The sequence below is a fragment of the Candidatus Sarcina troglodytae genome (genome assembly GCF_015708635.1).
Taxonomy (GTDB): Bacteria; Bacillota; Clostridia; order Clostridiales; family Clostridiaceae; genus Sarcina; species Sarcina ventriculi.
In genome coordinates this window covers 1-57,671 of the sequence record NZ_CP051754.1, presented here as the reverse complement: position 1 = coordinate 57,671, position 57,671 = coordinate 1, and the positions used below count along the sequence as shown (strand labels likewise).

General features: G+C 29.5%; 47 protein-coding genes, 6 tRNA genes, 3 rRNA genes, 1 riboswitch and 1 other annotated feature (1 of these 58 running past the window's edge). Of the genes, 3 read left to right on the top strand and 53 right to left on the bottom strand.

What is annotated here, in order from left to right:
• From HH195_RS00275 to cobT, 26 genes are all read right to left on the bottom strand, one after another.
• Window positions 1-536: the start of an acyl-CoA dehydrogenase gene (locus HH195_RS00275; protein ID WP_055260107.1), read on the bottom strand. Its footprint begins 604 nt before the window's first position; 536 of the gene's 1,140 nt are visible here — the first part of the coding sequence; the start codon lies at window positions 534-536; its stop codon lies off the left edge, out of view.
• Window positions 537-565: 29 nt separating this feature from the next.
• Window positions 566-1,348 carry a short-chain-enoyl-CoA hydratase gene (locus tag HH195_RS00270; RefSeq protein WP_195926378.1) on the bottom strand — a complete coding sequence of 261 codons (783 nt, stop codon included), beginning with the start codon at window positions 1,346-1,348 and terminating at the stop codon, window positions 566-568.
• 103 nt (window positions 1,349-1,451) lie between these two features.
• Window positions 1,452-2,663 carry an acetyl-CoA C-acetyltransferase gene (locus HH195_RS00265; protein WP_196371172.1) on the bottom strand — a complete coding sequence of 404 codons (1,212 nt, stop codon included), beginning with the start codon at window positions 2,661-2,663 and terminating at the stop codon, window positions 1,452-1,454.
• A gap of 169 nt (window positions 2,664-2,832) precedes the next feature.
• The gene (locus HH195_RS00260) at window positions 2,833-3,681 is read right to left on the bottom strand and encodes a 3-hydroxybutyryl-CoA dehydrogenase (RefSeq protein ID WP_196371171.1); all 849 of its coding nucleotides are present in this window, start codon (window positions 3,679-3,681) and stop codon (window positions 2,833-2,835) included.
• A gap of 80 nt (window positions 3,682-3,761) precedes the next feature.
• Window positions 3,762-4,094: a hypothetical protein gene (locus HH195_RS00255; RefSeq protein WP_196371170.1), complete on the bottom strand. Its 333-nt coding sequence runs from the start codon at window positions 4,092-4,094 to the stop codon at window positions 3,762-3,764.
• Window positions 4,095-4,334: 240 nt separating this feature from the next.
• The gene (locus tag HH195_RS00250; protein ID WP_196371169.1) at window positions 4,335-5,306 is read right to left on the bottom strand and encodes a 3'-5' exoribonuclease YhaM family protein; all 972 of its coding nucleotides are present in this window, start codon (window positions 5,304-5,306) and stop codon (window positions 4,335-4,337) included.
• A 176-nt stretch (window positions 5,307-5,482) separates the two neighbouring features.
• Window positions 5,483-6,283: a cobalt-precorrin-6A reductase gene (locus HH195_RS00245; protein WP_196371168.1), complete on the bottom strand. Its 801-nt coding sequence runs from the start codon at window positions 6,281-6,283 to the stop codon at window positions 5,483-5,485.
• Complete coding sequence (gene cobJ, locus HH195_RS00240) at window positions 6,277-7,008, bottom strand: precorrin-3B C(17)-methyltransferase (RefSeq protein WP_196371167.1); 732 nt, start codon at window positions 7,006-7,008, stop codon at window positions 6,277-6,279. The genes HH195_RS00245 and cobJ overlap by 7 nt, the downstream gene beginning before the upstream one ends.
• Window positions 7,008-7,976, bottom strand: coding sequence for a cobalt-precorrin 5A hydrolase (gene cbiG / locus HH195_RS00235; RefSeq protein ID WP_371811660.1), 969 nt, complete (start codon window positions 7,974-7,976; stop codon window positions 7,008-7,010). Before cbiG ends, cobJ begins: the two co-directional genes overlap by 1 nt.
• Before the next feature lie 20 nt (window positions 7,977-7,996).
• On the bottom strand, window positions 7,997-8,746 hold the full coding sequence (gene cobM / locus HH195_RS00230; protein ID WP_058993944.1) for a precorrin-4 C(11)-methyltransferase: 750 nt from the start codon (window positions 8,744-8,746) through the stop codon (window positions 7,997-7,999).
• A gap of 34 nt (window positions 8,747-8,780) precedes the next feature.
• A complete protein-coding gene (locus HH195_RS00225) occupies window positions 8,781-9,446 on the bottom strand; it encodes a cobalt-factor II C(20)-methyltransferase (RefSeq protein WP_196371165.1) in 666 nt (221 codons plus the stop codon).
• 20 nt (window positions 9,447-9,466) lie between these two features.
• Window positions 9,467-10,027 carry a precorrin-6Y C5,15-methyltransferase (decarboxylating) subunit CbiT gene (gene cbiT, locus HH195_RS00220; protein WP_196371164.1) on the bottom strand — a complete coding sequence of 187 codons (561 nt, stop codon included), beginning with the start codon at window positions 10,025-10,027 and terminating at the stop codon, window positions 9,467-9,469.
• 2 nt (window positions 10,028-10,029) lie between these two features.
• On the bottom strand, window positions 10,030-10,632 hold the full coding sequence (gene cbiE, locus HH195_RS00215) for a precorrin-6y C5,15-methyltransferase (decarboxylating) subunit CbiE (RefSeq protein WP_196371163.1): 603 nt from the start codon (window positions 10,630-10,632) through the stop codon (window positions 10,030-10,032).
• Between the two features lie 13 nt (window positions 10,633-10,645).
• Window positions 10,646-11,722: a cobalt-precorrin-5B (C(1))-methyltransferase CbiD gene (cbiD, locus tag HH195_RS00210; RefSeq protein WP_196371162.1), complete on the bottom strand. Its 1,077-nt coding sequence runs from the start codon at window positions 11,720-11,722 to the stop codon at window positions 10,646-10,648.
• The gene (locus tag HH195_RS00205) at window positions 11,722-12,345 is read right to left on the bottom strand and encodes a precorrin-8X methylmutase (protein ID WP_055260120.1); all 624 of its coding nucleotides are present in this window, start codon (window positions 12,343-12,345) and stop codon (window positions 11,722-11,724) included. The genes cbiD and HH195_RS00205 overlap by 1 nt, the downstream gene beginning before the upstream one ends.
• A gap of 58 nt (window positions 12,346-12,403) precedes the next feature.
• Window positions 12,404-13,717, bottom strand: a complete 1,314-nt coding sequence (locus HH195_RS00200) for a cobyrinic acid a,c-diamide synthase CobB (RefSeq protein WP_196371161.1) — start codon at window positions 13,715-13,717, stop codon at window positions 12,404-12,406.
• The gene (locus HH195_RS00195) at window positions 13,705-14,541 is read right to left on the bottom strand and encodes a sirohydrochlorin cobaltochelatase (RefSeq protein ID WP_058993989.1); all 837 of its coding nucleotides are present in this window, start codon (window positions 14,539-14,541) and stop codon (window positions 13,705-13,707) included. Before HH195_RS00195 ends, HH195_RS00200 begins: the two co-directional genes overlap by 13 nt.
• 20 nt (window positions 14,542-14,561) lie before the next feature.
• Window positions 14,562-16,073 carry a cobyric acid synthase gene (locus tag HH195_RS00190; protein ID WP_196371160.1) on the bottom strand — a complete coding sequence of 504 codons (1,512 nt, stop codon included), beginning with the start codon at window positions 16,071-16,073 and terminating at the stop codon, window positions 14,562-14,564.
• 117 nt (window positions 16,074-16,190) lie between these two features.
• Complete coding sequence (locus HH195_RS00185) at window positions 16,191-16,838, bottom strand: Dph6-related ATP pyrophosphatase (protein ID WP_196371159.1); 648 nt, start codon at window positions 16,836-16,838, stop codon at window positions 16,191-16,193.
• Window positions 16,839-16,898: 60 nt separating this feature from the next.
• Complete coding sequence (gene cobD, locus HH195_RS00180; protein WP_371811659.1) at window positions 16,899-17,963, bottom strand: threonine-phosphate decarboxylase CobD; 1,065 nt, start codon at window positions 17,961-17,963, stop codon at window positions 16,899-16,901.
• Window positions 17,964-17,977: 14 nt separating this feature from the next.
• Window positions 17,978-18,925, bottom strand: coding sequence for an adenosylcobinamide-phosphate synthase CbiB (gene cbiB, locus HH195_RS00175; protein ID WP_196371158.1), 948 nt, complete (start codon window positions 18,923-18,925; stop codon window positions 17,978-17,980).
• A 5-nt stretch (window positions 18,926-18,930) separates the two neighbouring features.
• Complete coding sequence (locus HH195_RS00170) at window positions 18,931-19,539, bottom strand: histidine phosphatase family protein (protein WP_196371157.1); 609 nt, start codon at window positions 19,537-19,539, stop codon at window positions 18,931-18,933.
• 66 nt (window positions 19,540-19,605) lie between these two features.
• The gene (locus HH195_RS00165) at window positions 19,606-19,980 is read right to left on the bottom strand and encodes a bifunctional adenosylcobinamide kinase/adenosylcobinamide-phosphate guanylyltransferase (RefSeq protein WP_058993928.1); all 375 of its coding nucleotides are present in this window, start codon (window positions 19,978-19,980) and stop codon (window positions 19,606-19,608) included.
• Between the two features lie 29 nt (window positions 19,981-20,009).
• Complete coding sequence (locus HH195_RS00160; protein WP_055260128.1) at window positions 20,010-20,765, bottom strand: adenosylcobinamide-GDP ribazoletransferase; 756 nt, start codon at window positions 20,763-20,765, stop codon at window positions 20,010-20,012.
• Between the two features lie 100 nt (window positions 20,766-20,865).
• Window positions 20,866-21,399 carry a bifunctional adenosylcobinamide kinase/adenosylcobinamide-phosphate guanylyltransferase gene (locus HH195_RS00155; protein ID WP_196371156.1) on the bottom strand — a complete coding sequence of 178 codons (534 nt, stop codon included), beginning with the start codon at window positions 21,397-21,399 and terminating at the stop codon, window positions 20,866-20,868.
• Window positions 21,400-21,406: 7 nt separating this feature from the next.
• Window positions 21,407-22,510: a nicotinate-nucleotide--dimethylbenzimidazole phosphoribosyltransferase gene (gene cobT, locus HH195_RS00150; RefSeq protein ID WP_112366024.1), complete on the bottom strand. Its 1,104-nt coding sequence runs from the start codon at window positions 22,508-22,510 to the stop codon at window positions 21,407-21,409.
• A gap of 213 nt (window positions 22,511-22,723) precedes the next feature.
• Window positions 22,724-22,907, bottom strand: a riboswitch (cobalamin riboswitch).
• A 159-nt stretch (window positions 22,908-23,066) separates the two neighbouring features.
• Between cobT and HH195_RS00145 the strand changes: the two genes are divergently transcribed.
• Window positions 23,067-24,314, top strand: a complete 1,248-nt coding sequence (locus tag HH195_RS00145; protein ID WP_196371155.1) for a CCA tRNA nucleotidyltransferase — start codon at window positions 23,067-23,069, stop codon at window positions 24,312-24,314.
• A gap of 100 nt (window positions 24,315-24,414) precedes the next feature.
• Entirely contained in the window at window positions 24,415-26,568 is a 2,154-nt protein-coding gene (gene speC / locus HH195_RS00140) for an ornithine decarboxylase (RefSeq protein WP_196371154.1), read from the top strand.
• A 119-nt stretch (window positions 26,569-26,687) separates the two neighbouring features.
• On the opposite strand, the gene addA is transcribed toward speC, so the two are convergent.
• Window positions 26,688-30,473: a helicase-exonuclease AddAB subunit AddA gene (addA, locus tag HH195_RS00135; RefSeq protein WP_196371153.1), complete on the bottom strand. Its 3,786-nt coding sequence runs from the start codon at window positions 30,471-30,473 to the stop codon at window positions 26,688-26,690.
• Window positions 30,463-33,936 carry a helicase-exonuclease AddAB subunit AddB gene (gene addB, locus HH195_RS00130; protein WP_196371152.1) on the bottom strand — a complete coding sequence of 1,158 codons (3,474 nt, stop codon included), beginning with the start codon at window positions 33,934-33,936 and terminating at the stop codon, window positions 30,463-30,465. Before addB ends, addA begins: the two co-directional genes overlap by 11 nt.
• Window positions 33,937-34,037: 101 nt before the next feature.
• On the opposite strand from addB, the gene HH195_RS00125 reads away from it, so the two are divergent.
• A complete protein-coding gene (locus HH195_RS00125) occupies window positions 34,038-34,184 on the top strand; it encodes a hypothetical protein (RefSeq protein WP_156304292.1) in 147 nt (48 codons plus the stop codon).
• Between the two features lie 162 nt (window positions 34,185-34,346).
• Here the strand turns inward: HH195_RS00125 and HH195_RS00120 are convergent.
• The 25 genes from HH195_RS00120 to dnaA all read right to left on the bottom strand — a co-directional run bounded on the left by HH195_RS00120 (window position 34,347) and on the right by dnaA (window position 57,671).
• Window positions 34,347-34,437 (bottom strand) — tRNA-Ser (locus tag HH195_RS00120).
• A gap of 36 nt (window positions 34,438-34,473) precedes the next feature.
• Window positions 34,474-34,564 (bottom strand) — tRNA-Ser (locus tag HH195_RS00115).
• 158 nt (window positions 34,565-34,722) lie between these two features.
• A tRNA-Ser gene (locus HH195_RS00110) sits at window positions 34,723-34,813 on the bottom strand.
• A gap of 33 nt (window positions 34,814-34,846) precedes the next feature.
• A tRNA-Ser gene (locus tag HH195_RS00105) sits at window positions 34,847-34,937 on the bottom strand.
• Between the two features lie 198 nt (window positions 34,938-35,135).
• Window positions 35,136-35,537, bottom strand: coding sequence for an aspartate 1-decarboxylase (gene panD / locus HH195_RS00100; RefSeq protein WP_055260134.1), 402 nt, complete (start codon window positions 35,535-35,537; stop codon window positions 35,136-35,138).
• A gap of 64 nt (window positions 35,538-35,601) precedes the next feature.
• Window positions 35,602-36,447, bottom strand: a complete 846-nt coding sequence (panC, locus tag HH195_RS00095) for a pantoate--beta-alanine ligase (protein ID WP_058993913.1) — start codon at window positions 36,445-36,447, stop codon at window positions 35,602-35,604.
• A 22-nt stretch (window positions 36,448-36,469) separates the two neighbouring features.
• Window positions 36,470-37,297, bottom strand: a complete 828-nt coding sequence (gene panB / locus HH195_RS00090; protein ID WP_055260136.1) for a 3-methyl-2-oxobutanoate hydroxymethyltransferase — start codon at window positions 37,295-37,297, stop codon at window positions 36,470-36,472.
• 3 nt (window positions 37,298-37,300) lie between these two features.
• On the bottom strand, window positions 37,301-38,143 hold the full coding sequence (locus HH195_RS00085; protein ID WP_196371151.1) for a Rossmann-like and DUF2520 domain-containing protein: 843 nt from the start codon (window positions 38,141-38,143) through the stop codon (window positions 37,301-37,303).
• A gap of 251 nt (window positions 38,144-38,394) precedes the next feature.
• The gene (gene serS, locus HH195_RS00080; RefSeq protein WP_196371150.1) at window positions 38,395-39,672 is read right to left on the bottom strand and encodes a serine--tRNA ligase; all 1,278 of its coding nucleotides are present in this window, start codon (window positions 39,670-39,672) and stop codon (window positions 38,395-38,397) included.
• A gap of 95 nt (window positions 39,673-39,767) precedes the next feature.
• Window positions 39,768-39,967: a binding site (T-box leader), on the bottom strand.
• 165 nt (window positions 39,968-40,132) lie between these two features.
• The gene (locus HH195_RS12615; protein ID WP_256437743.1) at window positions 40,133-40,261 is read right to left on the bottom strand and encodes a hypothetical protein; all 129 of its coding nucleotides are present in this window, start codon (window positions 40,259-40,261) and stop codon (window positions 40,133-40,135) included.
• 429 nt (window positions 40,262-40,690) lie between these two features.
• Window positions 40,691-40,915 carry a DUF1667 domain-containing protein gene (locus tag HH195_RS00075; RefSeq protein WP_196371149.1) on the bottom strand — a complete coding sequence of 75 codons (225 nt, stop codon included), beginning with the start codon at window positions 40,913-40,915 and terminating at the stop codon, window positions 40,691-40,693.
• Between the two features lie 26 nt (window positions 40,916-40,941).
• On the bottom strand, window positions 40,942-42,339 hold the full coding sequence (locus HH195_RS00070) for an NAD(P)/FAD-dependent oxidoreductase (RefSeq protein ID WP_196371860.1): 1,398 nt from the start codon (window positions 42,337-42,339) through the stop codon (window positions 40,942-40,944).
• Window positions 42,340-42,659: 320 nt separating this feature from the next.
• Window positions 42,660-43,193, bottom strand: coding sequence for an HD domain-containing protein (locus HH195_RS00065; RefSeq protein WP_196371148.1), 534 nt, complete (start codon window positions 43,191-43,193; stop codon window positions 42,660-42,662).
• A 75-nt stretch (window positions 43,194-43,268) separates the two neighbouring features.
• Window positions 43,269-43,344: transfer RNA gene (locus tag HH195_RS00060), tRNA-Ala, on the bottom strand.
• A gap of 5 nt (window positions 43,345-43,349) precedes the next feature.
• Window positions 43,350-43,426, bottom strand: a tRNA-Ile gene (locus HH195_RS00055).
• A 6-nt stretch (window positions 43,427-43,432) separates the two neighbouring features.
• Window positions 43,433-43,550: ribosomal RNA gene (rrf, locus tag HH195_RS00050) — 5S ribosomal RNA — on the bottom strand.
• Between the two features lie 67 nt (window positions 43,551-43,617).
• A 23S ribosomal RNA gene (locus HH195_RS00045) occupies window positions 43,618-46,521 on the bottom strand.
• 198 nt (window positions 46,522-46,719) lie between these two features.
• Window positions 46,720-48,229: ribosomal RNA gene (locus tag HH195_RS00040) — 16S ribosomal RNA — on the bottom strand.
• Together the 16S, 23S and 5S rRNA genes with 2 tRNA genes alongside form the textbook arrangement of a ribosomal RNA operon.
• 509 nt (window positions 48,230-48,738) lie before the next feature.
• Window positions 48,739-51,213: a DNA gyrase subunit A gene (gene gyrA, locus HH195_RS00035; RefSeq protein WP_196371147.1), complete on the bottom strand. Its 2,475-nt coding sequence runs from the start codon at window positions 51,211-51,213 to the stop codon at window positions 48,739-48,741.
• A gap of 22 nt (window positions 51,214-51,235) precedes the next feature.
• Entirely contained in the window at window positions 51,236-53,146 is a 1,911-nt protein-coding gene (gyrB, locus tag HH195_RS00030; protein ID WP_055259162.1) for a DNA topoisomerase (ATP-hydrolyzing) subunit B, read from the bottom strand.
• A 57-nt stretch (window positions 53,147-53,203) separates the two neighbouring features.
• Window positions 53,204-53,464 carry an extracellular matrix regulator RemB gene (remB, locus tag HH195_RS00025; RefSeq protein ID WP_055259160.1) on the bottom strand — a complete coding sequence of 87 codons (261 nt, stop codon included), beginning with the start codon at window positions 53,462-53,464 and terminating at the stop codon, window positions 53,204-53,206.
• 14 nt (window positions 53,465-53,478) lie between these two features.
• On the bottom strand, window positions 53,479-54,564 hold the full coding sequence (recF, locus tag HH195_RS00020; RefSeq protein ID WP_196371146.1) for a DNA replication/repair protein RecF: 1,086 nt from the start codon (window positions 54,562-54,564) through the stop codon (window positions 53,479-53,481).
• A gap of 58 nt (window positions 54,565-54,622) precedes the next feature.
• Window positions 54,623-54,829, bottom strand: a complete 207-nt coding sequence (gene yaaA / locus HH195_RS00015) for a S4 domain-containing protein YaaA (RefSeq protein ID WP_055259157.1) — start codon at window positions 54,827-54,829, stop codon at window positions 54,623-54,625.
• A 92-nt stretch (window positions 54,830-54,921) separates the two neighbouring features.
• Entirely contained in the window at window positions 54,922-56,022 is a 1,101-nt protein-coding gene (gene dnaN, locus HH195_RS00010; protein ID WP_196371145.1) for a DNA polymerase III subunit beta, read from the bottom strand.
• Between the two features lie 278 nt (window positions 56,023-56,300).
• Entirely contained in the window at window positions 56,301-57,671 is a 1,371-nt protein-coding gene (gene dnaA / locus HH195_RS00005; RefSeq protein ID WP_196371144.1) for a chromosomal replication initiator protein DnaA, read from the bottom strand.

Sequence of the window (57,671 nt, the reverse complement as noted above, 5' to 3'; positions counted from 1 at the left end):
TTTGTTCCTTTGCTCTTATCTGTCATAGCAAATATTATAAAAGTTTCAGCAACTCCACCATTTGTTATGAATATCTTACTTCCGTTTAAAATATAGTTATCCCCTTCTAATCTAGCTGTAGTTTGTTGACCTGCTGCATCTGTACCAGCCCCTGGTTCTGTTAAACCAAATGCCCCAATTTTTCTACCTGAAGCTAAGTCTGGTAAATATTTATTTTTTTGCTCTGGTGTACAAAATTCGTTTATAACTGATGCACATAGAGAAGTATGCGCTGATAACACAACTCCTGTTGTTGCACAAACTTTCGATAATTCTTCAACACATAAAATATATGATAATACATCTCCACCAGCTCCTTCATACTCTGGTGAAAAAGGAATTCCCATTACTCCAAGCTCAGCCATTTTCTTTACTGTTTCCATAGGAAATCTTTCTGTTTCATCTATTTCAGCTGCTAATGGTTTAACTTCATTTACAGCAAATTCTTTAATCATTTGTCTAACTAGTTCTTGTTCCCTTGTTAATTCAAAATTCATTTGAATCTCCCTCCCAATATTTTATAACATTATTTATTTTGAAAATTCTTTTCTCTTCTTTCTATAAAGGCAGTCATTCCTTCCTTTTGATCTTTAGTTGAGAAACATTTTCCAAAATCATAAGCTTCTATATCAATAGCATCATCTATATTAACTTGCATTCCTCTATTTATGGCATCTTTACATAATTTAACAGCTATTGGTGCATTTTGTGCTATTTTTTTTGCCATAGCCTTAGCTTCTTCTAAAAGCACTTCTGGTTCAACAACTTTATTTACTAATCCAATTTTTAAAGCTTCATCAGCCTTTATTATATCGCAAGTATAAATAAGTTCCTTTGCCTTTCCAACTCCAACAATTCTAGGAAGCCTTTGAGTTCCGCCAAAACCTGGAGTTATTCCAAGCCCTACCTCAGGTTGACCAAATTTTGACTTTGTAGATGCAATTCTTATATCACAAGCCATTGCAAGTTCACATCCACCACCTAAAGCAAATCCATTCACAGCTGCTATCACAGGTTTATCTAATTTTTCAATTCTTCTAAATATTCTATTTCCTAATAAACCAAATTCTCTTCCTTGTTCTTCATTTAAATCTTTCATTTCTGAGATATCTGCTCCTGCAACAAAAGCTTTTTCCCCAGCACCTGTTAATACAACAGCATATATTTCACTATCCTTTTCTAAAATTCCTATAACCTTATCTAACTCTTTTAATGTTTCAGAGTTTAAAGAATTTAAAGCTTTAGGTCTATTCATCGTAATAACAGCTATATTACTATCCTTTTCTAAAAGGACGTTTTTTAACTCCATGCCACATTCTCCTTTTTAATACGCCTAGTCTCTCTAAAATCTAGTGACTAGGCTTTTTGAATTTATTTAACTTTATTATAATTTATAAACTACAATGGGTAAATTATTTTACTAATTTAACAGTTACTGCAACTCCCATTCCTCCACCTATGCAAAGTGAAGCAAGTCCATTTTCAACATTTCTCTTTTTCATTTCATGAACTAGCGTAGTTAATATTCTAGCACCTGATGCACCTAATGGATGTCCTAATGCAATAGCTCCACCATTTACATTAACTCTATTATTAACCCACTCATCATCTATTTCTTCATATTGATTCTTTAATTCATTAATAACACCCAAACTTTGAGCTGCAAATGCTTCATTTAATTCAACTAAATCCATATCTTTTAATTGAACATCACACCTTCTCATTGCGTCATTTATAGCAGCTACTGGGCCCATTCCCATAATTGATGGATCTACTCCACCTTGTCCTATGGATGTTATCTCAGCTATCGGAGTTAATCCTTGTTCTTTAACAGCCTTTTCTGAAGCCACTAACACTATGGTTGCCCCATCATTTATACCTGATGCATTACCAGCTGTTACCGTACCATCACTTTTAAAAGCCGGTCTTAATTTTGAAAGTTTTTCTAAATTTGTCGTTCTATTTGGGTATTCATCAGTATCAAATACTACCGTTCCTTTTTTTCCTTTTATTTCTATAGGAACTATTTCATCTTTAAATTTACCAGAATCAACAGCTTCAATCGCTCTTACTTGAGATTTATAAGAAAATTCATCTTGCATTTCTCTTGTTAATCCATACTTTTTTGCAACGTTCTCAGCAGTTATTCCCATATGATAATTATTAAATACATCAGTTAATCCATCTGATAATAAAGTGTCTTTTAATTTTAAATCTCCCATTTTATTACCTAATCTAGTTTTACCATCTACTGCAAAAGCCGCTTGAGACATAACTTCAACACCACCTGCTAATACTACGTCTGCAAGTCCTGCCTTTATTGAAGTATACGCATTTATAACACTCTTCAATCCACTCCCACAAACCATACTAACTGTATATGCTGGAACTTCCACAGGAATCCCCCCAGCTATTGAAGCTTGTCTTGCTATATTTTGACCATGACCAGCTGACAAAACATTACCTATTGCAACTTCATCTATAGTTTTTACATCAACACCTGATTCATTTATAACATTTTTAATAACTTGTGCTGTTAAAGCTGCTGGTGCAACTGGTGCAAGTGTTCCTAAAAATTTTCCTATTGGACTTCTTTTTGCTTGTACTATATACACTTTTGACATAATAAATCTCCCCACTTTTTTAAAATTTTCTATATATCATTTACCCCTAATAAGCTATGAAAATTATGTAAAATAAATGACAGCTTTTTCATTATACCTATTCAGAAAGATAATGAAATCTAACTGAATAAGCACTCACAAATAATTATATATTTAAACTAGCTTCAAATTATGCATTATAATCGTAAAAACCTTTGCTTGATTTTCTACCAAGCCATCCAGCTCTAACATATTTTCTTAAAAGACTGTGTGCTCTATACTTTGTGTCACCTGTTTCGTTATATAACACATCCATAATTGCTAAACACACATCTAATCCTATTAAATCACCTAAAGCTAAAGGACCCATTGGATGATTAGCTCCTAATTTCATGGCAGTATCTATATCCTCCACAGATGCAACCCCTTCTGCATATATTCCTACTGCTTCATTTATCATTGGAATTAATATTCTATTAACCACAAATCCAGGAGCCTCTGCAACCTCAACAGGCTCTTTTCCTATAACAAATGATAATTCCTTAACTTTATCAAAAGTTTCTTGAGAGGTTGCCATACCTTTTATAACCTCAACTAATTTCATAATTGTAGCTGGATTAAAGAAATGCATTCCTATTACCCTATCAGGTCTATTTGTAGCAGATGCTACTTCTGTTATTGATAAAGATGATGTATTTGAAGCTAAAATTGTTTCAACCTTGCATATTTTATCAAGTTGTGAAAATATCTCTTTTTTTATGTCCATATTTTCAACAGCAGCCTCTATAACCAAATCACAATCAGCTGCCAAATTTAAATCAGTAGTTCCTGTAATCTTTGATAAAACATTTTCTTTGAATTCTTCAGTTACCTTTCCTTTTGCAACTAATTTAGAAAGGTTTTTATTTATTGTTGCAATTCCTCTGTCTACAAATTCATCCTTTATATCTCTAACTATTACTTCATAGCCCTTTTGTGCAAACGCTTGAACTATTCCAGAGCCCATTGTTCCGGCTCCAATTACAAAAATCTTTTCCATTATATTTTATTCCTCCTAAAATACATTAAACTTTAATGTTACTATTATATATTAAACTATACTCATAATTATTTCTTTAATTATTTACATTTACAATTACTATTTCTAATTACAGTTATATTTATAATTTCATTTTGAAAAGCTTTTAACAAAGCTTTTTCTAAAACTAATTCTTTGTCAAAATTTTGTATATCTTTACAACAAGCAAAAACTTTATTTTCTTCTCCTTTTGCATTAACATAAGTTAAGGTTACATTGGGTCTATCATATTCAACATTAATAATCTTTATTCCCCAAGATAAAGTTGAATATTCTCCGTCCACTTTTAAAAAAGTAGAATCTTTTAATTTTTGAGCTTCCTTGTTTGGATCCTTTATTATCAACAATTCATCCCCAACTTTATACTTTGACATGCGATCATCCCCTAAATATAAATTTTTATATATTTTATAATTATTTTTTTAACAATCACAAATAAATTATAGCATAGCTACTCTTATATTATTACTATAAAATAACTAATATTACAATTAATTTAATATTTTATATAATTATTAATCAAAGTATATTTAAATTTATTTTTTATAAAATGTTTCAATATTCAATTCAAAATTTTAGGGATAAAAAATATTTTTTATCCCTAAAATCAAAATTTAATCATTTAATCCATGATTATATATTCTCCTATTTTCTAAAGACCATAATCTTTCTGAAAATTTTCCAACCTCAGTTTCATTTGTTACTTTTCTCATATCATACATTCGTGCATCTATTAAATCAATATAGTGAAGAATTTCAGCCTCTGGAATCATTGGTTTTATAGGGCTACCGTATTCTGGCTCATAGTGATGAGATAGTACCATATGTTCTAATAAAATCATGGATTCTCTATCAGCCTTTACCTCTTGCCCTGCAAGTTCAATCTCCTTAACCCCTTGAGTTATATGTCCTAAAAGAGTCCCTTCTAATGTATAATCATCAACTATCCCAAGTTCACTAGAAGCCATTTCTTTTATTTTTGCTAAATCATGAAGAATTATCCCTCCATAAATTAAATCTGTATTTAAAAAATCATATATACTACAAATTTTTTCACCAAGATTCAACATTGTAGTTATATGATATAAAAGTCCGCTTTTTATAGAATGATGATTTTTTTTTGCTGCCGGGTAATACATTAATTTTTCTTTATTTTTTTCTACCATTAAATTAACTATATTTTTTATATCTTCATTTTTCATATTATTAATATAAAATTTTATAGTTTCAAACATTGTCTTACTATCAATTGGTGCACTTTGAACGTAATCGTCTATATTTACTTTATCTTCTGAAACTATATTTCTTATTTGTTCTACCTTTAGTTGAAGAGAACTTTGCCAACTTGTAACCATTCCTCTAACTTTAACTATGGTATTAGCTCTAAATTCACTCTCCTCCACTTCTTTAACTTCCCACTTCTTAGCAGTAATTTCTCCTGTTCCATCTGCTAGAACAAAATCTAAATACTTTTTGCCATTGGAGTTAGTAGTTTTTAAATCTACAGATTTTATTAAATAAAATCCCTCACTTCTTTCATTTTTTACAAACTCATTTATCTTTCTAATTGGAATAGTATTACTCATAAAATTATCATCTCCACATTAAAATATTTTCTACTAAAAATTAATCATTTTATCTTTCTAATTATACTAATATTATACTATGTTTTATTAATAATACATTTAAAATAAAAAAATAGACTAAAAATCCTAGTTTATTTTTAATCTATTTTTATAAAAAAATTAATATATTTTCTTTATTATATTTTATCTAAAATTAAATTCTTATTCTTAACTATATAATTTTCCATTATATGGTTAAAAACATCTTTTTCTTTATAAAAAACGTTATGTTTATCTATTTTTTCTCTCTCTATAATAAAACAATCAATATTAAGTTCTAATGCACTTTTTACTTTATCTTCAGTTGCACCTTTTTTACCACTATCTTTAAATAAAAAAATTTTTATATCATAATTTTTTAGAAAAGCTAAATCTAATTCATAATTTATAGGACCTTTTATAGCTATTATATCATCTATTTTTGCTCCTCCATTAATAGCTTTTTCAATGGATTCTTTAGTTGGAAGTATTCTATGAATTATTCTATTATTTAGATTCATATTTATAAGATCAGAAACTCTATTTACCCCTGTTGCATTTAATATATTTCCAGATTTATTTTTTATCTTTTCCTTAAAATCATCTAGATTTTTTATCATATGAATAAGAGATTTATCTTTATATTTTTCAATTGAAGATTCTCTTTCAAACCTTATATATTCAATACCACAAATACTACAAGCTTCCACAGCATTTTTACTTACGTTAACAGCATAAGGATGACTAAAATCGCAAAAAATATCTATATTATTTTCTTTTATGACATCAATTAACTCTTTTTTATCTAATGGTCTAGTGTTTAGAACTTTACATTTTACATCATTTAAAAGTTCTCCTCCATATTCTGTAGATACCGATAAAAATAAATCATCAGTATACCTATTGATATCTTTTAAAAGATTTTTTCCATCTGATGTACCTAAAATAAATCCTAACATCTTGTATTATATCCCCTTGGAGTTATAAATTGTCCATCTTTAATATAACTTTTGGAATTCCCTACTATAACAATAGTCATCATATCAACTAAATCATAATCTATATTATCAATTGTAGTTACTAATGAATTTTGACCTTCTCTTAATGCATGTTTCACAATAGCTACTGGTGTTTTACTATCTCTATATTGCCTTATGATATCCATGCATTCTTTTAAATAATGAGGTCTTCCCTTGCTTTTAGGATTGTATAATGAAATTATAAAATCTGACTTAGCAGCAAAATCCACTCTTTCTTTTATTTCATCATATGGAGTCATTAAATCACTTAAACTTATATTGCAATTATCATGCATAAGTGGTGCTCCAACTATTGAACCTGCAGCAGATGAGGCAGTTATTCCTGGAACTATAACTACATTTTTTATTTCTTCTTCGTTACAAAGTTCTAAAATAAGTCCAGCCATTCCATATATTCCTGCATCTCCAGTACTTATTATTGCTACATCTTTTTCTTTAGCAAGTTTTATGGCAAGTCTACATCTTTCCTCTTCACTTCTCATTCCTGTAGAATAAAGTTCTTTTCCCTCTATTATTTCCTTTATCATATCTAAATATTTAGTATAACCAACTATAACATCACACTCTTTTATAACGTTATAAGCTTTAAGTGTCATATTCTCTATTGAGCCTGGCCCAATTCCTACAACATATAATTTTTTCATTATTTTATCTCTCCTATACAAAGTGTTACACCATCTAATTTTTGTTTTTTCAAAATAATTTCTCCACCTAAGAGCCTTACTGAAGGTTCACAAACATTCCCAACACCTATAGTCTTCTTTACAAACCGACTTATCTCAAACTGACTTTCTATTGGAAGTATATCTTCTTTAGTAAATACCTTAAAATCACAATTTAAAGTATCCTTTAAACTTAAAATTGCTTTTTCATCTTTTTTAATATCTATGCTTCCTATAGCCAAAACTGATCTCTTATCTATATTATTCTCTCTTAAACATTCCAAAACCTTAGAAATTAAATGTTTTTCATCAGTATCTTTTTTGCAACCAACACCCAAAACTATATTTCTTTTTATAAGTTTTAAAACATTCTTGCCTTTTAAATCATGTCTTTGAATTTTATTAGTAATCCATAGAACATTTTTTAAATTATCATTAAATTCATTATATCCTTTAGGTGTATTTATACATTTAAACTCATCTAAAAACCCTATAACTTCTTCATCTAAAAGCTTAACTGCAAAATTTTTTGCAATCTTTAAATCATCTATTATAAAATTATTTTCTTTTGCAATAATATCAGGAGCTACAACATTCTTTATATCAGTTGCAGTAGTTACAACATTTATAGCACTTAAAATTTTAGAAACTTTACTTGACAGCAAATTTCCACCTCCTAAATGCCCTGATAAAAGACTTATGGAAAATTTACCATAACAATCTACAACAACTACAGCTGGATCATTTGTTTTACTTTTTATATAAGGAGCTATAGCCCTTACAGCTATACCAGTTGATGATATAAAGATAATACCATCATACTTTTTACTTTCAAAAATATGCTTAACACAATTACTAAAATTAAAATTTTCATCTATATACTTTGAGAAAATTTCACAAGTAAAATACTCTTTTAACTTTAATAAAATCCTATCTCCTTGCTTCGTCACACTTATAATAGCAATCATTTTTAGATACCTTTTCTATATTCATGGGTAAATGATTTATCATATAAAAGACTTTTTTCATAATCACAATCTATAAAATCACCAACTAATATTTGAGCACATTTTTTAATGCCTGCTTCCTTTACCTTTTCACTTATATCATCAAGAGTTCCAAATATTACTCGTTCATCTTGCCAGGTAGCCCTTTCAATTACAGCTATAGGAACATTCCTTCCATAACCTTTTCTAAGCTTTGCAACAACTTTATCTATCATAGATATTGATAAAAATAATGCCATAGATGCTCCTATTGAAGCTAATTTTTCTAAATCCTCTTTTTCAGGAACCTTAGTCCTTCCTTCAACTCTAGTTAAAATTACCGTTTGAGATACTGAAGGCAATGTAAATTCTCTCTTTATCGAGGCAGCCGCTGCTACAAAAGAACTAACCCCTGGCACTACCTCATATTCTATATTAAGCTTTATAAGTTCATCCATTTGTTCTTTAATTGCACCATAAATACTAGGATCTCCAGTATGAAGTCTAACTGTTTCTAAATTATTTTCACTAGCTTCTTTCATAACACTTATAACTTCCTCTAAAGTCATAGAAGCTGAATTATAAATTTTAACTCCATTTTTACAAAACCTTAAATGCTCAGGGCTCACTAGAGAACCTGCATATATAACAACATCTGCTTTCTCTAAAATAGAACGTCCTTTAACTGTTATTAAATCTACATTTCCAGGACCTGCTCCTATAAAGTAAATCATAATTTTACCTCCATAATACAATAAATTTTATAATCTATTCTCTATTAGCTATTATTAAAGACATATAATCTCTATGATTTAATATATCTTCTTTTTTGTGCAATATTTTTTGTCCATCTCTTCCAGCCCTTGAAACTAAAACATAATTAAATCCTTTTTCTTCAAGAACATTTATTATCTTTTCTTCTAATTTATAAACCTTCATAACAACTACATACTTTTCATCTTTTATTTTATCAATACTTCTACCTGGAAGTATTAAAAGAGGTTCATCTCCTAAACAAAGAGGCATATCTGTAAGACTTGCTGAAGCACAAAACGACGTTATTCCAGGGATAGTTTGAACCTCATATTTTTCACTTTCAAAATGCTTTAAAATATGAGTATATGTACTATAAATATAAGGATCCCCTAAAGTGAAAAAAGCTACGTCTTTACCTTCATTTAAAAGACCTTCTATAAGATTATAAGCCAATTTTACCTTCTCATTAGTATTTGATTTTCCCATAGGAAAATGAATTATTCTAACGTCTTTTTCTTGCTTAACATAAGGCTTTATCGCTTCATATGCAATACTTTCTCCCCCCTCTTGAGAGCTTGGACATATTAAAACATCACTTTCATTTATTATCCTTATAGCTTTTGCAGTTAAAAGCTCACTATCTCCAGGACCTACTCCAACACCTATAAACTTTGCCATTAAAAATTCTCCTTTTATATTTATTTTCTTACGCTTATTGTAAAAATCGGATTATTCGCAATTAACATCTTCAATCTTCCTTTAGCTTTAGAAACCTGAAGCATTGTTACATCAACCTTTAAGCCTTTTTTTTCTACATAATCACAAAAAGCATTAAGGTTAGTTATGGTAATAAAATTTGCAACTAACATACCATTATTCTCTAAAAGTTCTAATGATTTATCTATAATACATTCCATATTTCCACCAGTTCCACCTAAAAATATTCCGTGAAACTTCATTTTAATATTACTTAAAACTTCTATTGCATCTCCTTCAATAAGATTTATATTAGTGCAATTAAACTTATCTATATTAATTTTAGTAGTCTTTATAGCCTCTTCATCACGTTCAATAGATACAACTTGCCCATTTTTACATATCTTTGAACCTTGAACAGTCATACTTCCCGTTCCACTCCCTATATCTAAAAAATTAGAAGTTGAATCTAGTTCTAATTTAGCAAAAGTAAGTATTCTTATATCCTCCTTAGTCATAGGAACATCACTTCTTATAAATTCCTCATCCTTTATAAATTTCAAAACTATTTCACCTCCACCATCATAACAGATAGATTAGAAAATTCATAATTTAATATCTCTCTAGGATTCCCCTGAACTATCCTTTCATCTTCATAAGATAAATTTTCACCCACAATAATAGTACAATTTATATTATTTTTAATGAGTATTTCACATAGTGATTTTGGAGTATTTTTATTATCAGTAAGCCAAATGGTCTTACAATTATTCTTTACATGTTCTAAAAATTTTTCTTCTCTACCATGCATACTTCCTAAAAATGTCTTATTCCAAACCCTTTTAGTTTTAGCTGTTAAATACTGAAAAGAACTTATACCAGGAATTACTTCAAAATTTCTATTAAAATTTTTTGATATATAATCTGCTATACCGTAAAATAACGGGTCACCAGAGGCTAAAATTGATATATCTCCCTCTAGATTCTCCATATAAGTTAATATCTCTTTTAAATTTTTAACTTTTATTTTTTTGCCCTTTATCATAGATTCTAAAGTATCTATTGACCTTGAAAATCCTATAACATAATCACTATTTTTTATAATATTTTCTGCCTTTTTTAATATATAATCAACATGCCCAGGACCTATCCCAACTATATAAATCATAAATTTTTTCTCCTTAAGCTTTAGCTAAAATTTCCGAATCTACGGTTCCTTTATAGACTAAAACATCAATATCAACTTCTCCACGAATGTATGTTATTGCAGATGACTTAATCTTTTTAGCTATATTTTGATATAATTTTTCATTTCCTTTTCCTAAAGTATTTACTGCTCCATCTGTTGTTTTCTCATTTAAAATTCTTTTTACAAACTCCATGTCATGGCCTAAAAGAGCCATTTCAAGAGCTATAACCTCAAGTCTAACACCACACACTTTGCTATGAGTATTAAAACATCCATAAGCTATTTTGCACATTTTTCCTATGTGCCCTATTATAGTAACCCTAGTAGCCCCCTTATTTACACAAGTTTCTAAAGCAAATCCTACAAAATTAGACATTATGACCATTTTCTTTTCATCATATCCTAAATTTTTAGCAAATTTTTCTCCCATATGCCCAAATACTAAAATAATTTCTTTGCTATATAAAATTTTTTGACTTATCTCAAGTGCTATTGATGCTTTTAAAGCTTCTTCTGACATAGGATAAACAATACCTGTCGTACCTAAAATAGATATCCCATTTAAAATATTTAATCTACTATTGAAAGTCTTTTTTGCTACTAATTCTCCATCTGGCACAAATATCTCAACAGCAACCTCAAATCTTTCATTTTCACTAATTTCTTTAACAGCCTTTTCTATCATAAGTCTTGGTACAGGATTTATCGCAGCTTCACCTTTTTTTATACTAAGACCATCAGCATAAACCCTTCCAACCCCTTCGCCTCCATCAATAGAAAATTCATTGGCTTTTTTAACTCTTGCACCTATTAAAATACCATCAGTTACATCAATATCATCTCCGCCATCCTTTCTAACTAAACATTCAACGTAATCTTCATAAAAATTTGTTTCATGAACCTCTATTTCAATATTTATATTATTAGGAGTAAGTATATTAACATAATCTAATGATTTCCCATTAAAAAGTGCATAAGTAGCCGCTTTTGCTGCTGCCGTTGCACAAGAACCTGTAGTATATCCACATCTTAGCTTTTTACCAAAGCTTTCAATATACATTTCAAACATTATCTATCAACCACCATGTACATAAGGGCATTAACAATTGCAACTGATACAGTACTTCCGCCTTTTCTTCCCCTTATTGTTATGTTATCTAAATCAGTTTTTAAAAGTTCCTCCTTACTCTCAGAAGCTCCAACAAAACCAATAGGAGCACCTATAACAAATTTAGGTTTAGCTTTTCCTTCTCTATAAAGCTCTATTAATCTATAAAGAGCAGTTGGTGCATTACCAAAAACGAAAAACTCTATTCCTTCATTCATTGCTATTTCAATGGCTGCCATAGATCGTGTAATATTTTTCTCTTTAGCTATTCTAAAAGCCTCTTCCGTTGAAACATAATTTACAATTTCGCAACCTAACTTTTCTAAAGCTTTTTTATTTATACCTGATTTAATCATTTGAGTATCTGTATATATTTTACACCCCTTTTTTAAAAGAGAAAGTGCCTTATCTATACTTTGTTCATCTATTCTAATTAAATCTTTATATTCAAAATCAGCTGTTGTATGAATAACTCTTTTTACAACATTTAGTTCTCTATCAGAAAAATCATGGTTGCCCATTTCTTCTCCAATTATTTCAAAACTTCTCTTTTCTATATCCATAGGAACTTTTATATAGCCCATAAAATTCCTCCTTAAACTATACTTATTTCACTCATATATAAAATTAACATAATAAAGTTTATTTTAAAATATTTTTTATAAATTCAATATTACCAAAGAAATGAACATGCGCATAAGTTGCCAATGTATTGTTTTTTAAATATCCACATCTCCAATAATTATCCTTTAAAAATATATCTTTTTTTCTTATTTCATATATTGTTTCTTCATTAATTTTTACCTTTGATTTATGAAATTCATGAGCATTTATTTCTAAATTACTAGGTAACATATTATTATCTTTTAAGACTCTTGCTGTATTATACCCAAAATTATTTAATGAATTTGTCATATAAGAGCATCCACTAAAATATTTAACCATATCAAATCCATCTATATTTTCAGTTAAATACATAAGTCCTCCACATTCTGCATAACATTTAAGACCGTTATTCAATTTTTCTTTTATATCTAAAAGGAGTTCTTTATTTTTACTTAAATCTTCTTTAAATATTTCTGGATATCCACCACCTATATAAAGAAAATTTATATCTTCAGGTAATTTTTTATCCCTTAATGGACTAAAAAACGTTACCCTCCCAGCCTCTTTTAAAAGCTCTATATTTTCCTTATAATAAAATCTAAATGCTTCATCATAAGCAATTCCTATATTTAAATTTAAATTTTCTAGTTTAAACTTTTCTCTATTTGCTATTCTAATGTTACTTTCTTTGAAGGAACTTATAATACTATCTAAATCAATATATTTTTCTATAATATCACTAAATATATCAATTTTATCTTTTAAATCCTTAATCTCTATTCCCTGAACTAACCCTAAATGTCTTGATTTAAACTTAACTTCTTCTATTTTTGGTATATATCCAAAAACCTTAAGTTTAGTATGTTTTTCTATTATAAATTTTAAAAGATTATAATACTTTTCACTTACTCTATTTAAAACTATACCAGCAATATTAGCATCCTTAAACTCTAATATTCCTCTAAGCTCTGCTGCCAAAGTTGTACTTTTTGCCTTTGGAGTTATTACTAAAACTATCGGAAGGTTAAGAATTTTTGATATATGATAGGTTGAAAATTCAGTATCTATGCCTTTCCCATCATAAAGTCCCATAACGCCTTCTATTATTCCTAAATCTCCTTCACCTCTTAAATAACTCTCCTTAACTCCTTCTTCCCCCATTAAATAAGCATCTAAATTTCTTGAAGTATTCCCAGTAATAAGTGTATGAAAATCTCCATCTATATAATCTGGCCCCACTTTATAACCTTGAACTTTATATCCTCTTTTCATAAGAGCTTTTAAAAGCCCTAAAGTAAAAGTAGTTTTTCCTCCACCACTCTCATTAGATGATATTATTATTGAGTGCATAACACTTTAGCTCCTTTTTTCGTTTCACCTTTTCCTAAAACTTTTCCGTCTATTGTTTCTCTTAAATGATTTATATACATATCCCATATAGCTTCAAACTCTCCAAGACCATGTAAAAATACATTAACATTAAATCCATTAGCCTTAAGAATAGACTTCCATGAATCTTCATCATCACCCGCTATATCATTTTTAGCATGATCTCCTGCTACAAGCAAAAATGGCACCAAAGTAATATCTTTTATATTTAATCTTCTCAATCTTTTTATTACATTATCAACTGACGGATACCCCTCTATAGTTCCAATTAAAAAGTTTTCCTTATCATTTTCACTTAATATGTTTTGAAGACATCCATAAGTTGCAAAGCTTGGATGGAAAGTCCCATGTCCCACTAAAACATATCCTTCACTCTTTGGTAAAAAAGTATCTAAAGCATTTATAAAGCTTGTATAATCTTTTTCTTCCTCATTTTCAAAGTATAAAAGAGGCCTTGATAATCTTAATATTTCAAAATTTTGTTTATAAATTCTAACAACATTTTTTATATAATCAAACTCTTCTCCTGAAATAATGTGAAGAGGTTGAATAACAATTTCCTTATAACCCTCTCTATAAAGATTATCTAATACCTCTTCTGGTTTATTTATCTTTATACCATATTTTTTATCTAAAGCTCTTATTATCATATGAGATGTAAAAGCTCTAAAAACATCATACTCTTTAAATGTTTCTGCTATTTTTCCTTCCACTTTATCTATTGTTTTTTCTATTGTGTCTAAATGGCTTGTACCAAAACTTATCACTAAAATTGCTTTTTTCATTATTTCTCCTCTTTCTTTAATCATTTTAATCCTAAGATTCTATCTAATTCTTCCATATCTAAATTTTCTTCCATTAGCTTTAAAAGTTCATCATATTGTTTTTCTCTATACTCATCATAACTTAATTTTTTATTTTCTTCTGTGATTAATAAATCTTTATTAAATTTTTCTTTAAAAGTTTCTACTAAAGAATTTAAAAACTCTGTTGAATCAAAAATCCCATGGATATAAGTTCCATAAACATTTCCTTTTTCATTAGAAAGTCCTAAAATGTTCTTATTTTCATCTTGTATAAATACATTTTTATCATCTAAAATCTCACTTCTACCATTATGTATCTCATATCCTATAACTTTTTTTCCAAAAGAATTACTCATTAAATCATGCCTTGAAACAATATAACCGTTTATATGCTTTAATGTTTTCACTTCATTAAATTCTGTTGAAATACCTAAAAATTTAAATCCTTCTTCTTCTTTTATATTTCCTTCTATACCTAAAGGATCTTTGATACTTTGTCCTAACATTTGATATCCCCCACAAATACCAAATAAAATAACTTTTTCTTTATTAACCAAATCTTTTATTTTTTCAAAAAGACCATTATTTTTAAGCTCATTTAAATCAAACAAAGTATTTTTAGTACCTGGAATTACTATAACATCAGGATTTTTAAGCTCTTCTAACGTTTCTACATATCTAACTGAAATTCCAGATACTCTATTAAATGAATTAAAATCAGTAAAATTAGACATATGTTTAAGTCTAATTATTGCTACATCTAAATTATTTTCTTTAGAGTTCTTATTTTTTATCTTGTCACTAACCCCATCTTCATCCTCTATATCCAACCTAAAATAAGGCATTACTCCTAAAACTTTAACACCTATTAAATCCTCAAGTTGCTTTATAGCAGGTTTAAATTTATCTTTATCTCCTCTAAACTTATTTATTACAACTCCCCTTAAAAGTTTTCTTTCATCTTCATCTAAAAGCATTATGGTTCCCAAAACTGAGGCAAAAACTCCACCTCTATCTATATCGCTTACTAGTATTATTGGTGCTTTCACACTTTTAGCCATATATGTGTTTGCTATATCCGTATCCTTCAAATTTATTTCTGCACAACTTCCAGAACCTTCTAAAACTATAAAATCAAATTTCTTAGAAATATCTTCATAGCTTTTTTTAACCTCTTCTCTAAAAAACTCACACATTTCTTTATACTTATAAGAATCCATATTTGAATAAACTTTACCATTTAAAATTATTTGAGTTTTATTATTTCCACATGGTTTTAATAAAAGTGGATTCATAATAGCCATAGGCTCTATTCCACAAGCCCTAGCCTGTACAACTTGGGCACGCCCCATCTCATCTCCATTTATTGTTACATAAGAGTTTAATGATATATTTAAAGCCTTAAAAGGAGCAACCTTTAAATCTTTCTTTTTTAAATACCTACAAATAGCACTTGCTAATGTACTCTTTCCAACACCAGAAGCCGTTCCAAGTAAAATAACATTATTCATTTAACTCCTCCTACATTCTTTATTTATAAATAATCAATTTTATATCAAAATAACTAAAAATATGCTCATATAGATAGAATTTTTACTAACCATTCTATCTAGATCAACATTTTTCTATTAATAAATATTTAAATGAGCAAAAATCCCATCTTTTTGTATAGAATCAATTTTAAAATTAACCCTTTCCTTAAATAATGGTCCATCATAAACAAAGGTATGGTACTCACCATTTTCACCACAAACATCACAATTTTTTGCCTTTATCTTCTCCAAAACCTCCTTATTTAAATCAGTCCCTAAAAAACTTTCATCTAAATAATTCAAATTGACTTTTTTTATCACAGCTTTAAAATCACAATTTACAAACTCAGATACTAAATCCTCTCTTGATTCTTGCCAAAGTGGAAACCATGATTTAATATAAACATTCTTACATCTATCATCACACCATTTTCTATGATTCTCTATATCAATGTCTCCAAAAATACAGCAAGTTGCTCCAATTTTTTTCCCTTGTCTAAGACCATCCTCAAAATTTTTCTCATAATCTTCACCCGACGCTTTAACTAATATAAGAGGAATCTCTAAAGATTTTGAAACACTCTCTATCAAACTTAGTGATACATCATGAAACCACGATATATCCTCCTCATCATGTGCTATGACCAAAAGTCCTACAACATCTTTGCCTAATCTTATAGCCCTATATAAAGCTAATGCACTATCTTTACCTGTACTATAAGAAACTATATACTTTTCTTTCAATAATTTTACCCCTTTCTTTTCTGTTACAACATTGCAGATTAAAATTTTAAAATCTGATAATTACATCATAATTAATCTCAAAGCTTCTATAAGTTTTTTATTTTCTTCTCTAGTCCTTACTGCAACTCTATAAAACTCATCACTAAGTCCGTAATAATTATTACATCTTCTAATTATTATTTTGTGCTCTAAAAGTTTTTCATACAAATCTTTTTTCTGTGTTTTAATCATAATAAAATTAACACTTGGCTTAAAAACTTTTAATCCTTTTATATTTTTTAAGTTCTCATATAAATAATTCTTTTCATTCTTTGCAAACTCTAAAGAAACTTTTATATACTCCTTATCTAAAAATCCAGCAATCAATGCTTCCTTAGCCAAAGTATTTACTGACCATGAAATACCTACCCCGTCTATCTTTTTCTTTAACTCATTATTACTAATGAATCCATATCCTATTCTTATACCAGGGAAGGCAAAAAACTTTGTTGCAGATTTTACAATAATAAGGTTTTTAAAAGAATCTAAAAGTTTTTTGCACTCATAAATGTTTTTATCTTGTCTAAAATCTAAAAAAGATTCATCTACAACAATCACAGTATTAGTTTCCCAAGCTTTAAGTAAAATTTCTTTAATATCTTTAGATTTAGTTAAAACTCCTGTTGGATTATTAGGATTACAAATAAATACAACATCTAAATCTTCATTTATTTTCTCCAAAATATCGTTTGTTATAGAAAAGCTATCTTCTTCTCTAAGATAAAAATGCTCTATACTACATCCTATACTTTTAAGCGATTCTTCATATTCTGAAAAAGTTGGTGCCAGTACAAGAGCTTTTTTAGGTTTTACCCCTCGCACAATATTAAAAATAATCTCAGCTGCACCATTTCCTAAAAGTATGTTTTCATAAGATACTCCCTCAAAATCTTCTATGGCTTTTTTTAAATCATGATATGTTATATCAGGATATCTTTCTATTTTTAATATATTTTTTTCTATACTTTTTTTTACCTTTTCTGATAAACCTAAAGGGTTTATGTTGGCAGAAAAATCTAAAAATTCTTTTGAAGATATGTTTAGTCTTCTTGCTACTTCTTCTATATTTCCACCATGTTTACTCAAAATATCCCTCCTCATCATAAAAATAAACACATTAAAAGTTTTATTATTAAACTTAAAACTGCTCCTAAAACTGTAGTTAAATATAAAATTTTTACACACGTATCAAAGTGATTGACTTTTATTCTACCTAAATCATCTCCAATAGTAGGCTTTATAACTTTTTTACCAAAATAATAGTTTGTCCCTCCAAGCTGAATACCTAAAGCTCCAGCCATAGCAGCCTCTGGATGTGCACTATTAGGACTTGAATGATTTAATCTATCTCTTTTATAAATCCTATAACTTTCTCTCCAATCAAGCTTTAATATACGTGATGCTAAAACTATCAAAAGCCCTGTAATTCTAGCTGGTATGAAATTAAATAAATCATCTAATTTAGCTGGAAAATATCCAAAATCTTTATACTTATCATTTTTATAACCAAACATAGAATCCATAGTGTTTACAGCTTTGTATATTAAACCAAAAACAGGGCCACCAATTCCTATATATATAAGAGGTGCAATAACTCCATCTGACATGTTCTCAGCTATAGTTTCTATAACTGCTCTTAAAATTGCCTCTTCATCTAAATTTTTAGTATCTCTACCAACTATATAAGAAAGTCTCTTACTTGCTCCCTCTATATCTCCATTTCTTAAATACTCTAATACTTTAAAACCTTCAACCTTTAATCCCTTAGCTGAAATACAGAAATAAATAAATACACCTGCTATTAAAAAACCTAAATAATAATTCATAAAATAAGTACCATATATTAAAAAATAACCTATAGCCCACGTTATTAAAATAACTATACACCAAGTTATTCCTCCTGCTATTTTCAAATGATTTTTTAAAAGCTTTCTACTTCTCTTTTCTACTTTTCTAGCAATAAACCCTATTATTCTTACAGGATGAACTGGATTTTCAGGTTCCCCTACAATAAAATCCGCAATAACACCAAATATGATTTCTAACATAAAAATTACCTCTTCATTGGAATTTTATTTTTTATACTAACCTCAACATTTTCCTCATAAAAACTAATCTCAAGCTCATACCCTTGTCCACAAGAAGGTTGTAAATCATAAAAGCTACTATTTTTTTCATTTAAAAATTCGCTTAAAATAGACACAATAACTCCCCCATGAGTAACCAAACATACATTTTCTACATTTCTTTCTTGTAAATCATTTAAAAATTTAATAAATCTTTCTTTAACCCTATTATTAAAATCTATTCTTGATTCACCATTAGGACAAGATATTCTACCATCCTCATCCAATATCCACTTTATATATTTATCATTTCTTCTAAGCTCTTCATAAGATTTAAGTTCAAAATCACCAAAATCATATTCCCAAAAATCTTTAATAGATTCAAAATGAACATTATTAAATAGTATTTTTAAAGTTTCATTAGCTCTTTTAGCGCCACTTGTAAAATATACCTCACTTAAAGGATAATAAAATTTTTCTTTTAAATCCCTAAGATTTAAAATTCCACCTTCACTAAGACATACATCCTCTCTTCCACAATATAATTTTTTTTCATTGCAATATGTATTTCCATGTCTTATTATATAAAGCTTCAATCTTTCCCCTCCTCTAAACCCTTAAATACTTTTAATATTTAAAATAAGAGTATAAAGTTAACACTACTATTTAAGTTTAGTATCCAATCCAAAGAAAACTCTATATGTGCTTTGAGATTTTGAAATTAAATATTGCATACATTTACCAGTTTCCTCTCGCCACCTTCTATTCATAACTTCCATCGGAACAATTCCTGAACTTATATCGTCACAAATAATTATTTTATCTTTTAATTCTCTCTCATTTTCTTTTAAAATTTCTAAAGGCTTAAATCCTCTTTCTAAACATTCTAAAACAAATATATGTAGCCCACTTAAAACTCTTTTTTCTAAATTTAATTTTTCATCTTTAAAGTAATATATATCATCTTCTAATACATTAAACTTTTCTTTGACAAAATTTAATTTACCACAGTATGCTCCACCAAAAATAACAATCATAAAAATTCTCCTTATCTTTTAATTTATAATTATATAATAGCTAATGCCAATATAAGTAATGTTTCACAAATTACTAATCCATAACCTGCTATATCACCTGAAATTCCTCCAAGCTCTTTTATAGGTTTTTTCATCATATAAAATACTATGAATAAAACAATCAAAGATACTATTAATCCAAAAATTCCAAATAAAATTACAAATACACATAATATTATGCACAAAAACATAATAGATAACACCTTATCTACTTTTCCTACATTTTGCTTGAAATATTTTACTAAAGAACTTTGCTCCATTGATTCATTAAAAAACATCATAATTGCCATAAAACTTCTTGATATAGCTGGAATAAATATAAGACTTAACATTAATTCATTTTTATTTATCAAAGTACTTACTCCTGAATAATTTAAAACAAAAAGACATGCCAAAGAAATTACTGCAAAAGCACCTGTGTGAGAATCTTTAAGTATTCTAAGCTTTTCTTCCTTATTACGTCTAGATAGCATAGCATCACAAAGATCCATAAATCCATCTAAATGTAAAAAACCTGTTATAAAATATGGAAATAACATTAAAATAGCTGTTATTATTATTACAGGAAGATTAAAAATTGTTAATACCTTAAAAAGCAAAAACCAAAGCATTCCTATAATAAACCCAACCAAAGGATAAAAAATCAACATATGTTTAGCACCATCATCATCCCAATTGTGATATCTTACAGGAATTGACGTAAACATCCCCATAGCCATTAAAAATCCTTTTAAATAATTTTTCATTCTAAATCCTCTTTACAATTACAATTTATTTTATCATTACAAACTTATATTAATCTATTAACTCATCTTAAATTAACATTAATTTTAAAAATTTTCTTTTCTATAATTTTTCTTTATGACAATAAACTTTTCCATAAGAACATTCAAAAACATAATCCATATCCTTAGTTAATATCCTTGTTGCATAAGATAATTCCTTTAAAAATTCATTTGTATAATTATCATACAAGAAACTATTTGAAAAAATATAATCAGAAACTACTATCAAATTTCTAACCTTTTTTCCTATTTCTAATATTTCATTAGCTATTTTTGAATATATATTTTTGTTAAATTCTTTCCCATTAAACATTTCATTAACTAAAAGAGAAGTCAGGCTATCTATTAAAATAATGTCTCGTTTATTAACCTTCTCTAAAATGCTTATAATATTTCTATTACACTCTATGGTATGAAATCCATAACCTAATCTAGCTTTTATATGATTTTGTATTCTCTCCTCATCTTCTTTATCGCAAGGTTTCATAGTTGCTACATAATATAATTTTCCATCTCCATTATAAATATCTCTTGCTAAATTTTGTCCGTACATAGACTTTCCGCTTTTACTTCCACCTAAAATTAAATAATTCATACTACACCTATCTATCAACTATATAACAAGATTTATCTCTAACATTATCTATATAATCATCATTTATATCAGCTTCTTCAAAAGTTGCCATATTATTCATAACAGCACAAGAAGCTTCAACTACTGAAAATGCTATGGGACACCCACTTCCTTCCCCAAGTCGCATATCTAAATTTAACATTGGCTCAAGACCAAGTTCATCAATTATTATCTTATAACCTATTTCTTTTGATGCATGAGATGTTATTAAATATTCCTTTACAATAGGATTTATCCTAACTGCTATCAAGGCTGCTACTGCTGATATAAAGCCGTCTATTACAACAGGTATTTTATAATAAGCACTGCCTAAAAAAACTCCTGCCATAGCAGCTATATCAAACCCTCCTATTTTAGATAAAACATCTATAACATCTTTTTTATTAGGCTTATTTATCTCTATAGCCTTCTTTATAACATTAATCTTATTTATATAATCCCTTTCTAAAAGCCCTGAACCTTTTCCAACCACTTCTTCTACCATATGTCCTGTTAAAACCGCTGTTATAGCACTACTAGTTGATGTATTTCCTATACCCATTTCTCCAACTCCCAATATATCAAAGCCTTCATCCTTAGACTTTTTAACCATTTCAACTCCTATATTTATAGCTTGTACAGCCTCCTCATAAGTCATTGCAAAAGTTTTTGCCATATTGTTAGTTGATTTTCTTATTTTTTTATTTAACACATTAGGACTATCAATATCGGAATTTACCCCCACGTCTACAACAAGCAAATCACAATTATAAAATAAGGCTAAAGCCCCAACTCCAGTTATCCCTTTTTTAAAATTTAAGGTTTGCTTTGTTGTAACATACTGAGGACATGACGAAACTCCTTCTTCAATAACCCCATTATCGGCACACATTATTATAATTCTTTTATTTATTATAGAGTTATTAAGCTTTCCTGTTATCCCAGCTATTTTCCTTGCTATATCCTCAAGCTTTCCAAGGCTTCCTAAAGGCTTAGCTAATGAATTTAATCTATCTTGTGCCATCTCACAAACTTTAAAATCTATATGCTCTATTCCATTTATGATATTCTCTAAAGATTTAATAAAAATCACCCTCTTAAAATTACTTGAATAAATAAGTACTATTCTTAAAATTATTAATATGATGTAAAAAAGTATTTTAAATATCAATATCTAAATTAATCAAAAATAAAAACGCCATACTCTAAAGTATAACGTTTCTAGAATCAAAACATAATAAATACAACTATTAAAATATAATAGTTTAAATCTGTAAGATACTAATTCCCTATACATCGTAGAGCATACTAGCAAAATTTAAAGGCAAATATTCCGGCTTGATTTCATTGCACCTTTTCACCTTCCCAAAGAAACTCTTTAGTGGCATAACAAAAAAGACACTCCATCTTACGGCGGCGGGACCGCACAGGATTTTAACCTGTTTCCTTTTTAATGCAAACAGCTTGCAACCTTTAAATTGTAATATTAAATTCTAAATAATAATTTATATTATAGTTTATTTAAAAAAATATGTATATAGTCAAATTTTAACGCTACTTTATTGCAGTTATAATATTTATTTAAACAAAATATTATATTAAACTAATTCTTGTAAGTATAAAAATATTAATTTTAAGGAGAAGCTATTTTGAATTTACCTAATGATGTTAAGCTTATTTTAAATAAATTTTATGATAATAATTTCGAAGCCTTCATAGTTGGGGGTTGCGTACGAGATAACTTACTTGGAAAAACTCCACATGATTATGATATAACAACTAACGCACTCCCCAATGAAATAGAACTTCTTTTTGAGAAAACAGTTCCAACTGGAATCAAACATGGAACTATAACAGTTATCATAAATAATACTCCCTTTGAAGTCACAACTTACAGAACAGATGGAGAATATTTAAATAATAGAAAACCTAAAAGCGTAAAATTTGTAACTAATATTAAGGAAGATTTAACTAGACGTGATTTTACTATAAATGCTCTAGCCTACAATCCTAAACTTGGATTAAAAGATTTTTTTTATGGTAAAGAAGATTTAAAAAATAAAATAATACGATGTGTTGGAATCCCTGATAAAAGATTTAATGAAGATGCCTTAAGAATTTTAAGAGCCATAAGGTTTAGTTGCCAATTAAATTTTGAAATAGAAATAAACACTTTAAACTCTATAAAGAAAAATTTTATCCTCATTAAAAATATAAGCAAAGAAAGAATTAGAGATGAATTTTCTAAGATACTTTTAAGTCCAAACTCTTTTAATGGTGCATGCATTTTAAAAGATATAGGCATTACCGATTTAATTATCCCTATTTTTAAAGAAAACTTTAATTTAGATTATAATACTTTAAAACACAATTACAAATTTTTGCAGTTTGTTCCCAATAAATTATCATCTAAATTAGCATCTTTTATCATTGCATCTTGCAATTTTGAAGGAACGAATAATTTAACTCAACATATATTAAAAACTTTACACTATGACAATAAAACAATAAAAGAAACTTTAATTCTTGTTAATGAATTTAATACACCATTAACTTTAAATAGATATGAATTAAAAAAATTTATCAATAGAGTGTCTAAAGAGTTAATTTTTGATTATATTGATTTAAAAAAATCCTTTTTAAAATTTAACAATGAAACCTTAGAAGATATAAATATTATAGAAAAAAACATACGAGATATCTTAGATAAAAAAGAACCATTAACTATAAAAGACTTAAATATAAACGGAAGTATGTTATCTAAAGAATTAACCCTAAAACCTGGCAAAGAAATAGGACTAATCTTAAACTATCTTTTAGATAAAGTTTTGCAAAATCCTAAACTAAATATTTATGATACTTTAATAAATATTGCTAAAAACAAATACATCACTTAAATTTATTCTTTCTTTTTATAAATAAGTATTGAAAGATTTATACTAAAGCTATAACATTAAAATATTGTATTTTTAAATTCTATATTTTAAGGAGATTTTTATGGACAATTTAAAAATTATTTATACACCTAAATCTAGAAAATATATTAATAGCAATAGAGAATTAATTTTGTCTAGTTCTAATAATTATACAGATGTCTGTGTTGCTGTATTAACAGATAGTGATTTAAACTTAATCGATAGTATCTACAATACTAAATTTGGTATACCAATATTTGTTGTTTTAGAAAATACAATTAATCTTAGCGATAATTTTAAAACTAAGGTTGATAACATAACACTTTCTTCTAATATTAACATAGAATCTTATAACAAAGAAATTGAATATTTAGCTAAAAAATATGAAGAAACTATGCTTCCTCCATTTTTTAAAAAATTAAATGATTATGCTAAACGAGGAAATTTACAATTTGATTGTCCCGGGCATCAAGGAGGGGAATATTTTAAAAAACATCCAGCTGGAAAAGTTCTTTATGATTTCTTCGGAGAAAATATATTTAAATCAGATATTTGTAATGCTGATGTAGATTTAGGAGATTTACTAATTCACGAGGGACCTGCAGTAGATGCTGAAACCCATGCAGCTAAAGTTTTCAATGCTGACAAAACATATTTTGTAATGAATGGAACTAGTACCTCTAATGCTGTTGCTATAAATGCAGTAGTAGCTCCTGATGATTTAGTTTTATTTGATAGAAATAATCATAAATCAGTTTATATTTCAGCTTTAATTCAAGCAGGTGGAATACCTATTTACCTAGAAACCGCTCGTAATCCTTTTGGATTTATAGGGGGAATTGATGAACATTGCTTTGATGAAAAATATTTAAGAGAAGAAATTGCAAAAATAAACCCAGAAAAAGCAAAAGAAAAAAGACCATTTAGACTTGCAATAATTCAACTTGGAACTTATGATGGTACTATTTATAATGCTAGACAAGTTGTCGATAAAATTGGACACCTTTGCGATTATATCCTGTTTGATTCAGCTTGGGTTGGCTATGAACAATTTATCCCTATAATGAGAGATTGCTCTCCATTACTTTTGGATTTAACTGAAAATGATCCTGGAATACTTGTTACTCAATCAGTGCATAAGCAACAAGCAGGTTTTTCTCAAACATCACAAATTCATAAAAAAGATAGTCATATAAAAGGACAAAAACGTTATGTAGACCATAAGCGTTTTAATAATTCTTATATGATGCATGCTTCAACTAGCCCATTTTATCCATTGTTTGCTGCCTTAGATGTTAATGCTAGAATGCAAGAAGGAGAAATTGGTAAAAAATTATGGGATGATTGTATAAAAATAGGGATTGAGGCTAGAAAATCAGTTTTTAAAAATTGTTCCATGTTGAAACCATTTATACCTAGAACTATAAATAATAAAAATTGGGAAGACTATGACACCGACGAAATAGCAAATAATATTGAATTCTTTAAATTCATTCCTAATGAATCATGGCATTCTTTTGAAGGCTATGGAAAAAATCAATATTTTGTAGATCCTAATAAATTTATGTTAACAACACCTGGCATAAATGCTGAAACTGGAGAATACGAAGAATTTGGAATACCAGCTACAATTTTAGCAAATTATTTAAGAGAAAACAGAATAATTCCTGAAAAAAATGATTTAAATTCTATTTTATTCTTACTAACTCCAGCTGAAAATACTGAAAAAATGAATCAATTAGTATCTACACTAGTAAAATTTGAAGAATTTATAAAAAATAATGCTCCACTTAAAGATGTTTTACCAACACTTTATGATAAATATAAATGTCGTTATGAAAATTATACTATAAGACAATTGTGCCAAGAGATGCATGACTTTTATAAAAAACACGATGCTAAAAAATATCAAAAAGAATTATTTAGACAAAAATCTTTTCCAACACAAGCAATGCTACCACGTGAAGCTAATATAGAACTTGTAAGAAATAATGCTAAACTTGTTCCACTTAAAAATATAGTTGGAAAAGTTGCTCTACAAGGTGCTCTTCCATATCCACCTGGAGTATTCTGTGTAGTTCCTGGTGAAATTTGGAATGAAATTGCACAAAAATATTTCTTGATATTAGAAGAAGGCATAAACGTTTTTCCAGGATTTTCACCTGAGATTCAAGGAGTTTATCTTGAAGAAGAAAATGGTGTAACCAAGGCTTACGGATATGTTTTAGATAAATAATAACCATATTTATTTCAAACAAAAACATCTAATGAAAACTTCATTAGATGTTTTTTATTTTTGTAATATATTCTAATTAAAATTCCTTAGCAAATCAACTTTTTTAATTAAAATACCTTCTAATCCATATATTTAACCTCTTTATCTATTCCAAAAAGATATAAATATCTCTCCTTAACCTTTTTACCTATCACTCTTTCCAATGTTTCTGTATACAAGTCTATTTGCACTTTATATTTATCTAAAATTTCTTTCCCATTCTCAACATAATCAGTTTTATAATCTAATAAAACTATTCCATCATCCTCTTCAAAAAAACAGTCTATTATACCTTGAAGCCTTAACTTCTCATTATTAAAAATTTTATCAATTAAATCTTTCTCAATTCTCTTTACTGGAATTTCAGTTATAAAAGGAAGTTCTCTAAATACTTGTTTATTCTCTTTATAAGCTTTTAACAACCTTTGCCCCAGATTACTTTTAAAAAATTTCTGTATTTTAAAAATATTTATTGATTCTTCCTCATCTTTTGTTATAAGCCCTTTTTCAAACATATTCTCAATTTGCTCTTTTATTTCATTTAGCAAATTTACTTTATTTAAGTCCAATTTTTGCATAACAAAGTGCATAGCAGTCCCTTTTTCAGCTTTCGATAAACCTTTTTCTTCCATTATAAATTTAGGCTTCTTTCTATTTTTCTCTTCTGAAAAAAGATTTTCCGCTTGTGGTTCAAATATCTCTTCTTCAGCCTTTTTTATATCAGATACCGATATGTTTGATGGCACTGAACAAACATCCCTATATTTATATCTAAACTCTAATCTTTTTCTAATCTCCTCGTCCACTTCAAAATTACTATAATTTAAAGAAAGTATACTTATATTTTTTTTCTCAATAGAATCTTCAACATTTTCTGTACCAAAATCACTTTTTTTATGAAAATTTATTTTCCAGCTTGATAAATCATCAGATATTTCTACAAATTCATTCTTTCCCTGTCTTAAAATATCTCCATCTTTATGTTTTATAAGGGCTGTCATAATCCATTTTAAGTAACTTTTTTGCTTTAAAAGTTCACTAGGTATAACTTTGTTAAAACCTTTCACTCCTGCTTTATAACAAGCATCGATATCTTTTTGTAAATTAGATGATGAACCCGTTATTATAAGTTTTTCCTTTGCCCTAGTTAAAGCAACATAAAGTATTCTCATCTCTTCAGATAATGTTTCTAATTCAAATTTTTTCTTTATAGCATATTTTTGTAAAGTTGTATACCGTATTCTCTTTTTGACATCTATACAATCTGCTCCAATCCCAAGCTCCTCATGAAATAACAAACTATCATTAATATCCCTAAGATTAAACTGTTTTCCACAACCACTTAAGAATACGACAGGAAATTCTAATCCCTTACTTTTATGAATACTCATTATTCTAACTACATCTTCATTTTCTCCCAAAATTTTAGCTGTTCCCAAATCTCCCGAAGACTTTCTAAGCTTATTTATAAAATTTATAAAGTTAAATAATCCTTTAAAACTTGTTTGCTCATACTGCTTAGCCCTTTGAAAAAGTATCCTAAGATTTGCTTGACGCTGAATACCATTTACCATAGCCCCTACGTATCCATAATAAGATGTATCTGAGTATAAATACCATAAAAACTCATCAATTGGCATGTATAAAGATTTTTCTCGCCAACTGCCTATCTTTTCAATAAAATATACACACTTATCTTTTAAACTTTTATTTATTCTTTCATCATAAACATCTTCTGCAATATCTTTTACATTTAAATAAAAATAATTATCCCTATTTAAAATTCTAATATCCGCTAATTCCTCTGATGTAAAAGCAAATATTGGGCTCCTCATAGACGCAATTGTATAAATATCTTGCATTGGATTATCAATTATGTGCAAGAGCGACATTATTGTTCTAATTTCAATAGTTTGAAAATACCCAGTATTTATATCTGCATAAACTGGAATACCTCCAAAGCTAAGCTCTTCAACTATTGTATCTGCCCAATTCTTTGTTGATCTTAGAAGAATTACTATATCCTTATACGTTATCTTCCTATATCTATTTAAGTTTTTATCAAAAACCATAAAACACTTGCCATCACTTGGATTTATAAGTTCTTTTATTCTTTTTGCTATAATTCTAGCCTCTATAGCTACAGCACTTAAATCTTCTTCATTATCATTTTCTTTATCGTCTTCATCATTAATTTCATTTTTCCCATCTTCAAAATCACTTGATTTATCTAATATATGAAGTTCTAACGCTCCCGAAACTTCTATTTTATCTAAATCTATAAATACATTATCTTGAAAATATACATTATCTTTATTTATCTCATCATAACTTGCACCTAAATTCAAAGCCTCTTTATCAGTATAATCAAGTTCTCCAACTGTTTTACTCATAAGAGATTTAAATATAAAATTAACACCTTTTATAACTTCTTCTCTACTTCTAAAGTTTTTATAAAGCATTATTTTTCTATTTTTTTTATTATCTTCTTCAGAATATGAATTATACTTTTCTAAAAAAAGCTCTGGTTTTGCCTGTCTAAATCTATATATACTTTGTTTTACATCACCAACCATGAACACATTAGGATTATCTAAATCTTTTCTTGAAACCATACTTATTATTGTTTCTTGAACATTATTAGAATCTTGATATTCATCAACTAAAACTTCCTCAAACTTCTCTCTAAATTTTTGTGCTACACTCGATGCATAAACTTCTCCATTTTCATCATTACATGTTAAAATCTTTAAACATAGATGTTCTAAATCATTAAAATCTAGTATTACTCTTTCCATCTTCTTTTTAACATATCTATCTGAAAACTCTATTACAAGTTCTGTTAATGATTTTATTATAGGATACATGTTTTTAATTCCATTTAAAGTTTCATCTAATGAAACTGAAAACACTCCACCTTTTATTTGATTTATCTTTTTCTTAACATCATCCCTTAAAGATTTTACCTTTTTTTTATCTAATTCATCTCCAAGCCCTTTTTTAACAGTTTTTATTCTATAAGCAAACTCGATATCTTTTACAGCTTTATAAATTTGCTCTAAATCTAAATTTAAAGAATTAATCGCATTTTCTATACCATTTAATTCAGGTTTTAAAGTTAATAAATATGGAGCTAAATCACTATCCTCTTCACATATTTTTATAGCTTCATCTAAACCATTTTTAGCATTATTAAGATCTAAATATAAACTTTCTTTTAAAACCTTATACCATGATGCTTTTTCTAACTCATCTAAAGAATTTATATTAAACTCTTGTGCTTTTTCTCTAAGCCACACACTAGGCCACGGTCCACTCATAGAAAAATTATAAAGCTTTAAAACTATCTCCTTTAGCCTTTCATCATCACGATTTGTACAATATGCTTCTATAAGATTTAAAAAGCCTTCATCTTCTTTATCATACTTATCTTCAAATAATTCTATTAAAACATCTTGCTTTATAAGGGTACATTCAGTCTCATCACCTATTCTAAATCCAGGATCTAAATCTATAAGGTGAAAATTATTTTTTATAATATCTAAACAAAATGAGTGAATAGTTGTTATATTTGATTTATTTAAAAGTGCCAATTGTCTTTGCAACATTTTAGAATCAGGTATTTCTTCTAGTTTTTTAGATATTGCATCTCCAATTCTTTCTCTCATCTCAGAAGCCGCCGCATTAGTAAATGTAACAACTAAAAGTTTATCTATATCAACAGGATTGTTATCATCTGTTATTATTTTTATAATTCTTTCAACCAAAACTGCTGTTTTGCCAGATCCAGCGGCAGCTGCTACTAAAAGGTTCTTTCCCCTTGTTTCTATAGCTAATAATTGTTCATCTGTCCATTTAGTTTCCATCTTCCTCACCACCTAAATCTATTCCTGTTTTTTCACTCATATCATTCCAAAGTTTTTTCTTGTTTACATTATGAATAATATTATACTTATTATCTTTTAAACTAATATCAAACTGACATATATGAGAGTAATCACAATATTCGCAAACTGCCATATCTTTATCCTTACATGGCTTTATATCTATATTGCCACTTATCATTAAATCACAAATCTCTAATATTTTTTTGTTTACATACTCTCTTAAAATATCAAATTGCTTCATTGTTATCATTGAATCTTGTTTTCCTAGTTCTTCACCTTTATTCATTCTAGCTGGAATTATCATAGAATATTCTCCTCTCTCTAATTCATTATCCATGGCCTTAACTATTTTTACATCTTTAAGAAGCAATCCATCCATTTTTAGCTCTTTTAATACCTCAATGCTTATTTCATCATCTTTTAGCTTTTTATCTGATTTAATTATAGGATCATCTAACTTAAAATAAAAAATAGCCCCTGGATAAGCTTGTTTATTAATTATTTCCTTAGAATTTTTAATGAGAGCGTCTAAATAAACTAAAAGTTGAATTTGAAGCCCATTATAAAATTTATTTAAATCAAATTTTTTATTTCCAGACTTATAATCTATTATCCTTAAATACGTATTTCCATCTAAATCCAAACTATCAATTCTATCTATTCTTCCTTTTAAAAATACTTCTTCTCCTGATGGAAGATTTAACTTTATAGGATTCGAATCTTTATAATCACCAAAAGAAAATTCATTTTTAAACACTTGAAATTCGCTTCTTTTCATATGTTCTGATATTATAGTAACTGATTTTATAAGAATTCTTTTAAATCTATCTGTAAAATATTTATACCTTTTTGAACTATTTAAAATAGATTTTTCATTATTCTTAATCTCTCTATCAACTAATTCTTCTATAATTTCTCTACATTTTTCTTGATTTAAATCACTCCACTTTATTCTTCTTTTTTTAACCTCTTCAGTAAATTCATCTAATATTTCATGCATAAAGCTTCCAAGGTCTGGTGCACTAAGTTCATAAATTTTCCTATCCCTAGCTCTTAAACCATATTGAACATAATAGCCAAAAGGACATTCTGAGTATTTCTCAAGTCTTGAAACACTTAAATTTAACCTATTTCCACCGTCACTATAAATCTCTTTTATCTTTTCTCTAGAAATATTTTCTGTTAAATTAGAATAATTTAATCCTTTAAATATAGCATCTGATTTATTTTTTCCATTATTATTTAAAAACCACGCATAAACACTTCTCCAATAATCATCAACACTTTTATTATCAAAATCATCTCTAACAACTTTTATAAGTTCATTAAATGTTGGTTTTGGTGCAGAAACTTTAAAATATTTATCACCATTATTTATTAACTTAAAATTTTCACTCTCCTCTTTTAATTTAGGGAGTATTTTCCTTACCTTGTGAATTATAATTGACGGTCTTAAAGATTTGCCTTCAAAATCTGCCAATGGATAAGTTAAAACCAAATAATCTTCGGCTATAGTAAGTGCTGTATACACTAAAAATTGTTCCTCAAAAATTTTTGTTCTAGTATCTGATGCAAGTTCTATTCCTTTTTCTTTTAAAGTTAATCTATCTAAATCTGACAATATACCTTCCTCACTATTGTTAGATGGAAGAACTCCATCATTAAACCCAACTATATATAACGCCTTAGCACCTTTACTTTTTACTCTTGTTATATCCCCGATAGTAACTTGATCTAAAGCTACCGGAATTAACCCCATTTCATATTTAGAAAGCCCAACATTTAGTATTTTCATAAACTCTTGAAGCTCTACATCTTCATTACCTAATAAATCTACAATTTGTTCTAAAACTTCAATTAATATATCTACAACTTGAGAATATTCCTTTGCCTTTTTAGGAATATCATTATCCTCAAAATATTTTACATAAGAATCTATTTTATCAAAAACCTTTATATCCTCTTCTAAAAACTCATATAAAGCTACTGCATGCTCTTTTAATTTTTTAATCCCTTTAGTTTTTTTATAAAACTTATTTAAAGGTTCTCTAACTTTATTCTTAATTTCATTGATTTCAAGCAATCTTTTTTTATCATCATCTGATATACTATCTTGTCCAAAAATAACATTAGATAAATACTCCCAAGATTCTTCCTTCCACCTATCACCTCTTATTCCATTACCTAAAACATAATTTTCTAGTTTATCAATATCATCTGTATCTATTTCCACTAATCCACTTTTTAAATACCTAAACACACTTTCATAATTCCAATTTTTAGTTATTATGTCTACAGCAGAATTTAATAAAACAATAAGAGGATTGCTAGCTACATCCATTTTTTTATCTATATAATACGGAATTTCATATTCATTAAAAATTACAGAACTAATTTTTTCATAAGCATCTATTTGTCTACAAACCACTGAAATATCCTTAAATCTATATCCTTTATCACGAACAAGTCTTAAAATATCTTTAGCTATAAATTCCATCTCATCATAACTATTATTTGCTCTATAAAGCCTTACCCTCTCATTGTCACTATCATAACGTTCAAAAGGATAAGCATAAATATTTTTCTCTATAGCCTGTAATTCTTTCCTATTAACAAATCTATAAGGAACATCTTTGTTTAAATCTACATATCCATTAAACTTAATATTGTTTTCCTCTAAAACTTTTAAGAGCTTTCTCTCTGTACTTTTAGTTGTTGTAAACAAATCACTATCTAATGCCTTAGAATTTACATTGTCCATAGATAAAGTTATGTCTACATTTTTAGCTTTCTTTAAAAGCTTAGTTATTATCTCCAATTGTATAGGAGTAAATGTAGTAAATTCATCAATAAAAATCTCTGCTCCATCATATATAGAACAATCATTTAATTTTTCATTCAACAAACTTAGCCTATCTTCTCCATCAATATGACCTTTATGAAGTTTATCATTAAAACAATTAAATAAAACACTTAAATCCTTTAACTTATTGTGCAAATCTTCATCATCTATATCTTTTAATGCATTTTCTAAAATTGAATTATCAACATTATATTTTTTAAATTCTGTTATAGTTTTTGATAGAACATCTATAAATCCTTGTTTTTTTGAAGCAGTAGCAAAAGTAGCTAATTCTTTTTCTAATTCTCCTAAAACTTTATAAATGAGCATACTAGTTCCAGCATCACTTATCAAAGATTTATCGCTACCACCACAACTATTAAAAACTTTGTAAGCAAGTCTTTTAAAACTCAATACTTCAGCTTTTAAAACATATTTTTCTCCGATTTCTTCAAGCATCCTATTTTCAGTTTGAAAAGTAAATTGTTCTGGAACTATTAAAACTAATTTATTACTATTTTCAATCTTATTTTTTATTTGTCTTATACAAAATTTACTCTTTCCAGTACCTGCTCTGCCATATATAATTCTTAAAGCCATTAATTTACCTCCTAAAATTTATATTATATTTTGTAAATTAAATTATTTAGTGTATAATATCTCTATATTTGTTAAATAAAAATTATTAAGGGGGAATTAGTTTGATTTTTTTATACGATATGTTTATATTGTTGATAATTTTGTTAATAACTTTCTTTATTTTAAAGTTTTTTGTGGATAAATCTATGAAAAATTTATTAGAAAAAGTTTTAAAAGAAGATAAGAATAAAAATAATCCACAGATTTAAAAAAATATGTTTATAATTTTTAAATTTCAAATTTAAATATATAAAACAATTTTAATTACTATAATATGAATTATCTTTAGATGAAAATATAAAAAAAATTTCTTATTATAATACAATTATTTTTAGACAACAAAAAATACCCAGTACAATTACTAGGTATTTTGGCGGAGAATCCGGGATTTGAACCCGGGCGCCAGTTGCCCGACCTACGCCCTTAGCAGGGGCGCCTCTTCAGCCACTTGAGTAATTCTCCATGCCCTACAATATAAATTTATTGTATACTTATAAATGGCGGAGAGAGTGGGATTCGAACCCACGGTACGCTCACACGCACGCCGGTTTTCAAGACCGGTGCCTTAAACCAACTCGACCATCTCTCCGTGTCATCACAAAAAATATTATATCAATTCTATAAATTTATGTCAATATATTTTATAAAAATTTTTATCAAAATAATATATAACTACCTCTTAAAATAATCAAACATTATACTAAATAAAAAATTTAAAGACACCTAATAACTAATAATTAGATGTCTTGGCGGAGAATCCGGGATTTGAACCCGGGCGCCAGTTGCCCGACCTACGCCCTTAGCAGGGGCGCCTCTTCAGCCACTTGAGTAATTCTCCAAAATGTTCCATTTTATTTTTTTATAAAAAAAATGGCGGAGAGAGTGGGATTCGAACCCACGGTACGCTCACACGCACGCCGGTTTTCAAGACCGGTGCCTTAAACCAACTCGACCATCTCTCCGCGTTATTACAAAATTAATTATATCAACATGATAAACTTATGTCAATATCTTTTTATTAAAAAGCTTAAAATACTATATTTAATAATAAAAATAGCTATGTTTTAATTTATTTTAACTTTAAATAAATATACCCATTAATTTAATAACTAAGCTTATTTAAAATAAACAATATTTAAAACATAGCTTTAATATTCATATTAATCTTCTAACATTTTATCTGAAAGTAAACCATGTTTTTCGTAATTAGTTACTCTCTTTATTTTATTATCATCATCAACAAAAACTACACTTGGTTTATGTTCTTTAGCTTCATTTCTATCCATTTCACAGTAACACATTATAATAACTTTATCCCCAGTTGAAACACATCTAGCAGCTGCCCCATTTAAACAAATCATTCCAGAGCCTCTCTCTCCAGCTATTGTATATGTTTCAAATCTGTTTCCGTTATTAACATCAACTATTTGAACTTTTTCATATTCTAATATTCCTGATGCATCTAATAAATCTTCATCAACAGTTATACTTCCCACATAGTCAAGTTCAGCTTGTACAACTGTAGCTCTGTGAATCTTTCCTTTTAACATTGTTAGTTGCATAATATTTCTCCTTTATTGTATCTAACTTAGTATAATTAACATAACTATTATAACTAATAAAACACTATATGTTAAATGTAAAATTATCTATAAGTCTTGTTTTTCCAATATAAACTGCAATAGCAACTAGAACTGATTTCTCTATTGTCTTAACTGGTTTCATTGATAACGAATCAACGACCTCAATATAATCTATTTTAGCTAAAGGTTCTTTCTTAATACTGTTTGAAATTATATCTATAACAACACTTGAATTTCTTTCCCCACTATTTATAGCATCTTTTGCTAAATTTAATGATTGACTTAAAATTAAAGCAGCTTGTCTTTCTTCTTTTGAAAGATAAGTATTCCTAGAACTTTTTGCAAGTCCATCTTCTTCTCTTATAATAGGACATCCTATTATTTCTATATCAATATTTAAATCTCTTACAAATCTTCTTATTATAGCTAATTGCTGTGCATCTTTCTCTCCAAAATATGCTCTATCAGGATTAACTATATTAAATAGTTTTGTTACAACTGTACAAACTCCTCTAAAATGAATTGGTCTACTTTTTCCACATAATTCATCACTCAATCCATTTATATCAACATATGAAGAGAAATCTTCAAAATACATTTCTTCTTTCTCTGGATGGAATATTAAATTAGCCCCTGCATTTTCACAAAGCTTAGAATCTCTTTCTAAATCTCTTGGATATTTGTCTAAGTCTTCTGTTGGACCAAACTGCATAGGATTTACAAATATACTAACGACAACTCTATCATTATCCTTTACAGCTTTTTTTATTAAACTTTCATGTCCCTCATGCAAATAACCCATAGTTGGTACAAATCCAACACTTAGCCCTTGAGCCTTCCATTCTTTTACTGCATCTCTTACTTCTTTTACGCTTTTTACAACTCTCATTTTGAACTTCTCCTATTGTATATTAATATAGTTTTTCTATAACATCTTCACTTATTTTAAATGTATGTTCTTGACTTGGAAAAGAACCATTCTTTACTTCTTTATTATACTCTTCAAAAGCTTCCTTCATCATATCTCCTATATTCGCATATTTCTTAACAAACTTAGGAGTAAATCCACTAAACATACCTATCATGTCTTGATAAACCAAAACTTGTCCATCACATTGTGCACCAGCTCCAATTCCAATTGTAGGTATATTTAATTCTTTTGTAACTATTTCTGCAAGCTTAGCAGGTACACATTCTAAAACTACCGCAAATGCTCCTGCTTTTTCTACTGCCTTTGCTGCTTCTATAAGCGCTTTTGCAGCTTTTTCATCCTTTCCTTGAACTTTAAATCCACCCAACGCATTTACTGATTGAGGTGTTAAACCTATATGCGCCATAACCGGAATTGATGATTTAACTATCGCTTCTATTCTATCACACATTTCAATCCCGCCTTCTAGTTTAACAGCGTGAGCTCTTCCCTCTTTTATAAGTCTTCCTGCATTATATACAGCATCATAAACTGATGTTTGGTATGACATAAAAGGTAAATCTGCAACAACTAATGCATTTTTAGTTGCCCTTGCAACTGCCTTCGTATGATGAATCATATCTTCCATAGTTACTGATAAAGTATCTTCATACCCTAAAGAAACCATTCCTAAAGAATCTCCAATTAATATAGCATCTATTCCAGCTTCATCTATAAGTTTAGCTGATGAATAATCATAAGCTGTAAGCATTGATATTCTTTCATTATTTTCCTTAGCCTTTTTAAAATCAAGTATTGTCTTTTTCATAGTTTATTCCTCCAAATAATTTTCAATAACTTTATAATCTCTATCTTTATTTTTAATCTTTGCAATATCTAATATTTTTTTTGATAACATCTTATAAGACTCCACATTACTAGAATCAATTACAGACAAATGTTCTTTCACTGTAAATAAATCTCCTCTTTCAATAGGACCAGTTAAACTATTAGTAATCCCTTTATGTTTAACATTACTTATATTAAACGATATAAGAGGATATAACGCTTCCATTGCTGATTTCTCACTAAACCCACATTTAACTAAATAATCTATGCCATCTTTTATAAGACCTATAACTAAATTACTAGAAGTTACTGCTGCAGCATGGTATAGCACCTTATTTTCTTTAGATATTACTTGAACATTGTTTCCTAAGCTTTTAAATAACATCTTAAAATCACTTAAATATTTTTTATGACCCTCAATAGCTATAAAGGCTTCATTTAATATTTTATAAGAATTATACTTATCTGAAATTGCAAATAAAGGATGAATTGAATAGCCATAAGCACCGTACTTATCTATATTTGAAAATATACTTGAAGATAATGAACCACTACAATGACAAATAATTTTACCGTCTATATTTAAATCTTTTAATTTATTCCAAATTAAAGCTATAAAACTATCTTGTGTGGTTATAAAAATAGCATCACTCTCGTTAACCAAATCTTGTAAGTTAAGAAATTGTTTTGTATTAGTAAACATTGATGCTTCCTTAGATGAGTTTTCATTTTTACTATAATATCCAGATACAGTTATATTATTTTCTACAAGGTATTTACCTAGAGAAAAGCCTACTTTTCCTGCTCCAATAAAACCAATTTTCATAAATACCACCTCCAAAAAAAATTAGAGTGTGATGATACTATCTCGTCTCATCTCATCATAAGTATGAGCGTTTTTAATTCAAATATAATCAAAATAAATAATAGTATGGTTCATAAGATACCATCCTTATTTAAAATATCATATATAAATAATTTATTCAATACACAAAACATATTTTTCCTTATATTTCTAATTAAATATAAAATGCCATATCAAAATGTTAATTTTGATATGGCATTTTATTTTCAAAATTATTTTATTTCATCACATCTCATAAATGCTTTTAATACTTCAGGAATTTTTACACTTCCATCTGCTTGTTGATAATTTTCTAATATAGCAGCTACAGTTCTACCTATTGCAACACCTGATCCATTTAATGTATGAACAAATTGTGGTTTATCCTTTGGATTTTCTCTGTATTTTATGTTAGCTCTTCTAGCTTGGAAATCTTCAAAATTTGAACAACTTGATATTTCAACATATCTATTATAACTTGGCATCCAAACCTCTATATCATATTTTAATGCAGCAGTAAATCCTAAATCACCTTTGCATATTCTAACTATTCTATAAGGTATTTCTAAACCTTGAAGAACTGATTCAGCATCTTTAACTAACTTATCTAATTCTTCATAGCTTTGTTCTGGTTTGCAAAATTTAACAAGCTCAACCTTATTAAATTGATGTTGTCTTATAAGACCTCTTGTGTCCCTTCCAGCTGAACCTGCTTCAGCCCTAAAACAAGCACTATAAGCAACATGTTTTATTGGAAGTTCTTCTCCACTTAATACTTCATTTTTATAAAAATTTGTTACTGGAACTTCAGCAGTTGGAATCAAGAAAAATCCATTATTCTCAATTTTAAATGCATCTTCTTCAAATTTAGGTAATTGACCTGTTCCAGTCATACTTTCTCTATTAACCATATAAGGAGGTAATATTTCAGTATACCCATTATCAAATACATGTTTATCTAAAAAGTAATTTATTATAGCTCTTTCTAACCTAGCACCTGCACCTTTATAAAAAGTAAATCTTGATCCAGTTGTTTTACCTGCTCTTTCAAAATCTAAAATTTTTAAATCAGTTCCTAAATCCCAATGGGCTTTTGGCTCAAAATCAAATTTTGTTTTATCGCCCCAAACTTTTATTTCTACATTATCTTCATCAGTTTCCCCATCTGGAACTTGAGGATTTGGTATATTAGGTATTCTAAGCATTATATAATTTATTTTTTCATCTATTTCTGATACTTTTGCATCATCAGCTTTTATCTTATCCCCAATTTCTCTCATTTCAGCCATTACAGAAGTAACATCTTCTCCTGCCTTTTTTCTCTTTGGAATTTCAGCAGATACTTGATTTCTCTTACTCTTCAAAGCCTCAACATCTACAAGTATAGCTCTTCTTTTTTCATCTAATGCAACAACTTCATCTATACATGTAACATCAAAATCTTCTCCTCTATTTGCTAATAATGCTTTTATTTCTTCTGGATTATTTCTAATTCTTTTTAAATCTAGCATTTTTTATTCTTCCTTTCATTTATTTTAAAATATATATTTTTATATGATTATTAATTTTAGACAAAATAAAAAAGAGTCTTTCATTTTCCCTCATACAAAGGGACGAAAAACTCCGCGTTACCACCCTAATTGATAGATTAAAAAATCCATCCGCTCAAAAATTATAACGGTTAAAACCGTACTGCTTAATCACAGTCCCTCACAGGTGGATTCATGAATATAGCATATCAGTTTACACCAACCACTGATTCTCTAAAATACTAACAAACATTACTAGCCTGCTCAAAGGTTAATATTTATTTTACTAATAATATAGTAAAGCTATTGCAATATAATGTCAAGAATTTAATTTACTATAAGTATATTTTGCATATTATAAATTATAACCTTCTCATTATAATTTTAAACTATAAACCTAAATAATTTAAATTTATAAATAAATCAATCCATAAAAATTTAATTATTTTCTTTGTAATGATGCAAATAATTGTGATAATTTTGTTCCTTTTTTATTTGTTTTTTCATTTTTTCTATTTAATGATTCTACCATTAAAAGTGTATCTGCGTTTACTGTTGAAAATCTTGTCATAATAACCATCTCCTAAATCTAACTTATAAATTGTTCTTGCTTCGAATACAGATTAACACTTAATTTGTAGCTTTACAATAGAAATTCATCTATAAAATAATTTTTATAAAACACATGAGTATTTAACTTTTTACCTAATAATTTATTAAAAAATCTCATACATTCCTTAATAAATTTAAACAAGAAAATATTCATGAATATTTAAAATGAATAATTAAAATTATTTCTTGCATTTTTAACTTCTTTTTTTATATTTTATTATAATTACAGTATTTTATGTATATAATATCCATAACTATTTTAAAATATTTTATAAAAAAAACAAAAAAATTTAATTTATAATAGAAAATTTTCTTGTTTTTTTTCAAATATTTATTAATTTGCTTATTAAAATTTACTTTTAATACTATATTAACAAGCAGTTTTCAATTATTCATCAATATTTTTTGTACAAATTATATCAATTCCTGTATTTAATATATTTCTACACACTACACTACCTATTTTTGTTGGAACCCCAACATATAATCTACTAAGTATTTTAGAAAACTCTATCCACTTACTATGTGGCACTGGTTTACTACTCTTTACAGGAACTACATGAAATTTAGATCCTCTAAGCCTAACTACACTTGTAAAAAGTTCATCTTCCATTATAATCTCCCTTTCTTAATATATTGTTAAATTTCATTAAATTCTTTTATCCTACAAGTTAAAACATGAGAATTTTTAGAATCCTCAACTATTTCAGTTGGTTTTTTATCTAACTCTCTTGCTAATATATCGATAATACTACTTATACAGTACGCACCATTGCAATCGCCAAAAGTTGCAGCCGTTCTCCTTTTTATTCCTTCAACCGTCCTAGCTCCTAACGGTCTTCTTATAGAATCAACAATTTCACCTTCTGTTATCTGATTACACATACAAATTATTTTTCCATACCTATTATCCAATTTTATAAGTTCATTTCTTTCTTCTATTGATAAATCACGAAATTTATAAAATTCCCTTCTTTTATCAACAAAACTTTTATTTTCACCACACTTTAAATCTTCCACTATAGTCTCAGTTATTATAGTTGCTATGGCAGGAGAAATAGTAACCTCTCCATAATATTTTCCTGTTATTTTAATATAACCTTTATTTGCCTCACTATCATCTATTATCATTATATCTTTATGATGATTATCATAAAATACATCCTTTACATCTTTTCTTTTTAAGTCAGGCATTATCATTTTTACTTTGTTTATAACTTCCTTTTTACTTAATTCTGTACTAGAATTTACTCCAATTATAAGTTCATTACAAGAACTTGGCATAAAAACAATTGAATTATCTTTATCTTCTATTTTAGAAAGTATAGAATTCTTATCTATATTCTTTAAATTATTTAAAACTACATAATAAGTTTTTAAATTAAATCCAGCATTATCTTCCTCTCTTATATCATCTAATAAATATTTTTCACCCGGAATAGTATTAACTACAAATTTACATTTAAATTTATTTTTATTTGTTGTTACTCTAAAACCATTTGATAAACTTTGAATATCAGTAACAATTTCCTCTAATCTAAAAACAACTCCATTATCATAAGCAATTTCACCATAAGCTATTGCTAAATCATAAGGTTTTATAATAGCGGTACTTTCTGAATAAAGAGCTTTTATAACATCATCACCCAACCTTTGATTTATTTTTCTAGCTTCATCACCATCTATAAGTTTAATTCCAGTTAAAGCCCTATCTAATGATCTTTTATATCTTTCTTCTAAAACTTTTAAAGATTTTTCATCAGTTGCAACAGTTAAATTAGGTAACTTCTTAAAAGAAACATTTAATTTTTTTGTTATACTAGATAACATAGAATTGCCCATTTCTTCTAATGCACTTATTAAATTATCTTTACATTCGCATCCATCATAAACTATTGATGTATTAAAAAAAGAAATATCATCTGCTATATCAAAATCTTTTTCTATAACTGCTATATTTAAATTATATTTTGATAATTCATAGGCAACAGCGCATCCTATTATCCCACCACCTAAAATTAAAACATCATAATCCATTAATTTTTCAACTCCCAATTTTATAAATTTATATTTATTTAAATTACTTCACTCATTAATTATATTAGCTAATAAAACTATACACAGTGTAAAAAAACATTATCCAATAAAAGACTTAATTAATTTGATTATAACTTATATTATATAATTTTTAACACTTATTTTCATAAATATTTTTTTATAATATTAAAAGCATTACAATTTAAAATAATACATTATATAAGTTTAAACATTTAATTATAAAATAAATTAAAAAATGAGCCTAATAATATAAAATTATTAGACTCATACTAAGAATTATATTTTATTTCTATATATAACTAATTGATATTATCAGCTTCCGATAAAATTTTTAATAATATATTATTATTAAAAATTTTATCATTAGTATTTTTATGATGATTTTCTATTGCATTTAAAAACTCATCATTATACAAATTACTTGATAAATTTTTTTCTTGCTCCCTTAGTAATATATTTTTCCCTTTTAATCCATGATTGTAATATACATCTACACTTTTGAAATTAGAAAAATTTTCAAGAGCTCCTTTAGTAATCTTGTTTAAAATTACCAATATTGATTTTTCAATTAAATTTAATCCATAATCAATTTTACCTATATCATGTAATAAAGCTAATTTAGCTAAAACTACTTCATCTATATTTAACTTATTTTCAGAGTTTATTCTTAAACAATCATAACAAACCCTTATACAATGATATTTCTCAGAACGTTTTAACTTATTAAAAAGTATAATTTCATTTTTATCTAAATATTTATTAATATAAGTATAATCAATTTCTTTAAAATTAGAACTTATTGCCCATATAGTTTGCTTAATTCTATATATCATTATTAACTCCTAAAATAAATATTGAATATAACTATTATTTTTATATAAAAAAAGAACTACTTAAAGTAGTTCTTTTGGTGGAGGTAAAGAGATTCGAACTCTTGACCCCCTGCGTGCAAGGCAGGTGCTCTCCCAACTGAGCTATACCCCCAAATATGGTGGACCTTCAGGGACTCGAACCCCGGACCTACCGGTTATGAGCCGGTTGCTCTAACCAACTGAGCTAAAGATCCATATAAACCTGGCAACCACTTACTCTCCCACATAGTCTCCCATGCAGTACCATCAGCCTCTAAAAGCTTAACCTTCGTGTTCGGAATGGAAACGGGTGTTACCTTAAAGAGCATTATCACCAGATAATCATGTTATTTATATGAAAGACATATTCTCTCAAAATTACACTAAGCATTAAGATAAAGTTAATTAGGTCAAGCCCTCGACCTATTAGTATCAGTCAGCTAAATATGTTACCATACTTACACCTCTGACCTATCAACCTTGTGTTCTTCAAGGGGTCTTACTAGCTTATGCTATGGGAAATCTCATCTTGAGGTGGGCTTCACGCTTAGATGCTTTCAGCGTTTATCCCTTCCCGACTTAGCTACCCAGCTGTGCTCCTGGCGGAACAACTGGTACACCAGAGGTCAGTCCATCCCGGTCCTCTCGTACTAAGGACAGCTCCTCTCAAATTTCCTACGCCCGCGACGGATAGGGACCGAACTGTCTCACGACGTTCTGAACCCAGCTCGCGTGCCGCTTTAATGGGCGAACAGCCCAACCCTTGGGACCTACTTCAGCCCCAGGATGCGACGAGCCGACATCGAGGTGCCAAACCTCCCCGTCGATGTGGACTCTTGGGGGAGATCAGCCTGTTATCCCCGAGGTAGCTTTTATCCGTTGAGCGATGGCCCTCCCACGAGGTACCACCGGATCACTAAGCCCGACTTTCGTCCCTGCTCCACTTGTGGGTGTCGCAGTCAGGCTCCCTTCTGCCTTTGCACTCTTCGAACGATTTCCGACCGTTCTGAGGGAACCTTTGGGCGCCTCCGTTACTTTTTAGGAGGCGACCGCCCCAGTCAAACTGCCCACCTAACAATGTCCTGTGACCAGATTCATGGCCGCCAGTTAGAACTTCAGTACTATCAGGGTGGTATCCCAACGTCGACTCCACTAAGGCTGACGCCCTAGTCTCTCAGTCTCCCACCTATCCTGTACAGACAATACCGAAATTCAATGCTAAGCTACAGTAAAGCTCTACGGGGTCTTTCCGTCCAATCGCGGGTAACCAGCATCTTCACTGGTACTACAACTTCGCCGGATTTGCAGTTGAGACAGTGCTCAAGTCATTACGCCATTCGTGCGGGTCAGAACTTACCTGACAAGGAATTTCGCTACCTTAGGACCGTTATAGTTACGGCCGCCGTTTACTGGGGCTTAAGTTCACACCTTCGCTTACGCTAAGTGTTCCCCTTAACCTTCCAGCACCGGGCAGGCGTCAGCCCCTATACATCAGCTTACGCTTTAGCAGAGACCTGTGTTTTTGCTAAACAGTTGCTTGAGCCTATTCTCTGCGGCCTACTCTCGTAGGCATCCCTTATTGCTAACTTACGGGATCAATTTGCCGAGTTCCTTAACTGCAATTCTTCCGCCGGCCTTAGGATTCTCTCCTCACCTACCTGTGTCGGTTTGCGGTACGGGCACTACTTCTCTCTCTAGACGCTTTTCTTGGCAGCGTGGAATCATGTACTTCGGTTCCGTAGAACCTTCCCCATAACATCTCATCATTATTACAACGGATTTGCCTATTGTAACTGACTAAATGCTTAGACTAGCATCCAATAGCTAGCACACACTATCCTCCTGCGTCACGCCATCGATAATAACGATGGTAGTGGTACTGGAATATCAACCAGTTGTCCATCACCTACGCCTTTCGGCCTCGGCTTAGGTCCCGACTAACCCTCAGCGGACGAGCCTTCCTGAGGAAACCTTAGGTATTCGGCCTGTAGGATTCTCACCTACATCTCGCTACTAATGCCAACATTCTCACTCGTAATCAGTCCACCACTCCTTACGGTATGACTTCAGCCCGATTACGACGCTCCTCTACCGCTTGAATAAATTCAAGCCCGTAGCTTCGGTGGTAAGTTTTAGCCCCGAACATCTTCGGCGCAGGATCTCTCGACTAGTGAGCTATTACGCACTCTTTTAATGAGTGGCTGCTTCTAAGCCAACATCCTAGTTGTCTTAGAAATCCCACATCCTTTTCCACTTAACTTACACTTTGGGACCTTAGCTGACGATCTGGGCTGTTTCCCTTTTGACCACGGATCTTATCATTCGTAGTCTGACTGCCGAACTTATAGTATATGGCATTCGGAGTTTGATAAGGTTCGGTAAGCGCTATGCCCCCTAGCCCATTCAGTGCTCTACCTCCATTACTCATATTCGACGCTAGCCCTAAAGCTATTTCGAGGAGAACCAGCTATCTCCGAGTTCGATTGGAATTTCTCCGCTATCCACAGCTCATCCCATGCTTTTTCAACAGCAACGTGGTTCGGTCCTCCACGAGGTTTTACCCTCGCTTCAACCTGGCCATGGATAGGTCACCCGGTTTCGGGTCTACGACATGCAACTAGTTGCCCTATTAAGACTTGGTTTCCCTTCGGCTCCGTACCTTAAGTACTTAACCTTGCTACATATCGTAACTCGTTGGCTCGTTCTACAAAAAGCACATCATCGCACACATAAGGTGCTTTGATCGGTTGTAGACATATGGTTTCAGGTTCTATTTCACTCCCCTCCCGGGGTTCTTTTCACCTTTCCCTCACGGTACTGCTTCACTATCGGTCATCAGGTAGTATTTAGCCTTGGGAGGTGGTCCTCCCTGCTTCCCACAAGGTTTCACGTGTCTCGTGGTACTCTGGATTAGAACTTGATTACTCTAACTTTCACTTACAGGACTATTACCTTCTACGGTAGAGCTTTCCAGCTCTCTTCAATTAGTTATAGTTTCTCGTTATGTTCTATCCACAACCCCGGAAACAAGTTTCCGGTTTGGGCTCTTTCCCTTTCGCTCGCCGCTACTTAGAAAATCGATTTTTCTTTCTCTTCCTCTAGGTACTTAGATGTTTCAGTTCCCTAGGTTTACCCTCGTTAACCTATTTATTCAGTTAACGATACATGGGGTTTCCCATGTGAGTTTCCTCATTCGGAAATCTTTGGATCTCAGACTATGTGCGTCTACCCAAAGCTTATCGCAGCTTATCACGTCCTTCATCGGCTCCTGATGCCAAGGCATTCACCATACGCCCTTTGTAGCTTGACCTTTGTTTCTATCTTTTAGATAGTTGCAATCAATTTTACAAAGAATAGTAAATTTAATTGGCTTTACTCTATTTATTAATACTTATGTGTAATTTTCAAAGAACATAATTTTGAAAGAACTTAGTCTTTCAAAATTAAACAGATATTTAAGAAGCATTCTTTATTATCATCTTAGTTTTCCTAAGATGTTCTTCCTTAGAAAGGAGGTGATCCAGCCGCAGGTTCTCCTACGGCTACCTTGTTACGACTTCACCCCAATCGCTGACCCTACCTTCGGCCGCTGCCTCCTTACGGTTAGCTTACGGACTTCGGGTATTGCCAACTCTCATGGTGTGACGGGCGGTGTGTACAAGACCCGGGAACGTATTCACCGCGACATTCTGATTCGCGATTACTAGCAACTCCAGCTTCATGTAGGCGAGTTTCAGCCTACAATCCGAACTGAGACAAGTTTTTGAGTTTTGCTCCACTTCACAGTATTGCTTCTCTTTGTACCTGCCATTGTAGCACGTGTGTAGCCCTAGACATAAGGGGCATGATGATTTGACGTCATCCCCACCTTCCTCCCGGTTAACCCGGGCAGTCTCGCTAGAGTGGTCAACTTAATGGTACCAACTAACAATAAGGGTTGCGCTCGTTGCGGGACTTAACCCAACATCTCACGACACGAGCTGACGACAACCATGCACCACCTGTGTTCCTGTTCCCGAAGGAACTTCCCACATTACTGGTAATTCAGGACATGTCAAGTCTAGGTAAGGTTCTTCGCGTTGCTTCGAATTAAACCACATGCTCCGCTGCTTGTGCGGGTCCCCGTCAATTCCTTTGAGTTTTAATCTTGCGACCGTACTCCCCAGGCGGAATACTTAATGCGTTAGCGGCGGCACAGAGGCTTTTGGCCCCTACACCTAGTATTCATCGTTTACGGCGTGGACTACCAGGGTATCTAATCCTGTTTGCTCCCCACGCTTTCGAGCCTCAGCGTCAGTTACAGTCCAGAGAATCGCCTTCGCCACTGGTGTTCTTCCTAATCTCTACGCATTTCACCGCTACACTAGGAATTCCATTCTCCTCTCCTGCACTCTAGATATCCAGTTTGGAATGCAGCTCCCAAGTTAAGCTCGGGTATTTCACATCCCACTTAAATATCCGCCTACGCTCCCTTTACGCCCAGTAAATCCGGATAACGCTTGCCACCTACGTATTACCGCGGCTGCTGGCACGTAGTTAGCCGTGGCTTCCTCCTTAGGTACCGTCATTATCGTCCCTAAAGACAGAGCTTTACAATCCGAAGACCTTCATCACTCACGCGGCGTTGCTGCATCAGGGTTTCCCCCATTGTGCAATATTCCCCACTGCTGCCTCCCGTAGGAGTCTGGACCGTGTCTCAGTTCCAATGTGGCCGATCACCCTCTCAGGTCGGCTATGCATCGTCGCCTTGGTGAGCCGTTACCTCACCAACTAGCTAATGCACCGCGGGCCCATCTCATAGCGGATTGCTCCTTTGATTGTTAAAAGATGCCTTTCAACAATATTATGCGGTATTAATCTTCCTTTCGGAAGGCTATTCCCCTCTATGAGGCAGGTTGCCCACGTGTTACTCACCCGTCCGCCGCTAGAAAAGCTCCGAAGAACTTTTCTCGCTCGACTTGCATGTGTTAAGCACGCCGCCAGCGTTCATCCTGAGCCAGGATCAAACTCTCAAATTAAAATATACTAATTTCTTAGTTATTATTTGAGTTTAATCTACTCATATTACTTATAAAAGAATTGCTGGTTTACTTAAATTATCTGTTTAATTTTCAAAGACCATTGTTTTTCTTTTTTCTTTGTCGCCCTCAAGCGACTTCTTTATCTTATCACTTTACTTAATCTTTGTCAACAACTTTTTTTATTTTTATTTTTACGTTGTTTAACTTATTTTATTAAAGCGATATATTATCACATTAAGATTCTCACTAATACACTTATTTTTTTGCTAAATAAATTATTATATCTCTCTGCGACGAAATTTATGATAACATAATTTTTGTTTTATTAATAATATTTATATATCGTATTTTATTTAATTAACTTTTATTTTCTTATTTTTTCTCATTTTTTCTATTGTTTTTATAATATGATACACTTGGTTATGTTTATATTATATTTATATAAATTTCAAAAACTCTATTTAAAAAAAAATAAAAAAACCTTGCTAAATGCAAGGTTTTTTTATTTACTCACTAGCCACTTCATTATTACTTAATGTAGTTTCATTTTCAACATCTTTATCTGCACCAGATATTTTGGCTATTGCAACAACTGACTCGTTTTCTAATGTTCTCATAACTTTAACTCCCATCGTTGCTCTACTTGTTATAGATATATCGGCTACATTAACCCTTATAGCAACTCCATTGCTATTTATAAGCATAATTTCATCATCATCCTTACATATAGTAGCTCCTACAACTTTTCCAGTCTTTTCTGTTAATTTATAAGTTATTAATCCCATACCGCCTCTATTTTGAAGCTTATATTCCTCTATATTGGTTCTCTTACCATATCCATTTTCACTAATTACAAGAACCTTCTCACCCTTTACAACTATATCCATACAAACCGCTATATCATTCTCTCTTAAAGTTATAGCCTTAACACCAGCTGCATTTCTACCCATTGCTCTAACGTCTTTTTCGTTAAATCTTATAGAATAACCTTTTTCAGTTACTATCATAATATCAGCATCACCATAAGTTACCTTAACTTTTAAAAGTTCATCACCATCTTTTAAACTAAGAGCAATTAGACCTTTTCTTCTTAAATTCTTAAATTCACTTAAACATGTTTTCTTAACAATTCCTTGTTTTGTACACATAAATAAATAACCATCTTGTTCTAACTCTTTTAAAGCAAGCACTGCTTGAATAACTTCATCAGTTTCTAATGGTAATAAATTTATTAAATTCATTCCTTTAGCTGTTCTACCTGCATCAGGTATTTCATATGCTTTAAGCTTATAAGCCTTACCTTTGTTAGTAAAGAATAATAAATTAGCATGGGTTGACGTTATAAAGATATTTTCAACAAAGTCATCTTCTTTGGTTGTCATAGCTTGAATTCCCTTACCCCCTCTTTTTTGAGCTGAGTAAACATCAGCAGATATTCTTTTTATATATCCTGCATGACTAAGAGTTATAACAACATCTTCTTCTTGTATTAAATCTTCTATATCTATTTCATTTTCTTGTTTTTCTATTCTAGTTCTTCTAACATCTGCATATTTTTCTTTTATCTCTAAAAGCTCTTCTTTTATAACTTCTAAAAGCTTATTCTCATCTTCTAATATTCCAGTTAAATATTCCATTAATTCACTAAGAACCTTTAACTCTTCTTCAATTTTATCTCTTTCTAAGCCAGTAAGTCTTCTAAGCTTCATTTCTAATATTGCAGATGATTGTTTATCACTTAAAGCAAATTTTTCTATAAGAATGTTTTTAGCTATTTCTGAAGTTGCAGAATTTCTTATAATTTGTATAACTTCATCTATGTTATCTAAAGCTATTTTAAGCCCTTCTAGTATATGAGCTCTATCTTTTGCTTTATTTAATTCAAATATACTTCTTCTTGTTATAACATTCTTTTGAAAATCTATATAATTAACTAATATATCTTTTAAATTAAGTACTTGAGGCTGATTATCAACAAGTGCAAGCATTATAACTCCAAACGTATCTTGCATTTTTGTATGCTTATATAAAAGATTTAACGTTACATTTGGATTAGCATCTCTTCTTAATTCTATAACTATTCTCATACCTTCTCTATCTGACTCATCTCTTAAATCTGATATTCCTGGTATCTTTTTTTCCTTAACAAGATCTGCAATGTTTTCTATAAGTCTTGCTTTGTTAACTTGATAAGGTAATTCTGTAACTATTATTCTATGTTTATTGTTTTCTTCCTCAATTTCAGCCTTAGCTCTAATTACAATTCTACCTCTTCCTGTTTCATAAGCAGCTCTAATTCCTGATTGCCCCATTATTGTTCCTGCTGTTGGAAAATCCGGCCCCTTTATATAAGTCATTAAATCTAATACAGTAGCTTCAGGATTTTCAATAAGCATTACTGTTCCATCTACAATTTCTCCTAAGTTATGTGGAGGGATATTAGTCGCCATACCTACAGCTATACCAGAAGATCCATTAACAAGTAAGTTAGGATATCTAGATGGAAGTACACTTGGTTCTTGCTCTTCTCCATCAAAATTTGGAACAAAATCTACGGTATTTTTATTTATATCCCTAAGCATTTCAATCGAAATTTTATTCATCTTTGCTTCTGTATATCTCATAGCAGCCGCGCTATCTCCATCAACAGAACCAAAATTTCCATGACCATCAACAAGCATATATCTCATTGAAAAATCTTGGGCCATTCTAACTAATGCATCGTAAACTGAAGTATCTCCATGCGGATGATATTTACCTAAAACTTCTCCGACTATTCTCGCACATTTTCTATAGCCCTTATCAGGAGTAATTCCTAGTTCTTGCATAGAATACAGTATTCTTCTATGAACTGGTTTTAATCCATCACGCACATCAGGTAAAGCTCTTCCAACTATAACACTCATAGCATAATCTATATAGCATTTTTTCATTTCATTGTTTATATCAATGGGTATAATCTTTCCCTCATTAAAACTCATGTATTTCACCTCATATTTAGCATTATATATCTAAATTACTAACCTTTTTAGCATTTTTTTGTATAAATTCTCTTCTAGGCTCTACTTTATCACCCATAAGAATAGTAAATACCTCGTCTGCTAAAATGGCATCTTCGATATCTGCTCTTAATAAAATTCTAGTTTCTGGATCCATTGTTGTATCCCATAACTGAGTTGCATTCATTTCTCCAAGACCTTTATATCTTTGTATATTAACGCTACTATCTTTTCCACCAAATTCTTCCAAAATAATCTCTGATTCTTTATCTGAATAAGCATATTGTTCTTTTTTACCTTTGCTTATTTTATACAATGGTGGCTGTGCTATATAAACATGCCCCTTTTCAACCAATTCTCTCATATATCTATAGAAAAATGTTAATAAAAGAGTTCTTATATGAGCTCCATCAACATCAGCATCTGTCATTATTATAATTCTGTTATATCTTATTTTTTCTATATCAAATTCAGGTCCTATTCCAGCCCCTATCGCAGTTACTAAAGATCTTATTGTATCTGAACCTAAAATTTTATCTAATCTTTGTTTTTCAACATTCATTATCTTACCTCTTAAAGGCAAAATTGCTTGGAATCTTCTATCCCTACCTTGCTTAGCTGATCCACCTGCACTATCTCCCTCAACAATATATATTTCACATTCTTTTGGATCTTTAGATGAACAATCTGCAAGTTTTCCAGGCAATGAATTTCTTTCAAGAACAGATTTTCTTGTAAGTTCTCTAGCTTTTCTTGCAGCATCTCTTGCTCTAGATGCTAATAAAGCTTTTTCAACTATTATTTTACCTACTGCTGGATTTTCCTCTAAAAATATAGCTATCCCTTCTCCAGCTATTGATTCTACAACTCCTCTAACCTCAGTATTTCCAAGTTTAGTTTTAGTTTGTCCTTCGAACTGTGGTTCTGATATTTTTACTGATACAACAGCAGTCAAGCCTTCTCTTATATCATCACCAGATAAATTTTTATCACTTTCTTTTAAATGACCAAACTTTTTAGCATAATCATTTATTACCCTAGTTAAAGCTGTTTTAAATCCTACTAAATGAGTTCCACCCTCAACAGTATCTATGTTATTAGCGAAGGTAAATATATTTTCATTGTATCCATCATGATATTGAAGGGCTACCTCTACTGATATTCCATCTTTAATACCTTCTACATAAACAGGTTCTTCATGTAAAGACTCTTTATTCCTGTTAAGGTAAGATACAAAAGACTTTATTCCCCCTTCATAGTGATAACTTTCACTAACATCATTTCTTTCATCAACTAAAGTTATATTTATACCTTTATTCAAAAATGCAAGTTCTCTAAGCCTTTGAGAAAGTGTGTCAAAATCATAAACTGTATCCTCGAATATTGTGGCATCTGGTTTAAAGTGAACTGTAGTTCCACTCTCATTATTTGTTCCTATTTTTACAAGTTCACTAGTTACATTTCCTCTTGAATAAGTTTGTCTCCATACTTCTCCATCTCTAGTTACAGTAACGTCACATTCTTCTGATAATGCATTAACAACTGATGCACCAACCCCATGTAGTCCGCCAGATACTTTATATCCTCCTCCACCAAATTTTCCACCTGCATGTAATACAGTCATTATTACTTCAACTGTTGATTTTTTCATCTTTGGATGAATACCAACCGGCATTCCTCTACCGTCATCTTTTACAGTTATTGAATTGTCTTTATGGATATAAATCTTTATATTTTTACAATATCCCGCTAAGGCTTCATCTATACTATTATCAACTATTTCATAAACTAAATGATGAAGACCTCTTAAACTAGTACTTCCAATGTACATCCCAGGTCTTTTTCTTACAGCCTCAAGCCCTTCAAGAACTTGAATTTGATTTTCATCATAAGTTATCTTGTTTTCTTCTAACATAAAATTTCCTCCATATTTCTTGATGTAATCCTATGTCTAAAAAAGATTAATCATTTTTTAAGGATTATAATTAACATCCGTACGTTTTGTTAATGTTGATGATGAGATTGGTGAATAATATATCTTACTCATTTTATTAACCTCTGCAATGACGAAAGATTTTGGTTCCTCGTCTGTTACTCTTTCAACAAATCCATCATCCTCCGCCATTCTTAAAAATTGCATTGTATCTGCACTATATCTAGCAACATCAATATCAAAAATTCCAATTACGTCTTTAACTGGAACAACTATATTTTCACCTAAATGTAAAAACACAAACATTCCTCCTTTTATTCTTTAACAATTCCATCTTTTACTATAAATATTTTAGAATGCTCGTCTAGATATCTTGTTAAATCCTCTATCCCTGTACAAGTTATTATAGTTTGTATGCTATTAATAGATTTTAAAATATAACTTTTTCTACTAAAATCTAACTCTGATAGTACATCATCTAATAATAAGACAGGATATTCCCCTGCGACTTCTTTAATTATCTTTAAAGACGCAAATTTTATAGTAAGTACTGAGGTTCTTTGTTGCCCTTGAGAACCAAAAGCTTTTGCATCTACACCATTTAAAAGTATACTGAAATCATCTTTATGAGGGCCTATTGATGTAATTCGTTTTTCAATATCCCTTTTTCTACTTTTTCTTAATAAATTCAGCAAAGACTCTTTAATATTATCTAAATTTTTTACATTTGAAATATATTCAAAGTTTATTTCCTCTTTTCCTGACGTTATATCACTATGAATTTGCCTAGAATATTTATTTAAACTATTTAAATATTCTAACCTAGCTTTTATTATGTATTCACCATATTGAGCTAATTGCATATCATAAATATCTAACATGGATTCATCTATTTTAGCGCACTTTAATACTGAATTTCTCTCACTTAAAATTTTATTATAATTCACTAAGTTGTTATAATATTTTACATTTAACTGACTAATCTCCATATCCATAAACTTTCGTCTTATGCCTGGAGATTCTTTAACTATCTTTAAATCTTCTGGAGAAAATATAACAACATTAAATGTACCTATAAGCTCTCCGATTTTATTTACTTTTATTGAATTTATTTTTACAGCCTTTTTTCCATCTTTTAATATCTTTATATCAATTATTTTATCTAGTCTTTTTTTATGAATATCTAATCTTATAAATGTTTCCTCACAATTCCATTTTATTATATCTTTATCTTTATTAGTTCTGTGAGATTTGGCAAAACCACAATAGTATATAAGTTCTAAAATATTAGTTTTCCCTTGAGCATTATCCCCTATAAAGACATTAACATTAGGACATAAATTTAAACTTAGATTATCATAATTTCTAAAATTTAAAGTTTGTAAGCTTTTAATATACATAAAAACACCTATTATTTAAATTATAACATATTTTAACCTAGTTTAGGTTATGTATTGATTATATTAATTTATAAATTTTACCATCAAATTCTACTAAATCATTTACTTTTAATTTTTTACCTCTTTGAAGACAAACTTCACCATTTACTTTTACTTCTCCATTTTGAATAAACATTTTAGCATATGAACCTAAATCTGCCGCTCCACACCACTTTAAAAATGAATCTAATTTTATAAACTCAGTATTTATCTTTATATTTTCCATTAATTAATTAACAAGCTTAGGCTTGCTCCTTTCTACAATAAAAATTTATTTAATTAATATCCACTAAAGTTTCTTAGTGGATATTAAAACAACTATCTTGCTACTCTAACTGGTAAAACTAAATATTCACAAGAATTATTATTTTTATTTTTTATAATACAAGGTGACACACTACTTGTAAACTTTAGTTCTATTTTATCCCCTTCCATATTTTTTAAAACATCAATTAAATATTTTGAATTGAAAGCTATTTGTAAATCTTCTCCTTGAAGATCTATAGATACTTCCTCCCTAACTTTTCCTAGTTGAGAATTTGATGTTATAACTATAGAATCATCTTTTATGTCAAATTTAACTAAATTACTGTTTCCTTCTTTAGCTACAAGAGAAGCTCTTTCTATACAATTTTGAAAATCTTGCTTATTTACTGTTACTAACACTTTATGGTCTTTAGGTAATAAAGTATCATATTTTATAAACTCTCCTTCTAAAAGCCTAGAGATAACTTTTGTATTACCCATATTAAATAGTATATGATTAGGTGTAAACGTAATGTTTACAAGGTTATTTGAGTCTTCTAATATTTTAGCAACCTCATTTAAAGTTTTTCCTGGAATAACAGCATTTATTGTATTTTCACTATTTATAAATTCACTTCTAAGCGCTAATCGATAACCATCTAATGCTACTAAATTTAAATTAGAATCTTTGATTTCAAAAAGTATTCCTTGAAGTATTGGTCTTGTTTCATCTTGAGCAATAGCAAATGAGGTTCCCTTTATCATGTTTTTTAATAATCCTTGAGGTATTGTAAATATCATATTTTCATTTATTTTAGCTAAATTAGGAAAATCATCTGCATTCATATGAACTAAGTCAAATATTGATTTTTGGCAAATAATTTGTAATGTTTGATTTTCTAAAGTTGATATTTTTACCTCATCATTTGGTAATTTTCTTATTATCTCACCAAATATTTTAGCATCAACAACAGCATTCCCTGGTTCTATAATTTTAGCATCTAATCGAGTTTCTATACTTACATCTTTATCAGAACCTATTAATATTAGTGTATTATCTTTAGCTTCTATATATAGCCCATCTAATATAGGCATGGTTGATTTACCTGTTATAGCTTTTTGAGCTATCGTAATTGCTTCTTGAAATTTTATTTTATCGCATATAAATATCAAAATTAATACCTCCTGTGTATAAAGTTATTCACAATCAATTAGTCCTTATATATAGATAAATATATAGATAAATATATAGTAGTAATAGTAGTAGGGCCTGTGGATATGTGGATAAGTATGTGTATACATTGATATATCTATATTTTCTATGTTGATAACATGTGAATAACTCTGTTGAAAAATATATAATTTATTAACATGGTAATGTGGATAACTTAAGTTAAAATAGATATCCACAAATTATTAACAGAATTATTGACAAAATGTTGATAACTTTGTTAATAATTTTGGTTTAGTAGATTATAGATGTCATTAATTGTAGTTTGAAGTACTTCATCAGTCTTTAAATTTTCTGAAATCTTTTCATATGCATGAATTACAGTAGTATGATCTCTGCCACCGAATTCTTCTCCTATTTTAGGTAGAGACATATCTGTTAATTTTCTACTAAGATACATTGCAATTTGTCTAGGGTATGCAATATTTCTAGTTCTTCTTTGAGATTTTAAATCTTCAACTCTTAAATTAAAGTAATTTGCTACTGATTCTTGAATAATTTTTGTATTTAATGGTAAATCTTCTTTATTAGAAATTATATCTTTAAGAGCTTCAGAAGCTAAATTAACTGAAATAGCTTTAGTTGTTAATGATGAATAAGCAACTATTCGTATTAAAGCTCCTTCAAGTTCTCTGATATTAGATTTAATTTTTGTAGCTATATAAACCATAACATCATTTGCTACATTTAAACATTCTACGTCTGCTTTTTTCTTAAGTATTGCCATTCTTGTTTCAAAATCAGGTGGTTGAATATCAGCAATAAGGCCCCATTCAAATCTAGAACGAAGTCTATCTTCTAATGTGTGAATTTCTTTAGGTGGTCTATCAGAAGATAAAATTATTTGTTTAGAATCTTCGTGAAGGGCATTAAACGTATGGAAGAATTCTTCTTGAGTTCTTTCTTTTCCGGCTATAAATTGTATATCATCTATCAAAAGAACATCCACTTTTCTATATTTGTTTCTAAATTCTTCAGTTTTATCATCTTTAATTGCATTTATAAGTTCATTTGTAAATTTTTCAGAAGACACATAAACTACTTTAGCTTTAGGATTTTGTTCTAATATGTAATGGCCTATAGCGTGCATTAAATGAGTCTTTCCAAGACCGACACCACCATAAATAAATAGTGGATTATAAGCTTTAGCTGGAGATTCTGCTACAGCTAAAGATGCGGCGTGAGCAAATCTATTACTATTTCCAATTACAAATGAGTGAAATGTATATTTTGGGTTTAAAGATGTTGTTATTTCATCATTTATAATTGATAAACTTTTATTTATGTTTAAAGGTGATTTTTTTTCTTTAGTTTCATCTATGGTAGGCAAGGTTTCTAAATCAGATTCTAATAAAAACTCTATTTCATAGTTTTTAGAAGTTACTATTTTTAAGCCTTTTATTAAAAAAGATTTGTAGCGTTTATCAAGAATTCCTTTTGTAAAACTATTAGGAACTTTAAGTTTTAATAAATTATCAGATAAAGAGATTGGTTCACAGCCTTTTATCCAAGTGTTAAAACTAATTTCGGACATTTCACCTTTAACTATATTAAGTGCCTGCTCCCATAAATTTTTAAATTGGGCATTCAT

Bases quoted from the DNA above. Each gene is read 5' to 3' on its own strand.
- gyrA (WP_196371147.1), bottom strand. From the start codon at position 51,213: ATGAGTTTTAATGAGGGAAAGATTATACCCATTGATATAAACAATGAA.
- serS (WP_196371150.1), bottom strand. From the start codon at position 39,672: ATGCTAGATTTAAAAAGAATTAGAAATAATCCAGAAGAAATAAAAGCA.
- HH195_RS00155 (WP_196371156.1), bottom strand. From the start codon at position 21,399: ATGAATTATTTAATTTTAGGTGGAAGTAAAAGCGGAAAGTCTATGTAC.
- HH195_RS00075 (WP_196371149.1), bottom strand. From the start codon at position 40,915: ATGGAAGATGAACTTTTTACAAGTGTAGTTAGGCTTAGAGGATCTAAA.
- cobM (WP_058993944.1), bottom strand. From the start codon at position 8,746: ATGATTTACTTTATAGGAGCAGGTCCTGGAAATGTAGATTTAATAACA.
- HH195_RS00255 (WP_196371170.1), bottom strand. From the start codon at position 4,094: ATGTCAAAGTATAAAGTTGGGGATGAATTGTTGATAATAAAGGATCCA.
- panB (WP_055260136.1), bottom strand. From the start codon at position 37,297: ATGAAAAAGACAATACTTGATTTTAAAAAGGCTAAGGAAAATAATGAA.
- speC (WP_196371154.1), top strand. From the start codon at position 24,415: ATGGACAATTTAAAAATTATTTATACACCTAAATCTAGAAAATATATT.
- panC (WP_058993913.1), bottom strand. From the start codon at position 36,447: ATGAGAGTTGTAAAAAGCGTAAAAGAAGTAAGAGATGCAGTAAAAGAA.
- HH195_RS00270 (WP_195926378.1), bottom strand. From the start codon at position 1,348: ATGGAGTTAAAAAACGTCCTTTTAGAAAAGGATAGTAATATAGCTGTT.
- cobJ (WP_196371167.1), bottom strand. From the start codon at position 7,008: ATGAAAAAATTATATGTTGTAGGAATTGGGCCAGGCTCAATAGAGAAT.
- HH195_RS00070 (WP_196371860.1), bottom strand. From the start codon at position 42,339: ATGGATTATGATGTTTTAATTTTAGGTGGTGGGATAATAGGATGCGCT.
- HH195_RS00225 (WP_196371165.1), bottom strand. From the start codon at position 9,446: ATGGCAAAGTTTATAGGTGTTGGAGTAGGTCCTGGAGATAGTGAGCTT.
- HH195_RS00260 (WP_196371171.1), bottom strand. From the start codon at position 3,681: ATGGAAAAGATTTTTGTAATTGGAGCCGGAACAATGGGCTCTGGAATA.
- HH195_RS00085 (WP_196371151.1), bottom strand. From the start codon at position 38,143: ATGAAAATTGGTTTTATTGGAGCAGGAAAAGTAGGCTTTTCTCTAGGT.
- cbiD (WP_196371162.1), bottom strand. From the start codon at position 11,722: ATGTTTGAAATGTATATTGAAAGCTTTGGTAAAAAGCTAAGATGTGGA.
- cbiE (WP_196371163.1), bottom strand. From the start codon at position 10,632: ATGATTTATATAGTTGGGATAGGTCCTGGGCATGTTGATTATATATTA.
- HH195_RS00195 (WP_058993989.1), bottom strand. From the start codon at position 14,541: ATGAAAAAAGCAATTTTAGTGATAAGTTTTGGTACAAGCCATTTAGAC.
- addA (WP_196371153.1), bottom strand. From the start codon at position 30,473: ATGGAAACTAAATGGACAGATGAACAATTATTAGCTATAGAAACAAGG.
- HH195_RS00160 (WP_055260128.1), bottom strand. From the start codon at position 20,765: ATGAAAAATTATTTAAAAGGATTTTTAATGGCTATGGGGATGTTTACG.
- HH195_RS00190 (WP_196371160.1), bottom strand. From the start codon at position 16,073: ATGAATAATGTTATTTTACTTGGAACGGCTTCTGGTGTTGGAAAGAGT.
- panD (WP_055260134.1), bottom strand. From the start codon at position 35,537: ATGCAACTAACAATGTTAAAAGGAAAGATTCACAGAGCTACAGTTGTA.
- dnaA (WP_196371144.1), bottom strand. From the start codon at position 57,671: ATGAATGCCCAATTTAAAAATTTATGGGAGCAGGCACTTAATATAGTT.
- yaaA (WP_055259157.1), bottom strand. From the start codon at position 54,829: ATGGAAAATATAAAGATAAATACTGAGTTTATAAAATTAGATTCATTT.
- addB (WP_196371152.1), bottom strand. From the start codon at position 33,936: ATGGCTTTAAGAATTATATATGGCAGAGCAGGTACTGGAAAGAGTAAA.
- recF (WP_196371146.1), bottom strand. From the start codon at position 54,564: ATGTATATTAAAAGCTTACAAACTTTAAATTTTAGAAATTATGATAAT.
- HH195_RS00250 (WP_196371169.1), bottom strand. From the start codon at position 5,306: ATGAGTAATACTATTCCAATTAGAAAGATAAATGAGTTTGTAAAAAAT.
- cbiB (WP_196371158.1), bottom strand. From the start codon at position 18,925: ATGTTAGAAATCATATTTGGTGTTATTGCGGATTTTATTGTAGGGGAA.
- HH195_RS00205 (WP_055260120.1), bottom strand. From the start codon at position 12,345: ATGGGCTATATAAAAGTTCCTATGGATATAGAAAAGAGAAGTTTTGAA.
- HH195_RS00165 (WP_058993928.1), bottom strand. From the start codon at position 19,980: ATGATTGTTATTTTTGGTGGAGCATACTGTGGTAAATTAAATTTTGTC.
- HH195_RS12615 (WP_256437743.1), bottom strand. From the start codon at position 40,261: ATGACAAGATTTTCAACAGTAAACGCAGATACACTTTTAATGGTAGAA.
- HH195_RS00245 (WP_196371168.1), bottom strand. From the start codon at position 6,283: ATGTTAGGATTTATTTTAGGTACATCAGATGGAAAAAATCTTTTAAAA.
- gyrB (WP_055259162.1), bottom strand. From the start codon at position 53,146: ATGTTAGAAGAAAACAAGATAACTTATGATGAAAATCAAATTCAAGTT.
- HH195_RS00265 (WP_196371172.1), bottom strand. From the start codon at position 2,663: ATGTCAAAAGTGTATATAGTACAAGCAAAAAGAAGTCCAATAGGAAAA.
- HH195_RS00065 (WP_196371148.1), bottom strand. From the start codon at position 43,193: ATGATATATAGAATTAAGCAAACTATATGGGCAATAAGTTCTAATTTT.
- HH195_RS00200 (WP_196371161.1), bottom strand. From the start codon at position 13,717: ATGCACTCAATAATAATATCATCTAATGAGAGTGGTGGAGGAAAAACT.